This is a genomic window from Afipia sp. GW822-FHT03D08, assembly GCF_058801645.1.
Genome location: NZ_JBXANK010000002.1, coordinates 459,182 through 516,340, shown reverse-complemented (window position 1 = coordinate 516,340; position 57,159 = coordinate 459,182). Strand labels below are relative to the sequence as shown.

Genomic DNA, 57,159 nt, shown 5'->3' with positions numbered 1-57,159 from the left:
CTTGTGCTCGCAGTCGGCATTGTTGTCGACGACGCGATCGTTGTGGTTGAAAATGTCGAGCGGCATCTGGTTGCGGGCTTAAGCAGACGTGAGGCAGCGCTGCTCACAATGCAGGAGGTTGGTGGTGCACTGGTATCGATTGCGCTGGTGCTGTGTGCGGTGTTCGTGCCTACCGCATTCCTGGGGGGTATCTCCGGTCAGTTCTTTCAGCAGTTCGCCGTCACCATAGCTGTCGCCACGGCGATTTCGTGCTTCTGTTCCCTAACGCTGTCGCCGGCGCTGGCGTCGCTGATCCTGCAGCCGCATCACGAGAAGAAACCACCAGCGAGCTGGAACCTGGTCGCGTGGGGCTGGGGAGCCGCGATCGGCGTGTTCAATCGCGGGTTCGATCGGCTGTCGCACAGCTACGGACATCTGGCTGACTTCGTTATTCGGCATTCCGTTGTGATGCTGCTTGTGTATGTTGCCTTGATTGCTTCTGCGGGGTGGCTGCTTGTCAGTACACCACAGGGCTTTATCCCGGCGCAGGATCGCGGATATGTGATTGTCGCGGTGCAACTCCCGGGGGCCGCCTCATTGGCTCGCACCACCGAAGTTGTTCGTCAGATTGAAAAAATAGCACTCGATACGCCCGGCGTTGTTCGTGTGCCAGCGCTCGCCGGTCTGTCGGGCGCGACACGGACTCAATCGAGCAATGCCGCGGCTCTATTTCCGGTTTTCGAAGAGCCTCAAATTCGGCTGAAGAAGGGACTCACGGCGGACGTTATCACTGCCGAGTTGCGCAAACGGCTGTCCAGCATTCAGAGTGCTTTTATCATCGTTATTCCTCCGCCAGCTGTTCCGGGCATTGGCACCGGCGGCGGATTTTCCATGCGCGTCCAGGATATTCAGGGCCGAGGGGCTGAATTGCTGGCGGCGGCAACCGATGAACTCGTGGCGGCGGCACGCAAGGAGCCAGGGCTGACAGCGGTGTTCTCACCGTTCACCGCAAATACTCCGCAGGTCTTCGTCGAAATCGATCGTCAGAAGGCACAGATGCTTGGTGTGCCCATCCAGAATGTGACGGAAGCGATTGAGGTGTATTTCGGCTCGTCCTATGTGAACGACTTCAATATCCTCGGACGCACCTATCACGTCACAGCCCAGGCTGATTTGCCGTTCCGCAAGGAAACGTCGGATCTTGCCCGCCTGAAAACACGAAATTCGGCGGGCGACATGGTGCTGCTAGGAAGCGTCGTGAACTTCAAGGACACCGCCGGCCCTGATCGGGTCGCACGTTACAATCTGTATCCGGCCGCTGAACTCCAGGGTGATACGGTACGGGGAACGAGTTCGACGACCGCGATCAACATCATGCAGAAGCTTGCGAAGGAGACGTTACCGAGCGGCTTCGCGTTCGAGTGGACCGATCTTTCCTATCAGCAGGTGAAGGGTGGAAACTCAGGTCTCTACGTGTTTCCGATCTGCGTGCTGTTTGTGTATCTCGTGCTTGCCGCGCAATACGGCAGCTGGACGCTTCCATTTTCTGTGATCCTGATTGTGCCGATGTGCTTGCTTGCCGCAACCGTCGGCGTGCGCATTATGGGCCAGGACATTAATATCCTGACCCAGATCGGTTTCGTTGTGTTGGTCGGGCTGGCGGCCAAAAACGCCATTTTGATCGTGGAGTTTGCGCGCGACATCGAACGTGAGGGACGCAACCAGCTCGAGGCCGTTGTTGAAGCGTGCCGGCTCCGATTGCGGCCGATCCTGATGACCTCGTTCGCATTCATTCTCGGTGTGCTCCCGCTGGTGATTTCATCGGGATCGGGATCGGAAATGCGTCAGGCGGTCGGCGTGGCTGTATTCTTCGGCATGCTTGGCGTCACGTTGTTCGGTCTGGTTTTTACGCCGATATTCTACATCTTGGTGCGCAGGCTGTTCCGGGGCAGTGTCGTAATGGAGCCGAGGACCACGGAAAGCGTTCCAGGCTAGTCCGTCTGCTGCTTCATTCTATCGACGAGCAACTCCGCGACGCGGAGACTGGAAGGCGTGGTGTTGCGGGCTGCGAGTTGCACGAGCGTCACCTGCGTTGCCTCCAGCCGCTTATCGCGCAGCGGGATCGCGACCAAGGTGCCGGAGACCAGTTCAGGCATAGCCGCGTTCCGCGGCAGGAAAGTCCCGAGACCGGTCTTGGCAGCCATCGTTCGTGCGAACGCGATGGAGTTGGTTTCGCTGTAGAGATCGAGTTCAACGTTTGCCTTTGCGCAGGCGCGATCGATTTCCTGGCGAATGCCAAACGATGGATCAGGCAAAATGACACGAAGTCCAGCCAGTTCCTTGATGGTACAGTGGTCCTTGCCGGCCATCGCATGATGCGGCGCGACCATCAGGCATAGCGATTGCCGCATGCGGGCCAGTTCGATCAGATCGCGTCGGGGTGCGCGACCGAAGACCAGCCCGAGATCGACCTCGTGCCGTCCGACCATTTCGGCCACACCGCGTGATCCCACGGTGGTCACCGCGATTGAAATGCCGGGATAGTCTCTCGAAAGGTCGACCACAAAATCCGACACGAAGCTTGCCAGCAGTCCCTCGACGGTTGCGAGCTTGACGTGCCCGCGCTGCAGCGAATCAAACTCCTCAACCTGGGCACGGACACGATCCAGTTTCGCCTGGCTCTCTTGTGCATAGCGATAGAGCAGGTGGCCGGCATTGGTCAGATTCATTCCCCGTGCACCGCGTTCGAACAATTTGACCGAGAGTTCGTCTTCAAGCCCCTGGACCTGTCGGCTGATCGCGCTTGGTGCAATGCGAAGAGATTCTGCTGCGCGTTTGATCGAGCCGCGCTCCGTGACCTCGCGAAAATACCTGATAGCGGTGGATTCGATCATGTTTTGCAGGCCGATCGTTTGGGTGGAGGGATGCATGAAATCGGGCAGGCGGTGCATAGTGTTCGAATATTCAGACCGCTTGCTTCGAATTTCAATGCTTTTATTCGATCCCTTATTTTGCCAAGATTTCAACCAAGTCACACCTTCGGTCCCTGATGGAGAATCTGGATGGCTCGCTCCCGGCTCGTCTCACGTGGTTTGAATTCATTCTTGGTTGTTGCTGCCTTGGGATTGTCCGCCTCGGTGGTGTCGGCACAGGACGTCATCCGCTTCGGCGCGCCGCTTCCGCTAACTGGGCCCCTCGCGCCCGAGGCCATCAAGCAGCAGCAGGGCTATGACTTGTGGGCCGAGCAGGCCAACAAGGCAGGTGGAATTTCGGTGGGTGGCAAGAAGTACAAGGTCGAGATCGTCTACGCCGACTACCAGTCGAATACGCCGCGTGCGGTGCAGACCACCGAGCAGATGATCACTCAGAACAACGTCAACTTCCTGTTTGGGCCATTCGGATCTGGTGCGGCAAAGGCCGGCAGCAGCGTTTCCGAGAAGTACAAGGTGCCGACTATCGCAGCGACCGCATCGTCGTCTCAGGTCTACGACCAGGGTTACAAGTACCTGTTCGGGACTTTCACGCCGAACGATACGCTGACTACGCCACTCACGCAGATGGTCAAGGCGAAGGCGCCGGATGTGAAGAAGGTCGCGATTCTGGCGCGAAATGATCTGTTCCCGCTCGCCATTGCGCAGGAGATGGAGAAGTCTGCAAAGGGCAATGGTCTCGAAGTCGTGTATTTCGAGAAGTATGCGATCGGAACGCTCGATCACTCAGCGACGCTGTCGCAGATCAAGTCGCTGGCGCCACAGTGGATTTTCGTGACCGGCTACATCAATGACCTGTTGCTGGTGAAGAAGCAGATGGCTGACCAGCAGATCAAGGCCACGGTGGTTTCGATGATCGCGGGCCCGGCCTACCAGGAGTTCATTGATGCCGCGGGTGCAGGCGGCGAGAACATCACCAGCGCTGCCTGGTGGCATCCTGCCGCGCAGTATGCTGGCAAGGACATTTTCGGCACCACCGCGAACTACGTGAAGCTATTCAAGGACAAGTACAAATCCGAACCTGATTACGCGCAGGCTTCGGCTTCCGTGTCGGGTGCGTTGTTTCAGATGGCGATCGAGAAAGCCGGATCGCTGGACAAGGACAAGGTGCGCGATGAACTCGCCAACATGGACGTGATGACGTTCTTCGGGCCGGTGAAGTTCGGGCCGACCGGGCAAATCAATTCACTGGAGCCGCCAGTATTCCAGCTTCAGGGCGGCAAGCCCGTGGTCCTCTCTCCCGCGCTGATCAAGCAGGGCGAATTCAAGCTCGGCGTTAACTGATCGACCGCGGGGAGGCGAGGACACCACATGCTGGCGGCCCAGGTTCTGATCAATGCTTTAGTGCTGGGCTGCCTTTACGCATGTATTGCGATTGGCTTCTCGCTGGTTTGGGGCGTTCTGAACGTCATCAACCTCATCCATGGCTCGTTTATCGTTCTCGGCGCTTATCTGGCCTGGGGACTTTATCAGTCGCTTCACATCTCGCCGTGGTACGCACTGGCGATCGCGGCGCCGTTATTCTTTGCGTTCGGCTACGTCATTCAGCGTCTTATTCTCAACCGTGTCATCACCGCTCCGGTGCTGGTGACGCTGACGCTGACCTTCGGCCTCGATCTGATCCTCAACAATGCGATGATCTACTATTTCAAGGCTGATTACCGGAAGCTGACGCTGACGCCGCCAATGGGATCTATCTCGCTGTTCGACGTCGTCGTTCCGGTCGATCGGCTGATTGCAACGGCGTCCGCGCTGGCACTGACCGGCGTGCTCTATCTCATCCTGCGCCGGCTGCGGGTGGGGCGAGCCATTGTTGCGGTGAGACTAGATCGCGACGCAGCGACGCTGATGGGCGTCGATGTCAATTCGATCTATGCAATAGCGTTCGGTCTGGGTGCAGCGCTGGCCGGGTGTGCCGGCGTGCTTATGGCGCTGATTTTCCCGATCTCACCGCTGACCTCAACGGCCTATCTCGGAAAGGCGTTCGTTGTCTGCGTGCTCGGTGGCCTCGGCAGTGTGTCAGGCGCGCTGGCAGGAGGGATTCTGCTGGCGCTGATCGAAGGCATCGGCGCCACCCTAATTGGCCCGGCGCATGCGACGACGCTGTCGTTTGTGCTGCTCATCATTTTCCTGATCGTCCGCCCTCAGGGTCTGCTTGGCCGAAAGGGCTTCGAATGACCCGATCGAATCTGATTCTGCTTGTACTGGTGGCTTGCATCGCCGCGCTGCCGCTGTTCGGCGGGGCGTATGCGCTGAGGCTTGGCACGATCGCATGCATGTATGCGATCCTTGCGTTGTCATGGAATATTGTCGGCGGGTTCGCGGGCTATCCTTCGTTTGCGACAGCGGCATTCTTTGGGCTCGGCGCGTACACAACTGGTGTGCTTATGTCACGTGGCGTGCCTCTTGGCGTCGCCGTCGCTGCCGCATGGGTCGCGTCATTCGTTCTTGCGGGTTTGCTTGGGGCTGCGCTGTTGCGCTTGCGCGGGCATTACTTCGCCATCGCCAGCCTCTCGCTGATCGAAGTGTTTCGCGAACTCGTCAACAACGCCACCGATCTGACGGGCGGGGGCATGGGCCTGAACATTCCGCTGACGTCTGCCGCTGGCGTGCTGTCGGATGCGACATTCTTCTTTTATGCGATGTGGGCGCTGCTGCTCGGGACGGCTGTTATGGTCATGGTTGTTGCCGGATCGAAGCTCGGTTTCGGGCTGGCCTGCATCCGCCAGAATGAGACCGCCGCAAACATGATCGGGCTCAATGCCACGCTCTACAAGAGCATCGCATTCGGCCTGTCGGCATGTTTTGTCAGCGCGGCGGGTGGCATCTACGCCGCGTGGGTTCACTACATCGATCCATCCGATGTGTTCGACATTCTTTACTCGGTCAAGCCAATCGTGATGGCGCTGATTGGCGGGCTTGGCTCGCCGCTTGGAGTGGTTGTCGGCGCGCTGGTCTATCTCGGACTGGAAGAGGTGGTCTGGCGCAACTACATCCAGATCCATAGCGGTGTGCTGGGCGTTCTCATTGTGGCGCTTCTGCTGTTCCTGCCACATGGCTTGATGTCGTTGCGCGATCGACTTCTTGCTTGGAGGCCGAAGCGTGTCTGAAATCCTCAAGCTAAAATCTGTTTCCCGTCACTTCAGTGGCCTGAAGGCGCTCAGCGACGTATCGCTCAGTATCGCCAAGGGTGAAGTTCTTGGTCTGATCGGGCCGAACGGTGCCGGGAAGACCACACTCGTCAATGTGGTGACCGGCGTCACGCCGGCCAGTTCGGGCACGGTGACGTTCGCAGGTCAGGACATCACACGCGTAAAGACCTATCAGTCTGCACGCCTTGGACTGTCCCGTACCTTTCAAATCGTGCAGCCGTTCGCCGAGCTCTCGGCCCTCGACAATGTGGCCGCCGCGGCGCTGTTTTCGCAGCCGAATGAGAGCCTGAAGTCTGCGCGGGAGTCAGCCCGGGAACGTCTGGCTTTCGTTGGTCTCGAAGCACAGTCCGATCAGCCGGCGGCAACACTTACACTGGCGATGCGCAAACGCCTGGAACTGGCAAAGGCGCTTGCGATGCGTCCGAAACTGTTGTTTCTCGATGAGGTCAACGCCGGGTTGAACAGCGCTGAAGTCGAGCGTGCGACCCGGCTTATTCACGAACTCGCGGCCAGCGGGATCACGATCGTGATGATCGAACATCTCATGAAGGTCGTGCTTAATGTGTGCACGCGGATCGTTGTTCTGCACAATGGGCGATTGATTGCCGATGGTTTGCCGCGCGATGTAATCAAAAACCCTGCTGTCGTGGAGGCTTATCTCGGTCAGCAATATGCCCAGAGAGCTGGCGCCCATGGCTGATATTGCTTCCATTCTCGAATTGCAGGGGCTTCGCGCTGGCTACGGTGAGGTTCAGGTGCTGTGGGGCATCGACCTTTCGGTACGCAGAGGTGAAATCACCGCGCTGATCGGTTCCAACGGCGCGGGCAAGACCACGCTGATGCGTGCCCTATCGGGCCTGATTCCTGTTCAGTCGGGTATCTATCGCTCCGATGGCGAAGATCTCGCAGGCGCGACCGCGGCAAAAATTCTTTCCCGCGGCATCGTCCATGTGCCCGAGGGGCGTCGGTTGTTCGGCGCGATGAGTATCGAAGACAATCTCTTGATGGGGGCCTATTCGCGAACAGCTTCGCGTGCCGAAATCAGCCGCGACATTGACAGGGTCTACACGACGTTCCCGAAATTGTCCGAACGCCGCAATCAAGCCGCCGCAACGCTCTCCGGCGGAGAGCAGCAGATGTGTGCCATCGGGCGTGGCCTCATGAGCGCGCCGAAGCTGTTAATGATCGACGAGCTTTCACTCGGCCTTTCGCCGCTGCTGGTCGAGCAGCTTGTTGCCGCGCTGCGTGCGCTCAATGCTGAAGGCATGTCGATCCTGTTGGTGGAGCAGGATGTTACGACAGCCCTGGACTTATGCGATGCCGCGTTCGTCATGGATATGGGCCGGATTGTCAGATCTGGATCGGGCACGGAATTGCTCGCAGATCCGATTATTCGCGACGCCTATCTCGGCGTTCTTGAAGAATAGCTTTCATCAACCGACCAAAATTCCGTTCTCGAAAAGCAAGAAGAGGCAATATGATCAAGACTGTTGAAGCGCCGAATGGTGGCTATCGTTTCATGGCGGGTGTCAGTCAGTATTCCGCCGGCGTTGCTGCGCTTCCTGGCTTTGCCCTCGAGCGAGTGCGGTTCGCGAATCCCGTGCCGCTGCGGCAGGGATTTGAGAAGATCGCGCAAATTCTTAAGGAAGCGGGCCGCCCGTTGTCGGCGTTCGCGGCATGTGAATTGCGTTCACCTGCGCCTTTTACGGAAAGCGGATTCGTCAAGTTCAACGAGGAATACACCGGCACCTTGAAGGCATGGGGGCTGATGCAGGATGGCACCGCAAATCCCGTGGCGCGCAGCAACGTATGTCCAAAGATAACTCCTCCGTCGGAACCGGGCTTTCACGCTTTTTCATATACGGTGGTTGCGGCGGGAGCGCCGACGTCGTTTGTGATCGCGGGTAGTGGTGAAGCGCCGGAAGGAAAAGGGAGTTATCGCGATCATGCCGTCCGGCTCGGCGATACTTCACCAGCAGCAATGCTGGAAAAAGCAAAGTGGGTTCTGGGAGAGATGGAGCGGCGCATGAGTGCGTTCAGCGGGGACTGGAATCAGGTGACTGCAACGCAACTCTATACCGTTCACGACATCTTTCCGTTCATTGAAAGTGAACTCGGAAAGCGCGGCATTTTCCGGCAGGGGCTTACCTGGCATCTGAATCGGCCGCCGGTGCAGGATCTCGAATACGAAATGGATTGCCGCCGCGTGCACACGGAGCGTGTGATCGAAGTCTGAGTCTGGCGTCGCTCACCCACCGACCTTGACGAATGCGTTCGGATACCGTCAAACTCTTCGAGAGTGGCGGCTCATACGCGTGAGTCATGCCGGAATCCAGCGATCAGATTTAGGCTCGGGATAGAATTATGCGGCTGGCGGCTGCGACAAAGCAGGGAAGGCGACCCAAAGCCGGTAAAGACACGCCATCTGTTCGTATTATTCAGAACCCGCCGGTGTTGACCGAACGGAACTGTTCCGTCGCCCGGACGGTCGGTATTCTTTCGGATGCGTGGGCGTTTCTCGTTATCCGTGAGGGGTTTTTCGGAGCTCGGCGGTTTGAGGAATTTCGCTCGGCTCTCGAAATTTCCAGAGCAACCCTGACGGATCGTCTACGCCGCTTGACCCGCGAGGGAATATTTCGGGAGATCAGCTATTCCGAAACATCGAGCCGCGTTGAATACAAGCTGACGAAGTCGGGTATCGATCTCTACCCCACCTTCATGGCTCTTATGCAATTCGGTGACCGGTGGCTGGCTGATCCGAAGGGAGCGCCGCTTCAGCTTATTCACGAGGGCTGCAATTGCGTCAGCAAGCCGTTCGTCTCGTGCTCGTGCTGCCATCAGCATGTAGTCGCGCGAAAGGTCAGCTACCGCGACGGGCCGGGGGCGGGGAAAACACCGATCGAGCCGTCGCGGCGCTCGCGCCGAACCGCCGATGATTTCATGCGCGGACGCCCAAGCTCGGTGTCGCGGGCGCTTGAAGTCATCGGCGACAGATGGAGTTTTCTGGTTATTCGAGAAGCGTTCTTTGGCGCCAGACGTTTCGACAAGCTCCAGGTGGAGCTAAATATTGCCTCAAATATCCTCACCGACCGTCTCGCGCGGCTTGTCGAACGCGGGGTTTTCAAGAAGCGGAAGTATCAGTCGTTACCCGAGAGATTCGAGTATCTGCTGACTCCGATGGGGATGGACCTGTATGGGCCATTGATCATGATGATGGCCTGGGGCGACAAATGGCGCGCGGAAGGGAAGCCTCCGCTCATCCTCAGGCACCTGGATTGCGGGAAGGATTTTACGCCGACGGTAATCTGCAATCGCTGCGGTGAACCAATTCACGCGACGTCGATGAGGTATCGCATGCGCTACAATCCCGACAAGTTTGGCGGCACAAAAAGCGGCCGGGCGGTGCCCGGCCGCGTCTGATCGGTGTTACGGCTTACTTCTTGATCAGCGGGCACTTGCTTTCCGACAGCGGGCGGAATGCCTCATCGCCCGGAACGACCGCGTGAAGTTTGTAGTAGTCCCACGCATATTTGGATTCCGAGGGTTTCTTGACCTCGTAAACGTACATGTCATGTACGAACCGGCCGTCCTCGCGAACACGGCCATTCTTGGCGAAGAAGTCATTCACCGGCATCTCGCGCATTTTTGCCATCACGGTTTTGGCGTCGTCGGTGCCGGCCGCCTTGATTGCGTTCAGGTAGTGCATTGTGGACGAGTAATCGCCGGCATCGCCCATGTGCGGCATGCGCTTCATCTTCGCGAAGAATCGCTTGGAGAATGCGCGGGTTTCCTCGTCTCGATCCCAATAGAACGCATTCGTCAAGAGGAGACCCTGTGCAGTCGACAGACCCATTGAGTCGATATCGGTGATCCAGACCAGCAACCCGGCAATGGTTTGCTTTCCGCCGTCGGTGAGACCGAAATCCTTCGCCGACTTGACAGCGTTGATGAACGTTGTTCCGGAGCCGGCAACAGCAACAACCTTGGATTTTGAGGCCTGTGCCTGAAGCAAAAAGGACGAGTGATCGGCAGTATCGATGGGGTAGCGGATCGATCCAACGACCGTGCCGCCGTTCGCCTTCACCACGTTCGCCGTGTCGCTCTCAAGCGCATGTCCAAACGCATAGTCCGCTGTGAGGAAATACCAAGTATTCAAGCCTTCCTTGATAAGTGCCTTTCCGGTGCCTTGGGCCAGCGCATAGGTATCGTAAGCATAATGGATGCTGTTTGGGGTGCAGGAATCGTTTGTCAGTCGTGATGAGCCGGACCCGTTGACGATGGCGATGCGGTTTTTCTCCTGTGCGACGTTGGTGACTGCCAATGCGATTGATGAGTTGATCAGGTTGGCAATCAGGTCGACTTTGGTGACGTCGTACCACTCGCGCGCCTTGGCAATCGCCACCTCGTTGCGGTTCTGGTGATCGGCGACGATCACTTCAATGGGCTTGCCAAGTACTGATCCGCCAAAATCCTCGACGGCCATCTTGACCGCGGTGACCGATCCTTCGCCGGACTCGTGAGAAAATTGCCCCGACATATCGGTCATTACACCGATCTTGACCACGTCGTCCGAGATCTTTGCCGTCTGCGCATATGCCGGACTCGCCAGTCCAATGCCAACAGCGAGTATCATTGCCACTCTATTCATTTTGCTCCTCCCTTAATTTCTTACCTGATCGACAGGCTTGCATAACTAGACTAATTTGATATGACGCTGTCAACGGGCTCGCAAGGCTCATTGTCATTGCGACGCACAAAAATTCTCGGAGGAGATGATCCCGATGGAGGAAGCGTCGCATCATGCGGATGCCGATGTGGTGCTGGAAGCGCGCGGGCTGCGGAAGGAATTCCGCGGCTATGTTGCGGTAAACGGCGTCGATCTCGACATTCGGCGCGGCACGATTCACGCGCTGATCGGTCCCAACGGTGCCGGCAAGACAACAGTCTTCAATCTATTGACGAAATTTCTGGTGCCGACATCGGGCCGAATACGGCTGGAGGGCGCCGACGTGACGATGGAGCAGCCGGCGGCGCTCGCTCGTCTTGGTCTGGTGCGATCGTTTCAGATATCTGCAGTCTTTCCGCATCTTTCGGTGAGCGAGAATATTGCGATCGCGCTTCAGCGGAGATTTGTATCGCCCGCGACATTCTGGCGCGGTGGACTGCGGCCCGGCGATATGTCCGAGCGCATTTGCGGCCTGCTCGAGGAGGTTGATCTGGGAACCTTCGCGCACACCCGCGCCGGAGATCTGGCGTATGGCCGCAAGCGAGCACTCGAGCTCGCAACAACACTGGCGACGGAACCAAGGGTCATGCTTCTCGATGAGCCCACCCAAGGGCTCGGTCATGAGGACGTTGATCGCGTCACCGCTCTCATCAAACAGGCTGCGATTGGCCGCACCGTGGTCATGGTTGAGCACAACATGAAAATGGTGGCGCGGATCGCCGATCGGATCAGCGTGTTGCGGCGTGGTGAAATCATAGCGGAAGGGCCGTACGACGAGGTATCCCGCAATCCGCAGGTGATCGAATCCTACCTCGGCTCACGTTCGCGCGCGATGGGGAAAGCATTATGATTGCAAGCGGTCCGTGCGCTATCGATGTGTTGAACGTCGACCGTCTGCACGCCTGGTATGGCGAGTCGCATATCCTCCATGGCATGTCGTTTTCTCTGCGGCGGGGAGAGGTGGTTGCCCTTCTCGGCCGCAATGGTAGCGGCCGCACGACTACGCTGCGTGCAATTGTCGGATTGATCGACAAACGGCAAGGCTCGATTCAGATCGGCGGCAAGGACACGATCCGCCTCTCGCCCCATGTCATCGCGCGCATGGGGGTAGGCTATTGTCCCGAGGAACGCGGCATATTCGCCAGCTTGTCGTGTGAGGAGAACTTGCTGCTGCCACCGCAGCAATCTGGCGGGGGGATGTCTGTCGACGAAATCTATTCATTGCTCCCCAATCTTGCCGAGCGGCGCAGTACGCCCGGGACCAGACTATCCGGCGGCGAGCAACAGATGCTGGCGATCGCACGGATTTTGCGTACCGGCGCGCGGTTGCTGTTGCTCGATGAGATATCCGAGGGGCTTGCCCCCGTAATTGTTGATCGTCTTTTCGATCTCATCACCGAGTTGAAGTCGCGCGGCTACACGATCCTTCTCGTGGAGCAGAACAAGTATTTCGCCGCGCCGCTCGCAGACCGGTTTCTGGTCGTCGAGCACGGGGACATCACGATGCGACTGTCTGCGGCGGAGCTAGAGGCGAAGGCGGATCTCGTTGACCGAAGCCTGGGAGTTTGAGGACGAAATGTTTGATATTCCCGCACAGGTGCTGCTTGGCCAGGTTACGATCGGTCTCGTGAACGGTTGTTTCTATGCAATCTTGAGCCTTGGCCTTGCTCTGATTTTCGGCTTGCTCAACGTGATCAATTTCGCCCACGGCGCGCTCTATATGCTCGGCGCATTCGGTGTTTATCTCGCCATGCATAAGCTTGGTGTGAATTACTGGTGGTCTCTGCTGCTTGTGCCTCTCGTGATAGGTGCATTCGGTGCTTTGATCGAGCGGGTTCTGCTGCGCCGGCTGTCCGGTCTCGATCATCTCTATGGCCTGTTGTTCACATTCGGGCTTGCGTTGGTGCTGGAGGGCATTTTCCGCGACATCTATGGATCTGCGGGCCTGCCTTACCAGACACCATCGGCTCTGCGCGGGCTGGTCGATCTCGGCTTCATGAGAATGCCGATTTACCGGGTGTGGATCGTCGGCGTGTCGCTGCTCGTTTGCCTCGCGATCTGGTTTCTGATCGAGAAAACGCGTCTTGGATCGTATCTGCGCGCCGGTACCGAGAATGCGAGGCTGGTGCAGGCCCTCGGAATTAATGTCCCGCTGATGGTCACCTTCGTTTACGCGCTTGGCGCGGCACTGGCGGCCTTTGCCGGTGTGCTGGCTGCACCGATCTATCAAGTTCAGCCGCTGATGGGGTCGAACATTCTGATCGTCACTTTTGCGGTCGTGGTGATTGGCGGATTGGGGTCGACGGCGGGCGCGATCGCGACGGGTCTTGCGCTTGGCGTCATCGAGGGTCTCTCCAAGGTCTTTTATCCTGAAGTGTCATCGACCATCGTTTTCATCGTCATGGCGCTTGTTCTGCTTGTCAGGCCCGCCGGGTTGTTTGGACGTGAGACATGAGCACCATGAACATGAAAACGTCGACCGCTCTTTTGCTTGGATTGGCTGTGGTCGGTATCCTTGCTCCATTTGCCGGGCTTTATGCACAGTTCCTGATGAAGTGCGTGGCATTCGCGCTGTTCGCGGTGGCGTTCAACTTTTTCACCGGAAATGTGGGACTTCTATCGATCGGGCATGCGGCCTTCTTTGGTGTCGGTGCGTATGCAGCAGGCTACGCCACCAAGTCTTGGGGCTTCACGCCGGAGCTTGCGTTGGGAGTCAGTCTTTTCATAGGTGCCGCGCTTGGTGCCGTCATGGGCGGAATGGCGATCCGGCGGCAGGGTATCTACTTCGCCATGATCACGCTGGCGCTTGCGCAAATGGTGTACTTCATTTGCGTGCAAGCGCCTTTCACCGGCGCAGAAGATGGCCTCCAGCGCATTCCGCGACGCGCCCTGTTCGGACTGTTCGATCTTTCGAGCGACCACGCGATGTACGCTTTCGCGCTGGTCGTGATGCTTGTCGCGGTTTGGGGATTTCAACGCGTCATGGAAGCGCCTTTTGGACAGGTGCTTCTCGCCATTCGTGACAACGAGCCGCGAGCCATCTCGCTGGGATACGATGTTCAGAAATACAAGCTCTCAGCATTCACGATGTCCGCCGCGATTGCAGGTCTTGCAGGCGGCCTGAAGGCCCTGACGCTTGGATTTGCCGGGTTGCCCGATGCGCACTGGACCCAATCAGGTAACGTTATCCTGATGTGCCTGCTCGGAGGGCTGGGGACACCGCTCGGTCCGATCATTGGCGCCATTCTTGTCGTGACACTTGAGAGCAAGCTCTCCAGCGTAGGTGTTGTTCAGATTGGTTCTCTTGCTATCGACTTGTCGAGCAAGGTTCCAATTATCATCGGTCTGATTTTCATGGTTTGCGTCATGCTTTTCCGCAGGGGAATCGTCGGAGAAATCAGTGCTGCCCTTGCAGCCGCAAAACCAACAGAAGCTCGCGGAACCGCAGAAAAAGGTATTCGACCGAGTTGACATCGGTCATGGAAATTAGTCTAGTTATGAAAGTCACTATTTCGCGCTGATGCTGAACGGAGCTTGCGGTGCAGGGGTTTGTTTTTCAGTCAACTAAATCAATCCTGGTCGAGCCGGGATGCTCATCGCGCATCGGTGAACTTGTCAAAGATCTTGGCTGCAAGTCTGTACTTTTGGTCAGCGATCCCGGTGTTAAATCCGCCGGCCTGCTACAGGCGGGATTGCATGGGCTGGAGCAGCAGGGTGTTTCGGTCACGTTGTTTACCGGCGTGGAAGCAGATCCTCCGGTTCACGTGATTGATGCCGCGGTCAAGTTGGCGACGGACGCAAAAGTCGACGGCGTGGTCTCAGTCGGCGGCGGAAGTTCGATGGATGTCGCCAAGTTGGTCGCGCTGCTCGCGGTGGGCCGGGAAAAGCTCGCGGATATCTACGGCGTCGGCTTCGCCAAGGGTCCGCGTTTGCCATTGGTGCTCGCGCCCACCACCGCCGGCACGGGCTCGGAGGTGACGCCGATCTCAATCGTAACCACCGGCGAGGGGGAAAAGAAAGGCGTCGTGTCACCCGTCCTGCTGCCTGATTGGGCTGTGCTGGACGCCGAGTTAACGCTCGGGTTGCCGCCAGCGGTGACGGCAGCCACCGGCATTGACGCGATGGTCCACGCCATCGAAGCTTATACCAGCAAGCGTCTGAAGAACCCGCTGTCCGATGCATTGGCACGCGAAGCTCTCAGGCTTCTCGGTGGCAACATCCACGAGGTCTGCCGTAACGGAACCAATCGTGAGGCGCGTCACAATATGCTGCTCGGCTCCATGCTCGCTGGAATGGCGTTTGCAAATGCGCCGGTCGCAGCCGTACATGCGCTGGCCTATCCGGTCGGTGCGCGATTCCATGTTCCTCACGGGCTGTCGAATTCTCTTGTGCTTCCGCAGGTCATTCAGTTCAACGCAGGTTCAGCGGAAAGTCACTACAGCGAACTAGCGTCTATTCTGACTCCGCAAGCGACCGGCGGCGCAGCCGATCGCACCAAGGCGCTTGTGCAGATGCTGTCGAATCTTCCCGTCGAACTTGGGCTGCCGACGCGCCTGCGCGACGTGGGAATCGCGCAGCAGGATGTGGCAATGCTTGCTGAAGATGCAATGAAACAGACGCGGCTTCTCGTCAATAACCCACGCGAGGTCACCCATTCCGATGCACTTGCGATCTACGAGGCATCGCTATGACGGATCGGCCGAAACCTGAATTCCGCAGCAACTATATGCACTTTCAAACTATGACGACGCGTTGGATGGACAACGACGTCTACCGTCACATGAACAATACAACGTACTATTCATTCTTCGATACGCTCGTATGTCAGTATCTTATTGAGAGAGGAGCGCTCGATGTTGAGAAGAGCCCGGTGATCGGTCTTGTTGCCGAAACCACCTGCCGCTTCTTCAAATCGATTGCGTTTCCTTCGAAGGTCAATGCGGGTCTCCGCATCGGCCATCAGGGCAACAGTAGCATCCGCTATGACATCGGCCTCTTTAAGGATGACGAGAACATCGCATCTGCCCAAGGGCATTTCGTGCATGTCTATGTCGATCGCGCGAACGGCAGGCCTGTAACCTTGCCGGACGCAGTGAAACTGGCAGTCGCACCGTTGCACATGATGGCGGTAAAGTCGGCGGCTGCTGAATAACTGCGGTTGGAGGAGTATTTGTATGGAAATGTCGGGACAAACCACGTTGAATGCCTCGCAGGCCGATGTCTGGGCGGCGTTAAACGACCCCGTCATCCTTCGTCAGGCCATCCCCGGCTGCGAAACGCTTGATATGACGTCGGAGACGGAATTCGCGGCTTCGGTTGTTCTGAAAGTCGGGCCCATCAAGGCCAAGTTTCTTGGACGCGTTACACTATCCGATATCGCCCCTCCGGAAGGCTATACCATCACTGGCCAGGGGCAAGGTGGGATCGCCGGGTTTGCCGAGGGCGGCGCGACTGTCAGGCTGGAAGCGCTGGATTCGGCGCATACGGTCCTCCACTATGACGTCCAGGCAAAGGTCGGCGGTAAGATTGCGCAGCTTGGCGCGCGGCTGATCGATTCAACGGCGAAAAAGCTCGCCGGACAATTCTTCGACCGGTTTGGAGAACTGGTCAGCGGCAATCCGGAACAATCCGAGAATGACAAAGCATTGAAGCGGGCGTCGATCTAGTCGTCTGCGGGAGGAAGTCTTGGCTGATATCGAAGTCACGGTTGACGACAAGATTGCGGTCGTCAGGCTGAACAGGCCCGCCGAGCGCAACGCCATGACGCTTGCGATGTGGCAGGAGATGGCTCGACTCTTCGGAAAACTCGGCGCAGACCCGGACGTCCGAGTGATTATTCTGACTGGAACTGGCGGCAACTTCAGCGTCGGTGCTGACGTCTCGGAGTTCGGCACGGTTCGGTCGAACGTCGAAGAAAGCGCTGCCTATGAGGCGGCGGTGGATGCTTCATCCGACGCTATCGCGGGTGTGCCGAAGCCGGTCATTGCGGTGATCGAGGGGTATTGCCTTGGCGGCGGATGCCACCTGTCGATGGCGTGCGATTTTCGCTTCACGCATATGAATGCGTCGATCGGCATTCCGGCCGCAAAGCTTTCGATCGTTTATGGTATTCGCAGCACGCAGCGGCTGTTGTCGCTGGTCGGCCTCACCAGCGCAAAGCGTATCCTTTACGGCGCCGAGCGATTTGACGCGCGTGAAGCCGAAAAGATGGGCTTTGCCGATCGCGTATCGAGCGATCCGATGGGTGATGCCAAGGGTTTCGCGGCGAATATCGCAACGCTCGCACCATTGTCGATAACCGGAGCGAAGCTGATTTTGACGGGTCTTGCGATGGGGGCCGGTGACCTCGACGCGAGGGCGGCACAAAGTTTCATCGACCGCGTTTCCGCAAGCGATGATTATAAAGAGGGCCGCAAAGCTTTCGCCGAGAAACGTCCACCCGCATTCAAGGGATGCTGAGCAGATGAAGCCGGCTGCCTTCGATTATGTCGTCGCCGATAGCGTGGAATCCGCTGTGGCCTCGCTTGCAGCCGCGGGCGGCGATGGCAAGATCATTGCAGGCGGTCAAAGTCTCGTGCCGATGCTCAACTTTCGCCTGCTTCGGCCCTCTGTGCTGGTGGACATTAATCGTATTCCGGGTCTGGCAGGCATAGAGGATTGCGGGAAGTCGATCAGGATCGGCGCTTTGACGCGTCACGTCTCTCTTGAAACGTCGGGCATCGTTTCTGAGTATTTTCCGGTGTTGCACGAAGCGATGACCTTCGTTGCGCACCTGGCCATCCGTAATCGCGGCACCATTGGCGGTAGCCTGTCTCATGCTGATCCAGCCGCCGAGCTGCCGATGATGTCCCTGCTTCTCAATGCGAAGCTAGGAATCGCGTCGAGTGCTGGCCGGCGGACTGTTGATCCCGCGGAATTCTTCCTTGGCGCGCTTACCACGGATCTTGGTGATGACGATCTTCTGACCGACATTGAATTTCCCAAATTGCCCCCGCAAACCGGATGGGGCTTCGAGGAAGTTGCGCGGCGCTCCGGCGATTTTGCGCTCGCATGTGTTGCTGCCACCGTCTCCATAGCCGATGGCGTGATCGGAGAAGTGCGGATTGGGATGATGGGGGTCGGCGAGACCGCATTGCGGGCAACTGATGCCGAGCATCTCCTTGCCGGTCAGAAATTGTCCGATGAATTGCTGGATGAAGCCGTCGCATCGATTAGAGTAGCGGTTGAGCCGAATTCTGATTTGCATGCATCGTCGGATTATCGCCGTCATCTCGTCGGCGTTCTGGCGCGTCGCGCACTCACTGCCGCGTGGCAGCGTGCAGGGGGAATGGCCACATGACCATCTCTCGCGATGTCAAGGTGACGGTGAATGGCGTTGTGCACGAGAAAAGCGTGGAGCCTCGGTTGCTCTTGGCGGATTTCCTGCGGAATACGCTTGGTTTGACCGGAACTCACATCGGCTGCGAGCACGGAGTTTGCGGCGCATGTACCATCATTGTGAACGGCGACAGCGTGCGCTCATGCCTGTTGCTGGCAGTACAGATGGATGGTTGTGAAATCGAGACAGTCGAAGGCCTCGGGACCATCCACAATATGGGTGTAATCCAGGAGGCTTTCCGGGAGCATCACGCCTTGCAGTGCGGGTTTTGTACGCCAGGGATGCTGATCACAGCAAAAGATCTGATCGCCAAGCATCCGCTCGCAACGGATGACGATATCCGCGAAGGACTATCGGGAAACCTTTGTCGCTGTACCGGATATGAAAATATCGTGCGCGCCGTGCGATCCGCATCGGATGCGTTGAAGGAGAAGATGCCATGAAGATGCATGTTCTGTCCGGTGGCCGTCTTCGTATGAAGAAGAGTACTTACTTTCCGGACGCGGACCGATCCGAAATGATCGATCTGCCAGTGTCCTGCATGCTGATGCGGCATGTCCAAGGCAATGTGCTGTTTGATACGGGCTGTCATCCGCAAGTGGCTGAAAACCCCGAGGCGCGGCTGGGTGGGCTTGCAAAATTCATGACCCCCATTATGCCGCCCGGCGAACATGTTCTTAGCGGTCTCAAAGCCGTCGGGCTCGGCCCCGACGATGTGGATGTTGTGGTTTGTTCGCATTTCCATACGGACCACTGCGGCTGCAATGAGTTCTTCAAGAAGGCGACGATCTTTGTTCATGCGCTTGAGCTTGAGGCGGCGAAAGCGCCGGATGCGATAAGCAGCGGCTACCTCGCGATCGACTGGGATCATCCGATCCCCATGAATGTCATTGCCGGGCAAACGGATATTTTCGGGGACGGAAAGATCACCTTGATCCCTCTGCCGGGCCATACGCCAGGAACGATAGGTGCGCTGGTCAAGCTGGATCGCAGCGGAGAATTCCTTTTGACCTCCGACGCGGTGAGTGTTCGCGCCAATCTCGATAACGATACCGTTCCGCGCAATACGAAAAATGCCGAACTATTTTTGAAGTCGTTCGCAGAAGTCCGCAAGATCGAATCCGGCGGCGCGACCGTTATATGCAGTCATGACAGCGCGCAGTGGGATCAATTGCGCAAAGGTCCGCACGCATATGACTGAGAAAGTCCGACCAGGAAAGGACATGCATAACGTCGGAGATGATCTCGCAACGCGTCCAAAGATGGTCGGCGCGCGTGTGAGACGTACTGAAGATCCGCGCCTTTTGACGGGAAACGGCAATTACGTTGACGATCGACAGTCCGCGGGAATGCTTCATGTCGCGTTCCGGCGAAGCGATCATTCACACGCTCGCATCGTTTCGATCAACTGTGAGGCGGCCCGCCGGTCTCCGGGTGTGATCGGGATATTCACCGGCGCGGACCTTGAAGGTCGAATCAAGCCGCTTCTCGCAACGTCGCGGATGGCGAACTATCACGCGACCCCGCTTGTCGCGCTCGCTCAGGGCAAGGTTCGCTATGTCGGGGAACCCGTCGTCGCGGTCGTCGCGGAAAGCCGGTATCTCGCAGAAGATGCGATTGAGCTGATCGAGATCGATTTTGAGGCTCTGCCCGTTGTCATAGATCCTGAAGCCGCCGTGCAGCCGGATGCTCCGCTGTTGCATAAAGAAATTGGGACAAATGTTTTGCTCTCGCGCGAATTCAAGCGCGGGGACGTCGATGCCGAGATGGAGAATGCCGTTGTTCGGGTCTCGGGCCGCTTCCGGATGCGGCGCAAGACGCCGCTTGCAATGGAGAATCGCTCCTACGTCGCCGAATACTCGGCGGGGCAGGATGCACTTACGTTGTATTCGGCGACACAGATTCCCGGGATCATCCGTGACGCGCTCTCGGAAGCCCTCGACATGCCAGGTAACCGGCTGCGTGTGATCGCGCCGGATGTTGGCGGTGGTTTCGGCGGAAAAGCTTCGCTTTATCCAGAGGAACTCTTTGTGACATTTGCCGCGCGTCATCTTGGCCGAGCGGTGAAGTGGACAAGCGATCGTCTTGAAGACCTTGCTTCGACCAGCCAGGGGTTCGACGAGATTATCGATGCCGAACTCGGTTTTGACAAAGCCGGCTTTGCGGTTGCGCTTCGGGCGGATGTCATCGGCGACGTCGGAGCGTATTCGATTTATCCATGGACGGCCGTACTCGAGCCCGTTCAGGTGGTCAGCTTCCTACCGGGGCCATACAAAATCCAGCATTATCGCGGCCGCGTGCGTGGGGTCGCGACCTCAAAGCCGCCGATGGGGCCGTATCGTGGTGTCGGGCGCCCGGCATCGACGTTCGTGACCGAGCGCCTGATGGACATGGCGGCGCGCAAGTTTAATGTCGATCCAAAACTGCTTCGGCTGAAAAACATGATTCAGCCGGATGAGTTTCCGCACAAGATCGGGTCGGGAATCGTATGGGATCAGTGCAGCTTTACGGAGTGCCTTGAAGCGGCGTGCCAGACAATTGGCTACGCCACGTTGCGAGAGCGTCAGGTCAAGGCTCGGGCCGAGGGGCGCTGGTTCGGCATCGGTATGGCATGTTACGCGGAGCTCACGGGAATTGGCTCGCGTATTTCCGTTGCGCCGGGCATGCCGATCAATACAGGAACTGAAACCGCCAAAATACTGATCGATTCTACCGGTGCTGTGACGGTTGCTGTCGGCACGGCGGCGCACGGACAGGGACACGAAACCACGTTTGCCCAGGTCGTTGCAGAGCATCTTGGAGCGCGGTTACAGGACATCCGCGTCATTCACGGAGATAGCGCCGCGGTTCCGAATGCTACGGGCTCCTACGCGAGCCGGAGCGCGGTGCTTGCCGGCGGCGCCGCGACGCTCGCGGCCCAAGATGTCAAGGAGAAGGTGCTACGCGCCGCATCTCATTTGCTGGAAGCGTCGGTTGCGGATCTGACGATCGAGGATGGCAGGATCGCAGTCGCGGGTACCGACCGGGCGATGACATTTCGAGAGCTTGCACGCGCGGTTTATTCGGAGATGGGACGCATTCCCAGCGACCAACGTGAGGAATTGTCGTCGACAAAGACCTATGATCCGGTGTTTGGCACAGCGGCTACGGCGGCTCACGTCGCGGTATTGGAGATCGATCCAGAAACCTATCAGGTGAAGCTGGAGCGATTCCTCGTCGCTGAGGACTGCGGCAAGCTTATCAATCCGATGATCGTCGATGGCCAGGTTCATGGCGGTGTGGCGCAGGGCATCGGTGCCGCGCTCTATGAGGAAGTCATCTACAACGATGAAGGCCAGAACGTAACGGCTAGTCTCGTTGACTACGTGGTTCCCTCGGCAAGCGAGGTTCCTTCGATCGACGTCGTGCATATCGAGGCCGCTTCAAAAACCACGCTGGGTGGTTTCCGCGGGATGGGCGAGGGGGGCACAATCGGAGCCCCGGCGGCTGTCGCTAATGCCATTTCAGATGCATTGGCTTCGCTCAATATCGATGTCTTTGAACTTCCGGTGACGCCGGAAAGATTGTTTCGCCTGATCGAAAACGCAAAAGCACACTCTTGAGGAGCAAGAAAAATGGATATGCAGTTGAAGGGGAAGGTGGCTCTGGTCACTGGCGGCGCGCGCGACGTGGGGCGCGAGATAGCGCTCAGCCTTGCTGCGGAAGGCGCTATGGTCGCCGTCAACTATAATGGATCGCGTAGCAGCGCCGAGGCTGTGGTGGCCGAGATCGAGAAGTCTGGCGGCAAGGCCAAGGCTTACAAGGCCGATGTCGCCAATTTCGATGAAGTGAACACCATGGTTACCTCGATTGCCTCGGATTTTGGCGGCCTCAATATTGTCGTGAATAACGCAGGCGTTGCGCTCCGGAATCGTTTCATCGACTCGACTCCCGAGGAGTGGCAGAAGCAGATCAACATCTGTCTTTATGGCGCGATCCATATCTCGAAAGCGGCGGCACCTCATCTCGAGAGAGCTGGTGACGGCCGGATCATTGCGCTGGTTGGCGATTCGTCTCGGGTCGGAGAATCCGGACTTGCGATCGTTGCCGCCGCACGTGCCGGTGTCATCGCGTTGATGAAGTCGCTGGCTCGTGAATTCGGACGTTTCGGAACTACCGCAAACACTATCTCGCTCGGTTTGATCGAAACCCCTCATGATCTTGAATGGGTCAATGCCAATCGCGACAAACTCACCAAGCTTTATCCTTTGCGCCGTCTTGGCTTTCCGTCGGACATCGCGCCCATGGTGACTCTGCTGTCGTCGAAGCACGGCGGATGGATAACTGGACAGACTGTCAGCATCAGCGGCGGGTTCAGTATGGTTTGACGGAAAGCGACACGGGAGAGCAAATATGCTGCACACCGATTTGATAGCGCCGATTCCGGTGTTGCTCCAACGCCATGCAACGGATCGTGGATCGAAGATCGCCTATCGTGATGCGTCATCGAAGGTGACTTACGCTGAGCTCGCAACACGCACAGGTAATCTTGCCGGACACCTTGCGGACAACGGAATTCAGGCTGGCGATAAAGTCGCGATCTTTCTTCCGAATTCGGTGGCATGGATTGAGAGCTGCCTGGCGATCAATCGCGCGGGCGCGATTAGCGTGCCGATCAGCTATGAAGCTACCGAATCGGAGATTCTGTATCGATTGCAGGATGCAGATTGCTCTGGCGTCATCACCACGGACGAGCAAGCGTCGTTAGTTGCAAGATTGCAGCAGCAATTGCCGGCTCTGGGTGTCAATGTCTTTGTTAGCCAGGGTGCGCAGCGGGGTGAGGGATTGCGTTACGAGGACCTCGCGGCATCAGCACCAAGGTCGCAGCCGAAGGATCCGATCGAGATCGAGCAACCCGCATTCATTATCTATACATCCGGCACTACCGGCCGGGCCAAGGGCGTTGTTCTCTCGGTCCATAGTATGCTGTGGGTGACCGCAGCGTGCTGGGTACCGATCGCGGGGCTTTCGGAAAGGGACGTCGTGCTTTCGCCGCTGCCTTTGTTTCACTCGTATGCGCTGAATTTGTCGGTTCTCAGCATTCTTGCCGCGGGAGCGACCGAATACATCATGGATAAGTATTCGACGACCGAGGCGGTGCGTCTGTTAAAGACGGGCGAGTTCACCCTCTTTCCGGGCGTGCCGACAATGTTTCACTATTTTCTGGAAGCGACCAAGGCGGAGTCAGATCTGAGAATTCCGGGTTTGCGGCTCAGCGTGTCAGCCGGTGCCATCATGCCCGCTACGCTCAATCGGGAGTTTGAATCTCGTTTCGGGATCAAGCTGCTGGACGGTTATGGGATTACCGAAACATCAACAATGGTGACGATGAATTGGCAAACCGGGACGCGGGTGATGGGGTCTTGCGGCCTGCCGCTTGGAGGTCTCGCCGTCCGGATTGTTTCGCCGGCAACCGGTGACGATGTCGCGATCGGCGAGGAAGGCGAACTGATCGTACGCGGACCCAACCTTATGAGCGGCTATCACAACAAGCCGCAGGAGACCGCGTCCGCGCTCCGCAAGGGCTGGTATCACACAGGCGACCTTGCCAAGAGTGATCGCGATGGATTTCTCACCATCACCGGACGCTTGAAGGAATTGATCATTCGTGGCGGCCAGAACATCGCGCCGGCTGAAATTGAGGAAGTCGTCAATACGATCGAGAATGTGGTCGACAGCGCGGTGGTTGGAATTCCCCATGAGCATTTAGGCGAGGTGCCGGCATTGTTCGTTGTTGCCAGGACGGGCACGAATGTAGGAACCAAGGACATCCTCGATCATTGCCGTGGGCATCTGTCGTCCTACAAGGTTCCGTTCTCGGTTCATTTCGTGGACGAGATTCCGCGCACGGGATCGGGTAAGATTATCCGGTTTAAATTGCGCGAAACGCTCGTCACACCCGTTAACAAGGCATCATAAAATGGCTTCGAAACTGACCCTGAAAGACGCTTCTCTTCTGCGAGACGCCTGCTTTATCGGTGGCGAGTGGGTTGCCGCGGACGGCGGCGGCACGATCAAGGTCGACAATCCGGCGAATGGCGATCTGGTTGGCAGCGTCCCCAACATGGGCGCCGGCGAAACCAGGCGCGCGATTGAACTGGCAAATGCCGCGCTTCCAGCGTGGCGGGCAAAGACCGCTAAGGAGCGTTCAGCAATTCTGCGCAAGTGGTTCGACCTGATGATTGCCAATCAGGATGATCTTGCAGCCATCATGACGGCCGAACAGGGCAAGCCGTTGGCGGAGAGCAAGGGCGAGATCGCCTATGCGGCGAGTTTTATCGAGTGGTTCGCAGAGGAGGGTAAGCGCATTTACGGGGATACGATTCCGCCTTTCACTTCGGATCGACGCATCGTTGTTCTGAAGCAGCCTATCGGTGTATGCGCTGCGATTACGCCGTGGAATTTCCCAGCCGCAATGATCACCCGCAAGGCGGGACCGGCGCTTGCGGCAGGCTGCACGATGGTAGTGAAACCAGCCAGCCAGACGCCGCTCTCTGCACTGGCCCTGGCCGTACTTGCCGAAAGGGCGGGCGTGCCGAAGGGCGTATTCTCCGTGGTGACGGGATCGGCCTCTGCGATCGGTGGCGAGATGACGTCCAATCCGATCGTGCGCAAGGTCACCTTCACGGGCTCGACCGAGATTGGCAAGAAACTGATGGAGCAGAGCGCGTCCACCGTGAAACGAACGTCGATGGAACTCGGCGGCAATGCGCCGTTCATTGTGTTCGACGACGCGGACATCGATGCTGCCGTAAAGGGGGCGATGGCGTCAAAGTATCGCAATGCCGGGCAGACCTGCGTCTGCGTGAATCGTATTTTCGCGCAGGACAAGATTTACGACGCATTCGTTGAAAAGTTATCGCAGGCGGTTCGTGGTCTGAAGGTCGGAGACGGGTTTGGTGAGGGTGTCACCATTGGACCGCTGATCAACATGGCTGCGGTCGAGAAGGTCGAAGAGCATATTGCCGACGCGACCGGCAAGGGTGCCAAGGTGGCGGTGGGCGGTAAGCGTCATGCTCTCGGGCGGACCTTTTACGAGCCGACAGTGCTGACCGGCACGACGCCGGATATGCTGATCTTTCGTGAGGAGACGTTCGGTCCGGTCGCACCTGTGTTCAGGTTCAAGACTGAAGAAGAGGCTATCCGCCTCGCCAACGACACGGAGTTCGGGTTGGCCGCCTATTTCTACGGCCGCGATATCGGCCGGGTATGGCGCGTCGCCGAGGCGCTTGAGTACGGCATGGTCGGCATCAACGAAGGCATCATCTCAACCGAGGTCGCCCCCTTCGGCGGTGTCAAGGAAAGCGGCAATGGCCGCGAGGGCTCCAAGTACGGCATCGAGGATTATCTCGAAATCAAGTACCTCTGTATGGGCGGAATCTGACAGTCGCTCATTCCAAACGCGACACTTCAAGAGGGGCAGCATCGACAGCGGAAAGGCCGCAGGTTAACAATTCCCGCAAGTAGAGATCACGGCCTGTCCTAGCCCACGGGGAGTTGTATGCCAGTTGTTCTTGATCCGGATGCAGCCGCTGTTCTTGACGCTTTCCGTGAAGCTCGCCGCCCGCCGTATGAAACGCTTTCTCCGGCTGAAGCCCGCCAGATGTATCTGGCGAGTCGCGTTGTTTCCAATCCCGAACCGCCCCGCATTGCATCGGCGGAATCGATAACGATACCTGGGCCGGGTGGAGCGATTCCCGCGCGCCTCTACAAGCCCCTGACCTTGAGACAGGCAAAGGGACTGTCACCGTGCCTTGTCTTTTTTCACGGTGGGGGCTGGGTCATCGGCAATCTCGATTCCCATGATGTGGTCTGCCGCACGCTTGCCGATGAGGGGCAGCTCATTGTGGTGTCGATCGACTATCGGCTCGCACCAGAGCACAAATTTCCCGCGGCGGTCGATGATGCCATTGCCGCGACGGAGTGGATTTCTGCGAACGCTCGTGAGTTGAAGATAGACCAGACCCGGTTGATGGTGGGCGGCGACAGTGCCGGCGGTAACCTCGCTGCAATCGTAGCCATCAATGCGCGGGTTGCAGGCCCGAAAATCGCCGGTCAGGTTCTGATCTACCCTGCGACCGATTTTTCAATGAGCCATCCCTCTCACAGGGAGCCTGAGACCGACGCCTTGCTGACGCATTCCGTGGTCCGCTGGTTTCGCGAGCACTATCTGAGCAATGAAGCCGACTCCGGAGATTGGCGGGCTTCTCCGGCGGTCGTGGAGCAGCTTGAAGGTTTGCCTCCTGCAATTGTGCTGACGGCCGGAGCTGATCCGTTGCGCGACGAAGGCGACGAGTTCGCCAGGCGGCTCAGTGATGCGGGCGTGCCGGTCGCGCACCGGACATATCCCGGTCAATTCCACGGCTTTATCACCATGGGCAAACTCCTTCCCAAGGCGAATGACGCGCTGCGCGAAATCGGCAACTGGCTGAAGGCCCTGGGATAACCCACGCCGGCTTTGCGCCGGCCTCTGCATGGCTGCCCTGCCGCAGGACTTTGCTGACGATCTCGCTGCGGAGACTACGAATGGTCTCAAGCAGATGCGCGCGGTACGTCGGCTGCGATTCTGGCTTTAGAGACATCGGCCGTTCTCCGACGCGCGGTTCGCGGAGATAATGACTTGCAAAATGCAAGTCATTATCTATTCTGAGCGAAACGGAGCGGAAATTTCAGCTCCTGCCAAAAAATCACGGAGGAATGGGCTGGTGAAGCTTGCAACATGCCGTCTGAATGACAAGGAACGCGTCGCGATTGTGCATCACGGCGACACGAGTTTGTTCGATATCGCTGCGGCCTCTTCACGCGCGGGAAATGCCAACCCGGTATTCAATTCCATGATCGCGCTGATTGACGGCGGCGAGGCTGCGCTCGATCAGGCGAGAGAATTGTTCGAGCGTTATGGCCGCGACGCGGATCTGTCGACGGCTGTCTCCGGTGCCGAAATCCTGGCGCCTCTTCCGGAGCCGCGTCAGATGCGGGACGGCATGTCGTTTCCGCTGCACATCCGCCAGTCGCCTCGCGGCCAACTGAAGCTTAAGGCCCGCGCGGAAGGCAACAAAGCCGAATTGGCCCGCCTCGAAGCAGAGCCATTGCCCGAACTTCCTGAAATCTACCGCAAGCAGCCGATTTACTACATCACCAATCGATTCAGTGTGAAGGGCACCAACACGACCGTCAAATGGCCGCGCTACAGCAAGGTCATGGACTATGAGCTTGAATTCGGCGTCGTCACCAAGGGCAAGGGTGCGAACATCTCGGCTGCAAAGGCACGGGATCATATTTTCGGCTATACGATCTTCAACGACTTTTCTGCTCGCGATGCCCAGCGTGTCGAGATGGAAGGCCGGCTCGGCCCTGCAAAGGGTAAAAGCTTCGATGGCGGCAATGTGCTCGGGCCGTGGATCGTTACGCCCGATGAAATCGGCGATCCCTACAAGCTGAATATGGAAGTTCGCGTCAATGGAGAGGTTCGCTCCAAAGGTGTGAGCGATGGCATGCTCTTCTCGTTTGAAGAGATCATCCAGCATGTCACCCAGGACGAGACTTTGATGCCGGGCGAGTTCATCGGCTCCGGTACGGTCGGCAATGGCTGCGGCCTCGAACTTGGCTGGTTCCTTGAGCATGGGGACGAGATTGAGCTCGAGGTTCAGAACATCGGCGTGCTGAAGAACCGCGTCGAGCGGCAGGATGGCTGACCTGCGTCAATCTAAACTTGCAAACTGAAAGTCGTTAGCTAGGCTTGATTTATCAAAGGCATCGGCGCGGATGAATGCGCCTGCGAAAAACGGGAGAGTCGTCTTGTCTGAGGATGCACTGGTTACGCGCGAACAGCGCGGCAATATCTCAATACTGACCATGGTTTATCGGCCCTATAATTTGTTGGGCCCCAAGCTCATCAACGCCATTGTTGAAAAAGTTGAAGAAGCGCAGAAAAACGGCAGCCGTGCGATCGTGATCCGCAGCGGCTTGCGGCATTTTTCCGCGGGCGCCGATCTCGACATCTTCGACAAGCGTGTTTCGGAAGGCAGCGGCGATCAGACCAACGAGAATCGGCGGCTCACCGGTGTTGAATTCCTTCGGTTCATGGAATTACTGCCGATCCCGCTGATCGCCAGCGTGCACGGTGTCTGCCTTGGCGGCGGGCTCGAACTCGCATTGAGCTGCGACTACATCATTGCGGCGTCGTCGGCGAAGATCGGTTCGGTGGAGGCGACGCTTGGGCTTCATCCGCTGCTGGGTGGAATCCAGCGTCAGGTCCAGCGCATCGGCGCACAGCGCGCCAAGGAAATGTCCATGCTGGCGCGGCGCTACGATGCGCCGACCTTGGAGAAATGGGGCTTGATCAATCTCACCGTGCCTGAGGAGTCGCTGGAAAGCGCGACGATGTCGGTTGCGGAAGAGTTCGCGCAGGGGCCGACATTGGCTCACGCGGCCACCAAGCAGCTCGTGCATGTTGCAGTCAATGAAGGCGTTGACGCTGCTGACGAGGCCATGGCCCGTATTCAGGCGCCGATCTGGTCATCCGAGGATCTCAAGGCCGGTCTTGCATCCTTCCGCAAGAACGGTCCGGGTCTCGCCAAATTCGCGGGGCGCTGACATGAGTGGCCCTCTTAGCGGAATCCGCATCGTCGATTTCTCCCGCGTGCTGGCGGGTCCCTTGTGTGCACGTACGTTGCAGGACCTCGGTGCCGAGGTCATCAAGATCGAACCGCCGAGCCCCGATGTGTCGCGCTTTGCGTTTCCATCGACGGATGGCATGTCGGGCTATTACGCCCAGCAGAACGCCGGAAAACGCAACGTCAGCATCAATCTGAATCTGCCGGGCGCGTATGAGCTGGTGCTTAAGCTGTGTGACACGGCGGACATTGTGGTCGAAAACTTTCGCGCGGGAACGCTCGGCTTCTTCGGCCTCGATTACGAAACGTTGTCGAAGCGCAATCCGCGCTTGATCTATGCGTCCATCACAGGCTATGGCCAGAGTGGCCCGTGGCGCAGCCGCATGGCCTACGCACCGACGGTGCAGGCCGAGGCGGGATTCACGCACAACAGCGTGCGGCACTACGGCGAAGCGCTTGCGGAGCCGCGCACCGACAGCCTGTCGCATGCCGACGTCTACACCGGGCTCCAAGCGGTCATCGCCATTCTCGCCGCGCTCAACAGCCGTCAGAAGTCGGGTAAGGGCCAATACATCGATGTGGCCATGGCGGCAACGCTGCTGGCGATCAATGAGCGTGCCCATCTCGATATGTCCGATGACGATATCGGCGCGGAGCCCGCGATCCTTGGCGCAACGGATTGCTCGTTTTTCACCGGGCCGAACGGTGAGCATTTCACGGTGGCGACCAGCATCGTCGGAAGCCGCACGTTTCCGTCATGGCTGCGCGCTATGCGGAGGGTCGATCTGATGGACGATCCGCGGTTCTCGTCGGCCGCGGCCCGCCGTCTGAATTTCGGTGCGTTGCATCAAATCATCCAGTCGTGGATGCTGACGTTCCCCGACATGGCGACCCTCGATGCACAATTCGATGAAGCCAAGATCGCGATGGGCGAGATCCGCTCGACCAAGGATCTCATCAAATCGGAGTGGAGTGAATACTGGGGTGCAGTCCAACATGTGTCGGATCGTAACGGTGGCGAATATCGTCTGCCGGGCCGGCCGTGGCATTTCTCCGGCGATGAGCTGACGCCGATCGGAACACCGGCTTTCCAGGGTGAGCACAACTATGCGGTGTTCAGAGAACTCGGCATCCCCGAGTCGGAATTGAAGCGTCTGGCAGAGGCAGGTGTGCTCGTTTCGCATCCTCGCGCATCGCAGCCGGAGCCGTCTGTAAAGGCGAAGGAATCCGGCCAGGCGGCCTGATTAATCCTGTTTCACGGATCGAGATCGTCGGCCGCGCGTCATGCGCGGCCGAAACGGGAAATTGTGTCTGGAGGACGCCGAGATGCGCGCAATCACATCCATGGCCTGTGCAATGGCGATTGCCATACTCGCCTGCGGCGATGCCAGCGCCGCGGAGAAGAAATACGATACCGGCGCAACCGACAGGTAGATGATCTTGCCCCCATAAAATCCATGCAACTCCGCCGCTTGGTGGGAGAACGGTGGCAGCCGTTCGGCCCTGTCATCGACGCTACTTCCGGTCCTTGACAGTGCGGGGCAGCAAGACATCGAGGCGGTTCAAAACCCTACTAAATGCGGGCAGGAGGGTGCTGGACAGACGAACATAGGCCTCCGATATTGTGCGGCGGCAAGATTCGAGGATTGAAAGACCTGCAATGGCCGATGTGAAGCGAAGCCGTAATGCCAATAAGGAGTGTTCGGTGGCTCGCGCCATGGAAGCTGTGGGAGACCGGTGGTCGATCCTGCTGCTGCGCGAGGCCTATTACGGCGTCAAGCGCTTCGATGAATTCCAATACTATATCGGAATAGCTCCGAACATTCTCAGTACCCGCCTGAAGAAACTCGTCGACGCCGGGATCATGACCCGTGTTCCTCTGCCTGAACATGCCGGCCGATATGAGTATGTATTGACGGAAAAGGGCCGGGATTTCTTTCCGACCTATCTGGCGCTTAAAAAATGGGGTGACGACTGGCTAGCCGAGCCTGCGGGACCGCAGGTCGTTTTCCACGACCGGTCCAATGGGCAGGAGGTGCAGTATCCCCAATTGCTGACTGCGCGCGGTAAACCGCTCCATCTTGAAGATATCGAGATTGTTGCCGGCTCCGGTGCCGTCCCGTTTAACCGGAAGAGATTTGGTGCGGCCGCTGCTAGTCCCGCGGCTGACCGGGGCAGGACAGCCGCAAAGCCCCGTGGCTCATCTTCGAGACGGAAGAGCAAATAGACCGCGTGCGACCCCATTGCGGGTCACACACATCTGCGATCATGCGGTCCCGGCCAGCGACGTCAGCGCCCTTGCGACCTCAGTCTTGACGAGGTGTTGGCGATACTCTGCTGATGCATAGTGATCGGACAGACATGGGGCTTGCTCACTCGCAAGCCGCGCGGCTGCTTCGATCGTTTCTCGCCCAAGGGCTTTACCGGCCAGATACCCAGTTGCCGTATCGGCCGCGAAGGCGTGACCAGTCGCGCCGGTGATCCCGATGGCGATGTTCGAGACGACGCCATCATTCAGGGATGCGGCGACCGCAATGCCGACCACGGCATAGCCGCTCGCAGGATGCCGGATCTTGCGGTACCTGAACTGAGTTCCGGTTTCAGGATGCGGAATATGGACCGCCACCAGAACTTCGTCAGTTTCAAGCGCAGTTGTGAATATGTCGACGAAGAAATCTGCTGCGCCGATGCGCCGGGAGCCGCTGGGACCTGCGATCTCCAGTTCTGCCTTCAGCGCGATAACGACGGCTGGCCAGTCGGCCGCGGGATCAGCGTTGGCCAGCGAACCGCCGAGGGTGCCGCGATTGCGCACCTGGGGGTCGGCGATGATGTCCGCGGCCTGACGGAAGATCGGCAGTACGTCGTGCAACTCCCGAGATGCCAGGAGTTCAGCATGTTTGGTCAGCGCCCCGATCCTGATCCCGTCACTAACCTCGATTCCTTTCAGTTCTGCGATGCTTCCGATATCGATCAGCAACGCCGGCGATGCCAGCCGCAGCTTCAATGTCGGGATCAGCGTATGGCCCCCGGCAACGAGCTTCGTGCCATCGGGGTCCTTCTGCAACAGGCCGATCACCTCAGAGAGCGAAGTCGCGCGGACGTAGTCGAAGGATGCCGGGATCATTGAGTTACTCCTGCGCGTGCCTGTTGAACCGCGGACCAGATACGCGGTGGCGTCATCGGCATATCCAAATGCAAAATTTCGAACGGCGACAGTGCGTCGAGCACCGCGTGAACCATGCATGGCGGGGCTGCGATGGACCCGCTTTCGCCAACACCCTTGACGCCGATCGGGTTGGTTGGAGACGGCGTCTCCTGAAACGATGACCGTATATTGGGAACATGCTCCGCGCGCGGAACTGCATAGTCCAGCAATGAGCCGGTCATCAATTGCCCCGTGTCAGGATCGTAACTGACCTCTTCGTACAGAGCCTGGGCGATGCCCTGCACAACGCCACCATGAATTTGTCCGGCTGCAAGCAGGGGATTGATGATCGTGCCGACATCGTCCACCGCGACATAGTCGAGGATATCGACCATGCCGGTTTCAGGATCGACTTCGATATAGGCCATATGGATTCCAGAAGGCGATCCCATACCAGCCGGATCGTAAAACGTCGTTTCGTCAAGACCCGGCTCCATACCGTCAGGCAGCTTGTGACCGACATAGGCCATGCGGGCGATCTTGCCGAAGCTGAGTGGTGCGATGTCTGTACCCGGCACGCTGAATTCCCCGGCCCGGTACGAAACGTCCTTTTCGTCGACCTCCAGCACGCTTGCTGCGATCTTCCGGGCTTTGGCGACGATGCGTTGCGATGTGACGTGAACGCTCGATCCGCCGACTGCCATGGAGCGGGAATTGAAAGTGCCGTGGCCGGCCTGAACCTGCCGCGTATCGCCCTGCACGATGTCGATGCTTTCGATCGGAATCTGAAGAACGTCTGCCGCGATCTGGGCAAGTGACGTGTTGTGGCCGTGGCCCTGGCTCATGGAGCCGGAGAAGATCGTGGCGCGCCCGCTCGAGTCGATGCTTACACGGGCGCTTTCCCAGCCTCCGCGATTGAATCCCATCAATGACAAGCGGCGCGATGGGGCCATGCCGCACATATGAGTGTAAGCGGCGACGCCAATGCCGCGATAACGGCCTTGACTGCGCAACTGATCGCGTTCGGCGATCCTCTCATCGTACTTGAAAACCTCCAGAGCTTTTGCCAGCAAGCCCTGGTAGTTGCCGCTGTCGTAGATAACAGCCGGTCCATTATAAGGCCGATGAGGGAAGTCGGCGCGCTGAATGAAATTCCGTTTGCGCACTTCGACCTGATCGAGCTTCAGATGACGTGCGACCGCGTCGATGGCACGCTCCGCGATGTATCCGCCTTCGGGGCGGCCATAACCGCGGTAGGCATCGACCGGCACGGTATTGGTGACAACGACCCGGGAGAATGCCTCGTAGTTGTCGATCTTATACGTACCCGTGCCGAAGTTGACCGTGTTTACCGTGGGGCCGCCGGACGCCATATTCGATAGATAGGCACCGACGTTGCCGAGCGTTTCAACTCTCAGTCCGAGTATCTTTCCATCGTTGCGGAATGCAACCTCGATGGTCTCGGTATGGGCGCGCCCGTGGTTGGTGGATTGATGGCTCTCCGAGCGGGACTCCCACCATTTCACCGGCACGCCGAGCTGGCGCGCAAGATAAGGGCAGAGCAGTTCCTCGGGATAAAGATGCATCTTTGCGCCGAACCCGCCGCCGATGTCCGGCGCGACGATCCGGAGCTGGTGCTCAGGAATGCGGACGGTATCGGCGATCCAGCGCCTGTGCATGTGAGGGACCTGACTCTGGATGTTGACGGTCAGCGTTCCGTCGACGTTCGGCTCCGCAAGGATGGAGCGCGTCTCCATACAGGTGGGTATCAGGCGGTTATTGATCACACGAAGCTTGATCACGTGGTCCGCTTCGTTGGCGGCCTTCTTGTAGTCACCACCGCCAATCTTGTAGAGCGTCGTAATGTTCTTTGGTACGTTGTCATGAAGCTGCGGCGCACCCTCGCGGATGGCGGCCTCTTCATCGATAACGGCAGGGAGCGTCTCGTAATCAACTTCGATCAATCCGACAGCGTCGTGAGCCAGGGCCTGCGTTTCGGCGACGACGACCGCAACGCATTCACCGACGAAGCGGACGCGATCCACCGCAACAACCGGACGATCTGGGACCTTGGTCCCCGGAATGACCCAGTTGGGTTCTATCGAGCCCATTTTTCCGACGAGGTCAGCACCGGACAAAACAAGATGAACACCTGGCGCGCTCTGAGCCGTAGAAAGATCAACATGCTTGATGACGGCATGGGCATGCGGCGAGCGGAGAATCGCCATGTGGAGCATGCCTGGCGACTTCATATCGTCCGTATAGCGCCCCTTACCGGTAATGAACTTGAAGTCTTCGCGTCGCCGCAACGGCTGACCCATGTACCTGATGGTGGCTGCTTCAGTCATGATGATGTGCTCCCGCTGCAAGCGATTCAACCGCCCGCACGATGTTGTGGTAGCCGGTGCAGCGGCAAATGTTGCCTGTGAGGTTGTGGCGGATTTCGTCTTCCGTGGGATTCGGGTGTTGCTTGAGCAACTGGCGAACGCTCATGATCATTCCCGGCGTGCAGAAACCGCATTGCAGGGCGTGATGTTCGTGAAACGCCGCTTGAATGGGATGCAGTGCGCCGCCAGCCGGTGCTAGGCCCTCGATCGTCGTGATGGACGACCCATCGGCCATCACAGCGAGAACGGTGCAGGATTTGACCGCTTGTCCATCGATATCGACGGTGCATGCGCCGCACTGCGAGGTGTCACAGCCGACATGTGTGCCGGTCAGATTCAGATCGTCCCGAAGCAGATGGACCAGCAGTTTGCGCGCCTCCACCGAGGCGGTGTGGCGTATACCGTTGACGGTCAACGTCACCGTGTGTTGTTTTTCGTTGGTCTCTGGCACTTGTTCCTCCGATATACGCGTTGCCGTTCGACGGCTGTTTGATTGGGCGGATACCGCCGCTGCCTCAGGAGAAGCTGATGTTCGCTATATCGATAGCGACGGCTACAGGTGCAGGGACCGCAGTGCCATCCGGGTTGCGGCGCAGCGCGCGCCGAAGCTTGCTCATGGTTGCCGTCCCTAGACCGCTTTTGCGATGTCGTTGTTTTCGCGTCGTCTCAGTCCGGTCCCGAGGAGACTGGACGGTCAGTTACTCTAATGATAAGAGTTACTAGGAGGCAAGTACTTTTATGAAGTCAAAAGGCTTTGAGGGAATGGCGTGCTCGATCGCCGGCGTATTGGCCGCGATCGGCGATCGATGGGCCGTGCTGATTTTGCGCGACCTCTCATTCGGTCTGAGCAAGTATGAGGATTTGCGCCGCTCGACCGGAGTGACCAACGCGACGCTGTCCGATCGGCTCAAGCACCTCGAAGAAAACGCGTTGATTGAGCGCCGCCGCTATCAGGTGAACCCAGAGCGCTACGAATACATTCTGACTCGAAAGGGCAGGGACACGATCCTGCTGACCCAGGCGCTGGTTCAGGTGGGGGACAAGTGGGAGGTGTCCGGAAGGGCTGGGCCGCCGCTCAAGTTTACCAATCGAAAGACCGGCGGGGCCGTGACGCTTGCGATGGTTGATCAGGACACCGGCGAAATCGTTCAACTGAACGACTTGCAGCCGCAACCGGGTCCCGGGGCTGACGATCTCGTCCGGTGGCGCCTGACCTATCTGCGCAGCTAAGCAGGTGCGTTACGCGCCGAGATCGCTGATTGAAATTGCTCACATTGGACCGCGATAATGCTGTGCGTTAGCTCGGACAAAATCTATGCATTGCAAAAATGAGCACAAAAAATATGCATTCGATCATCTCTGTATGCAATTCGAGCGAGTTGCAAATAGGGGGCTGTCACTTCTTGATCCTTGAAATCCATCAATAATACAGCATCTTAGTCGGGTTTTAGTATCTTCTTAAGATTTGGCATGAAGCTTGCGAAGTCATCTCCAGCGAAGTCTCAACGCGTTGGAGAACATCATGAAGCGTCGCGATTTTCTGAAGACGGTCACCGGAGCAGCGGCGGGTGCAGCGATACCGGGACCGGCGATTTGGTCTGCCGCAAAGGCGGACGCGCGGTCTGAAACGCTGCTGATCGTATCCGAAAGCGGCCCCAACAATCTGGATATCCACGGTGTCGGCACCAATGTGCCTGGATACGAAGTATCCTGGAATTGCTACGACCGCCTCATCACCCATGAGATGAAGACCGGCGCCAACGGCGTTCCGTATTACGACCGCGACAAGTTCAAGCCTGAACTGGCTGAGGACATGAACGTCGGCGATATGTCGGTGACATTCAAACTGAAGAAAAAGGCAACCTTTCACGACGGCGCGCCGGTGACGGCAAAGGATGTGAAATGGTCGCTTGATCGTGCCGTGAGCGTCGGTGGCTTCCCGACTTTTCAGATGAGCGCAGGCTCGCTCACCAAGCCCGAGCAGTTCGTTGTCGTCGACGACAATACGGTGCGCGTGGATTTCGCGAAGAAGGATCGCCTCACGATTCCTGATCTCGCGGTGATCGTTCCCTGCATCGTCAATTCCGAGCTGGTGAAGAAAAGCGCGACCGAGAAAGATCCGTGGGGCCTCGAATACACCAAACAGAACACCGCGGGCTCCGGCGCCTATCAAGTCAAGAGCTGGACCGCCGGCACCGAAGTGGTGATGGAGCGCAACGAAAACTGGGTCGGCGGACCGATGCCGAAGATCAAGCGCGTTATATGGCGCATGGTCCCGCAGTCCGGCAACCGGCGGGCACTGCTGGAACGCGGCGATGCCGACATTTCCTATGATCTGCCCAACAAGGACTTCGTCGAGCTGAAGGATTCCGGCAAGCTCAACATTGTATCGACGCCATACTCAAACGGCGTTCAGTACATCGGCATGAACGTCACCCAGCCGCCGTTCGACAATCCGAAGGTGCGCCAGGCCGTCGCCTATGCGCTGCCTTACCAGAAGATTATGGATGCAGTGTTGTTCGGGCTCGCGAAGCCAATGTTCGGCGGCACCGGCGGGACGGAAGTCGCTTGGCCCCAGCCGCACAAGTTCAACACCGACATCGCAAAGGCCAAAGCTCTCCTCGCGGAGGCTGGTTACCCGAACGGCTTTGAAACCACGCTGTCGTTCGATCTCGGTTTTGCCGGTGTCAACGAGCCGCTTTGCATTCTGGTTCAGGAAAGCCTCGGCCAGATCGGCATCAAGACTACCATCAACAAGATCCCCGGCGCCAACTGGCGTACAGAGCTAAACAAGAAGGTGCTGCCGCTTTATACCAACGTATTCTCCGGATGGCTCGACTATCCCGAGTACTTCTTCATCTGGTGCTACAGCGGCAAGAATTCGATCTTCAACACGATGAGTTACAAATCGCAGGAGATGGACAAGTTCATCAACGGCGCAGTCGATGCCGCCGCGGTCGGCGACACGCCAACCTACGAAAAAGACGTAAGGGGCTTTGTCGATCTCGCCTACACGGACATTCCGCGCATTCCGCTGTATCAGCCCTACGTCAACGTCGCGATGCAGAAGAATGTCTCGGGCTATCAGTACTGGTTCCATCGCCGTCTCGATTATCGCGCACTGGTGAAGGCGTAACGGTCAGGGCGGGGACGTTCCATGCTCGGCATGATCGGAAAAAGGCTGGCGTTTGCGATCCCGAGTTTGATCGGGGTCGTGATTGTTACGTTTCTTCTGACCCGCGCGTTGCCGGGAGATCCGGCGGCTTATTTCGCAGGACCTGCGGCGACCAAGGAGGCCATTGAGCAAATTCGCAAGAAGCTCGGTCTCGACAAGCCGCTGATCGAGCAGTTTGTGCGCTACACTGTAGATTTGTCGAAAGGCGATTTCGGGAATTCGCTCACCACCGGCCAGCCGGTCGCAACGGAAATCCGCAATCGGCTGCCCGCGTCAGCAGAATTGACCCTGACCGGGTTGCTGATTGCCGTGTCGATTGCGATTCCGCTGGGTATTTTGGCTGCGACGCGGCCGGGCTCATGGATCGATCATCTCTGTCGCGTCCTGACAACGGCCGGCGTATCGCTACCGGTGTTTTTCACGGGTCTGGTGCTTGTCTATGTGTTCTATTTCAAGCTTGGCTGGTCACCGGCGCCACTCGGGCGTTTGGATGTGTTTGCCAGCGCGCCGCCTGCGGTTACCGGATTTTACCTGATAGACAGCTTGCTCGCACGAAACTTTGAGACGTTTCGTTCGGCGCTGAGTCAGTTGATCCTGCCCGCGGCTACGCTCGCGATCTTCTCACTCGCGCCGATTGCACGCATGACCCGCGCCTCGATGCTGGCCGTTCTGGCGTCGGATTTTGTCCGAACCGCGCGGGCAAGCGGATTATCTCCGTCCAAGGTCATTGTCACTTACGCGTTTCGCAATGCGATGCTGCCGGTGATTACCACGCTAAGCATGGTGTTCTCATTCCTCCTCGGTGCCAACGTGCTGGTGGAGAAAGTTTTCGCGTGGCCCGGTATCGGCTCCTACGCGGTTGAGGCGTTGATCTCGTCTGATTTCGCGCCGGTACAGGGCTTCGTTCTGACGATGGCAGTCATGTATGTGCTGCTTAACCTGGTCATCGACATTCTTTATGGCGTCATCGATCCGCGCGTGAGGTTGGAAGGATGAGCACTGTCGCACCCGTTGCCGAAATCGCATCAACCACCCAGGCCTCCGGCTTTAAGGCCACGCTCCAGCACGCACGATACATCCTGGGTGAGAACCTCGTCACGGCATTCGCCTTCGGACTTCTTGTTCTGATTGTTTTTGCGGCGGTGTTCGGTCCCTCGATCGTACCTTACGATCCGCTGGCCAGTAATACTGCCCAGGCGTTGAAACCGCCCTCGGCGGCACACTGGTTCGGCACCGACCAGCTCGGGCGTGACATCCTGAGCCGGGTGATTGTTGCGACCCGGCTCGACTTCTTCATCGCAGCCGCTTCAGTGGTGCTTGTGTTCTTCATGGGCGGCATTGCGGGAATTGCTGCAGGCTATTTCGGTGGATGGACCGATCGCATTGTGGGACGTATCGCCGACACCATCATGGCGTTTCCGCTATTCGTGCTTGCGATGGGCATCGTCGCTGCACTCGGCAACACAGTGCAGAATATCATTATTGCAACGGCAATCGTGAACTTCCCGCTCTACGTGCGCGTGGCGCGTGCCGAAGCCAACGTCCGCCGTGATGCGGGTTTTGTGCAAGCGGCCAGATTGTCCGGCAATGGCGAGTATCGAATCCTGCTCGGGCACATTTTGCCCAACATCATGCCGATCATGATCGTCCAGATGTCGCTGACTATGGGATACGCGATCCTCAACGCCGCGGGCCTCTCCTTTATCGGGCTTGGTGTGCGTCCGCCGACGGCGGAGTGGGGGATCATGGTTGCTGAAGGCGCGACTTTCATGGTCTCGGGGGAATGGTGGATCGCATTCTTTCCCGGTCTCGCGCTGATGATCGCGGTGTTCTGCTTCAATCTGCTCGGCGACGGACTGCGCGACATCGTCGATCCGCAGCGGAGGACATAACGGATGACCGCGATGCCGTTGCTCGACGTCAATGACCTCACGGTCGAGTTTGCGACCCGGCGCGGCATCGTTCGCGCCATTCAGAAGGTCAATGTCAGTGTCGCCAAGGGCGAGACGCTGGGCATTGTCGGGGAATCCGGCTCCGGAAAATCGGTGACGTCTTATGCGGTGATGCGGATTCTCGACCGCGCCGGCAAGATTGCCGACGGTTCCATCATGTTTTCCGGGATCGACGTCAAGAATGCGTCCGAGACGGAGATGCGCGATTTGCGCGGGCGCGAGATGTCGATGATTTTCCAGAATCCGCGAGCCGCGCTCAATCCGATCCGAAAGGTCGGCGACCAGATCGAGGATGTGCTGCGCCAGCACGTTCAGGCGACATCCAATGACCGTGGCGAGAAGGCAATTGAAGCACTGGAACAGGTGAAAATCGCACGCCCGCGCGAACGCTACCATGCCTATCCATTTGAGTTGTCCGGCGGCATGTGCCAGCGCGTCGTCATTGCTCTCGCATTGGCATGCAATCCCCAGCTTCTGATCGCGGACGAGCCGACCACTGGTCTTGATGTTACCACCCAAAAGGCGGTGATGGACCTGATCGTGGAATTGACCAAAAACCGCGGAATGTCCACCATCCTCATCACACACGATCTCGGGCTTGCGGCGGCTTATTGCGACCGCGTCATGGTGATGGAAAAGGGAAACGTCGTCGAGACCGCGCTTTCAAAGGATATTTTCGCCAAACCCGAGCATCCCTATACGCGCAAGCTGATGCGGGCGACCCCGAGACTCGGCGTTTCACTGCGGGATTTGCTGTCCGATGAGGACAGGGCTGCGTTGCCCGTTCCACGGGAAGGAATGGAGTCGGCGCAAGTGGATGCCACTCCGCTTCTGGTCGTCGACAAACTCGTCAAGGAATATCCACGTCAGGGTGTGTCAAAAACCCTGTCTTCGCTGTTCGGCCGCAAGCCGCCAGTCGAGCCGGAACAGTTTCGGGCCGTTGATGGCATCAGTTTCTCGGTCAATCGCGGGGAAAGCGTCGGCCTCGTCGGTGAATCCGGTTGCGGGAAATCCACCACATCCATGATGGTCATGCGCCTGCTCGACCAGACCTCGGGGCGGATCGTGTTTGGCGGCGAAGATATCAGCGCTATTGCGCCCAATGCCTTTGCGCGATTGCCGCTGCGCAAGCGCATCCAGATGGTGTTTCAGGATCCCACCGACAGTCTCAATCCGCGGTTCACGGCAGCGCGTGCCATTGCCGATCCGATCATCCAACTGGGTGACATCAAGGGGGGCGCTGCGTTGCGTGCCCGCTGCGAGGAATTGGCGTGTCAGGTCGGTTTACCGCTATCGCTGCTCGATCGCTTTCCGCATCAGATGTCTGGAGGTCAGAAGGCGCGTGTCGGCATCGCCCGCGCGATTGCGTTGAAGCCCGACCTGATCATACTCGATGAACCCACCGCCGCGCTCGACGTGTCGGTGCAGGCGGTGGTCTTGAATCTTTTGCAGGATCTCAAGCAGTCGATGGGTATGAGTTACCTGTTCGTCTCACATGATCTGAATGTGGTGCGGCTCCTGTGTGATCGGGTCATCGTGATGCGCAGCGGGCGCATCGTCGAGCAAGGACAAACCGAGACAGTGCTTGGCGCACCCCAGGATGCCTATACACGCGAATTGTTATCGGCGATTCCACATCCACCGCTTCCCGTGCATTGAAGGTTGCCGAGACAGACATGTCATCTGATCCGCTTGAAACTTACATCGATGCCGCCGCGGAAGTCCTTGGCCTGCCCATTCAGCCGGTCTGGAAGCCTGCTGTTCGCGCGAATCTGGACGTCTCGCTGAAGATGGCGCGCATGATTCAGGAGTTTCCGCTGCCTGACGAAATCGAGCCGGCGAGCGTCTATGAAGCCTGATGCCGTCTTACCCGTCGAAATAGACTGGTCATCGGCATCGGAGATTGCCGATGCGGTTTCGTCTCGCCGGGTGTCCGCCATCGATGTAACCAATGGAGCGCTGAGGCGGATTGCGGCGCACGACTCCAGGCTGAATTCATTCACCGATCTCGTTGCCGCGCGCGCACGGGAGACAGCGAGCAGGATCGACGCGACAATTGCTGCCGGCGGTGAAGCTGGCCCGCTTGCGGGTGTGCCGTTCGCGGTGAAGAATCTCTTTGACATCGAAGGCCTGCCGACCCGTGCCGGATCGAAGATCAATCGCGACCGTGCTGTTTCAAGCCGCGATGCGACTCTGATCGAACGTCTGGAGGCCGCGGGTGCGGTTCTGGTTGGCGCGCTCAACATGGGCGAGTATGCCTACGACTTCACTGGCGAGAATGTTCACGACGGTCCTTCGCGCAATCCGCATGATCTCACGCGGATGTCTGGAGGTTCATCCGGTGGTTCAGGCAGCGCGGTGGGCGGTGGCCTCGTCCCGTTGGCGCTCGGCTCAGACACCAATGGATCGATCCGTGTACCGTCATCATTTTGCGGGATCTTCGGCTTGAAGCCGACTTACGGCAGATTGTCGCGCGCCCGGTCATTTCCGTTTGTGGCAAGTTTTGATCATCTCGGGCCATTTGCGCGAACGACCAGGGATCTGGCGATCGCTTACGATGCAATGCAAGGACCCGATGCGGACGATGCGGCGTGCGTGGATCGTCCGATCGAGCCTGTGACCCAGTTGCTAGGGCAGGGCATTGGTAACTTGCGGATCGCTGTCGCGGGAGGTTACTTCAAGAGCTCTCTTTCACCCGAAGCGCGGGAAGCCGTGGCTCGTGTCGCAAACGCATTGTCGGTGACGCGGGAGGTTGAACTTCCGGAAGCCGCGCGGGCTCGCGCTGCGGCCTTCGTGATCACCACAAGCGAAGGAGCGTCACTGCATCTCGACCGGTTGCGGAGCCGCCCGAGCGATTTCGATCCAGCGGTCCGGGACAGGCTTTTCGCGGGGGCAATGATTCCGTCAGCATACGTGGATCGCGCGCAGAAATTTCGCCGTTGGTACCGGACAAAAGTCATGGAATTGTTCGAGATGGTCGATGTGATTCTGGCGCCATCGACGCCGTGCGTTGCGCCAAAGCTTGGTCAAACGACTTTCGTTCTGGATGGAGTCGAGATGCTGGTTCGGCCTAACATTGGCATTCACACCCAGCCAATTTCGTTCATCGGGCTCCCGGTCGCCGCCGTGCCGGTCCCACTCAACCCGATGCCGATCGGTGTCCAGATCATTGCTGCGCCCTGGCGAGAGGATGTGGTCCTGCGCGTATCATATGCCCTCGAACAGGCCGGGGTGGTCCGTGCGCCACGTCCAAAGGAATTTTGAGAATGGCAATCGAGGTCAACTTGCCGGACGTCGTTGCCGAAGTGACAGAGGCCTTCGCGCGCTACGAGAAAGCGCTGACGTCCAACGATGTTGCAACGCTCGACGCGCTATTCCGCAAGGACCCAAATACCATTCGCTACGGCATTGGCGAGAACCTTTACGGCTATGAGGCAATCGCCGCATTTCGTGCGGCACGCAATCCGGCAGGTCTGATGCGAGAGCTGTCGAAAACAGTCATCACCGCCTATGGCCGCGATACTGCGGTCGCTTCCACGCTATTCAGTCGGACATCTGCGCCTGGCAGAGTGGGGCGGCAGATGCAGACATGGGTGCGTTTCGCGGACGGCTGGCGGATCGTGGCTGCCCATGTAAGCCTGATCGACACACCGAATGAAAAGCCATGATCATTGAACCGGAAATGTCGGCAGGTGAAGCACGGGCAGCACGCGGAACTGCGGCTACAGGCAAACGCACGCTCGCGGAAGAATTACGGTTGCAACTGGCCGACGATATTGTCCGCGGGGCACTGGAGCCGGGATCCTCGCTTGACGAATCCGAGATTGCGAGGCGTTTCAATGTTTCGCGCACACCGGTTCGTGAAGCGCTTCGGCAGTTGGTGGCTAGTGGTCTGGTAAATTCGCGCGCCCACCGCGGCGCGGTGGTGGCGAGACCGACCATCGAGCAGCTCAACAGCATGTTCGAGGCGATGGCTGAACTTGAAGCTTTATGTGCGGGCCTTGCCGCCGAGCGGATGCCAATTGTTCAGCGGAACGAACTGGAAGTGCTCCATGAGCGGCTGCGGTTCTTGAGTTATGATGGCAATCCGCAGTTATTTCATGAAGCCAACGAGGCATTCCATAACGCAATCTATGCCGGCTCCCAGAATGGGTATGTCGCTGAAATGGCTTTAGCAACACGGGTTCGTGTGCAGCCGTTCAGGCGAGCGCAGTTCCGTAATCTCGGCCGTCTTGCGAAATCCTACGTTGAGCACGACAGGGTCGTTGTGGCCATCATGCGCGGCGACAAGACGGGAGCCGCGAACGCCATGCGCGATCACATTGAAACCGTTCGCGAGGAATACGAAGTTTACGCGGTGTCGCTGTAGAGTGCGGATCGCGGTACGCTCTACTTTTTGGTCCCGCCGCCGGCCAGTCCGCCGAACATCTTGAACATATCGCCGATCTGTTCGGGGTTGAACGACATCCAGTTGCGCAGGATCGCGTCGGGCGACATGCTGGCAACACCGGCAAGAAGCCTTTCCTCGATCTGTTTCATGGCTTTTTCCTGCATCGGCTGGATGTTCGGAAGTCCAAGGAACTCGCGGGCTTCCTGCGGTGTGCAGTCAATGTTGACCGTTACTTTCATGAGTTCGCCCCTCAACGGTGACCACGTGTCGTGGCCTTGTGCGTAAACTATACGCGATGAATCTCAAATGGAAATTGGTCGCAAATCGCGCAGCTACACGTGAACCGCGCTTCGGACGCGGCCTGCGTTGCCGAACACGCGCAAATAGCGGGCAATCTCGGAAGGATTGCCGGTCGCCTTTTCAGGGTTGTCAGAAAGCTTGACAGCCGGCCGTCCGTTGACGGCAGTCACCTTGCAAACCAGCGAAATCGGATCGAGATCGGCAGTGCCGTCCGGCGCGCATCCGACGAAGTCGTTGGTGAGGTTTGTGCCCCAGCCGAAGCTCGTTCTGACGCGCCCGGCAAAATATCGATGCGTTTCCTCGATCGATCCGACATCCATCCCGTCGGAGAAGATCAGAAGTTTTTCTTTCGGATCGCGGCCCTTCTCCTTCCACCATTTGATGATCTCTTCGCCCGCAGCAATCGGCGGCGCGCTGTCGGGCCGAAAGCCGGTCCAGTCCGCCACCCAATCCGGAGCGTCGCGCAGAAATGCTTTTGTGCCGAATGCATCGGGCAAGGCGATAAGAAGGTTTCCATCGTAGGTGTGGCGCCATTGATCGAGGATGAGGTAGGGTGCCCAGCGAAGTTCGTCGTCGTCCTTCGCCAGGGCAGCCGCTACCATCGGTAGTTCATGTGCGTTCGTGCCGATAGCTTCGAGGTCATTGTCCATCGCGAGCAATACATTCGATGTGCCGGTGAACGCCGGCCCCAATCCTTCCTTGACGGCTTCCACACACCAGCGCTGCCAGAGAAAGCCGTGCCGCCGCCGCGTTCCGAAATCCGAGAGCCGCAAGCCTTCCAGTTTGCGCAGCCGCTCGACCTTGGACCAGAGTTTCGCCTTGGCGCGTGCATAGAGCACGTCGAGAACGAAGCGCCCCTGGCCCTTCATCGCTTGCCGCGACCGCAGTTCATTGATGATTGCAAGAGCGGGAATTTCCCACATCGTGGTGTGGGTCCACGGTCCGTGGAAATGCAGTTCGTATTGGCCGTCGACTGTATGGAGCTCGTATTCCGGAAGCTGGAAGGTCGCGAGCCAGTTGATGAAATCCGGCGAGAACATCTGGGTCTTGCCGTAGAAGGTGTTACCCGCGAGCCAGATCAGTTCTTTCTTGGCGAAGCGTACTGTACGGGCATGATCCAACTGCGCGCGAAGTTCTCCCTCGTCGATCACCTCGCCAAGGCGGACGTGATGGGTGCGGTTGATCACCGAAAACGTCACATGCTCGTCCGGATAGAATTCCCGGATCATCTGAAGCATCAGGAGCTTGTAGAAATCGGTGTCGAGCAGGCTGCGGACGATCGGATCCAGCCGCCAGCCGTGATTGTAGGTTCGTGAAGCGATATCTGTAATAGCCATGCGGGGATCATATCCGGCTCCCTTGCGGGCAGCCAGTCACCGGGGGCTATTTTATGGCCTGCCTGCACAGCGTGCCCGGCCTATCGCCGCGGCCACGTCGACCCAGGGCGCCTTATCGGGGGCGAACTGCTGTCTCAGGTATGAGACGAGCTCCATGATCTGCTGGTCATTAAGACTGTTTTTGAATGCGGGCATATAGCCGAGATCGCTGGAGACCGGCTGTTCGATGCCGTGCAGAATGACCTGAACGAGGTTGTCAGGGGAGGCACTGTGAACGTTGCTGTTCAGCGCCAGTGAGGGTTTGCTGCCGAACAGCACGGGACCACCCACTTGATGGCACACGGCGCAGGCGCCGTCATAGATGCGCGCGCCAGCTGACGATGCGGAAGCTGATTTCACGCCTGTCGACGCTTCCAGCCGTGCTGCCAAGGCTTCCTGAGCCGACGGGGTGAGCGCCGCGTCGTTGAAGGAGGCAAGATAGACCGCCATGGCGCGGATATCGCTGTCGGGCACGGATGCAAGATCCCTGACGATCGGCGCCATCGGCCCGGCAGCAACGCCATGGAAACGGGATATCCCTGTTCGCAAATAGGCAAAGAGCTCGTCCTCGCTCCAGGGGATCGGCGCATGCGACAGGCCGGTGAGCGGTGGCGCTTCCCAGCCTTCCGCCATTCCACCGGCCAGATAGGCCTTGGCGGTTCTCTCTGCGCCCAATGCGTTGCGCGGGGTATGGCAGGCGCCGCAATGACCCAGGCTTTCGACCAGATAGGCTCCGCGATTCCAGACCGGCGATTGCTTCGGCTCGGGCTCGAAGACGACTGGCTTGTGAAACAGTGCATTCCAGCCCGCCAGCAGAGGGCGGAGGTTAAAGGGGAACGTCAGCGCGTTTTCCCGGTTGGTCGCGCGCACTGGCGTCTGCGCCATCAGATAGGCGTAGAGCGCTTGCAAATCGGCATCAGTGGTTTTGGCAAAGTGATTGTAGGGAAACGCGGGATAGAGCTGCCGGCCATCGCGATGGATGCCTTCGCGCATCGACCTTTCGAAGGCTGGATAAGACCATGCGCCGATTCCGGTTTCGGAATCGGGGGTGATGTTGGTGCTGTAGATGACGCCGAATGGCGTCTCGAGCGCGCGGCCCCCGGCATTGACGACGCCGTTGGCCTCGGTGTGGCATACCGCGCAATTGCCGAGTGCGGCGAGCTGCCGTCCCCGAGCGATGGTCGCCACCGAATAGGTCGATGCGTCCGGCCGTGCAATTGGTGCGATTGAACGCCACGGCAGCACCGTAGCGGCGACGCCGACAACAGCGGCGCATGCTGCGAGGGCACCTGCAAATACGGTGCGGCGTTTGAGAAACGGGTTTCTTTGAGGTCGCGTTGCCCGTTCTTGCTGCTTCAGCCGGGGTTCAGGCAAAGCACTTGGCTGTGCAGGCCCTTGACCGCGCAATCCGGCGAGGATGCGATCGGAAGTGAACGGCGGTTCGCGAAACCGCACACCGGTTGCGTCGAAGATGGCGTTGGCAATGGCTGCTGCACTGGGGACGGAGGCCGACTCACCGACACCAAGAGGGGGCTGGTCTTGACGCGGCAGCATCAGCACGTCGATCTTCGGGACGTCCGGGAACTTGATGATCGGATAGGCGCCCCATTCCCGGCTCGCCACCGTGGTCCGGTCAAACGAGACCTCCTCCATTAGCGCGCGGCTGGTGGACTGAATAACGTTGCCGTGGATTTGGTGGCGCACACCGTCCGGATTGATCATCAGCCCGGAATCCTGCCCTGCAACCACGCGTGTCACACTCACGTCGCCGGTCGATTTGTTGACCGCGACATCGGCGACCCAGGCCGACCATGCCGCGCCATATCCAGGGAACTTGCTGTGGACGTAAAGAGCATAAGCAAAGCCGCGTCCGCGGACCACGTCGCCTTCGGACTCGGGTTCTTTCCAGATCGGGCGGGGAGTCCAGCCGGCGCGTTCCGCGACGGCATGAACCAGATCGACTGCGCGCGGGTCCTTCAGATAGCGCAACCGATACTCGATAGGATCGACACCGGCTTCGGTGGCAAGTTCGTCAATGTAGGATTCGTGCGCGAAAGTATTCGGCAATGCCGATACGCCGCGAAACCATGATGCGCGCACGATTGGCGGCATGTCGTGCGCGACAACGCGGATGGCATCATAATCGTAGGGCGGGATCGCGGTCCTGTCACCCATCTCAAAGACAGCGGGCACCGGAGGAATTGTCCCGGTCAGCAACAGCGCCAGCGTCGGCGCGCCGTTCGATGGATAACGCGTGGTGAAGTCGTAAGCCGCAACGCTGCCGTCCGCACGCAGGCCGCCGTTGACGTCCATCAGTTGCGCGGTGCCCTTCGGCTCCCAGGCATGCTCCTGCTCGCGTGTCAGTTGCACGCGCACCGGGCGGCCCACGGCCCGCGACAGCAGGACGGCGTCAGCGGACACGTCGTCGGCGCAGTTGCGGCCATAGCAACCTGCGGCTTCCATCCGGATCACATCGATCTGCGATTCGGGCAGCGACAGGAGCAATGCGAGATCGGACCGGAGAATGTGAGGATTTTGCGTGCCGGACCACACCCGCACCATGCCGTCCTGTACGTCTGCGACCGAGCAGGACGGCCCGATCGACCCGTGCATCTGGTACGGCCAGACATAGGTTCGTTTGATAGGTTTGTCAGCGGATGCAATGGCGGCATCGACGTCGCCTTTATCGATCAACGTGCGCGGCGTGCCGGGATTGGCACGGAGCGCGGTTTCAATGTCCTGAAGATCGGGCAGCGTTGGTGTCGGCTTCCAGGTGACCTTGAGCTGGGCTGCCGCCTTGATCGCATTTTCTTCGCGCTCGGCAACGACCCCGACGAAATCACCGATCTGCACCACCGAGACCATGCCGGGGATATCGCGGACTGACGATTCATCGACGGCGATGAGGCTGGTGCCGACAAAGTTTCCGGCATCGACCCCGGCATAGGGCGGGCGGACCACACGGCCATGCAGCATTCCCGGCACGCGCACGTCATGCACATAGACCAGTTCACCGGTTGCCTTGGCCGGAAGGTCTACTCGCGGTGTCGATTGTCCGACAATCCTGTAGGCATCCACCGGCTTGACCGGGACATCGTCGGCGAGTTCAAGCCGGATGCTTTCGTCCGCGATGAGTTCACCGTAGCTGACACTGCGGTTGTCGTGACCGCGAACCAAGCCGTCCTCTATCGACAAATCGCTGACCGGAAGATCGAGTTTCTCCGCCGCCCGCGCCATCAGAAAATGGCGTGCCTGCGCGGCCGCTTTGCGCAGCGGGACGGCCGTGATCTGAATGGTTTCGCTGGCGATGGTGGCGCCCTGATTGGGCACAACCGAGGTATCGCCCAGCACAACGACCACGCGCGCAAAAGAGACGTCGAGTTCTTCCGCGACGATTTGACCAAGGGCAGTCCGGATGCCGGTTCCGAGATCGACGTGGCCGTTGAAGGCCGTAACAGTCCCATTCGCCGCGATCTTGATAAAAGTCTCGAAGGCCGGTTCATCCGCACCCGAAGAAGCCGGGCGAACAACGGACAGCGTTCCCGAAAGCAGGGGCTGGCGGTCCATCTCCGAATCGACCGCCATTACTTGTGTCCCTCAGCAACGTGGCCGGCAGCGCGCATCACCGCGCGCAGGATTTCGACGTGCGCACCGCAACGGCACAGGTTGTACTGCAATGTACTGAGCACTTCAGATTCGGAAGGATGTGGGTTCTGCATCAGCAGCGCCTTCGTCGTCATGATCATGCCGTTAAGGCAGTAGCCGCATTGCGCGGCCTGCTCCTCGATGAACGCCTGTTGTACCGGATCAAGGTGATCGCGCGATCCAAGACCTTCGAGCGTGATGACGTCTCGGTGCGCGCAGCCGCTGATTGGAATGACGCATGAACGCGCCGCCACACCGTCGATGATGACTGTGCACGCGCCGCATTCCCCAAGTCCGCAGCCGAACTTCGGCCCGTTCAATTCGAGATCGTTGCGCAGCACGTAGAGCAGGGCGGTGTCCGGCGCGGCATCGACATCATGAATTCTGCCGTTGACGGTCAGGGGGATCGTTGTTTGCGTTATGCTCATCGTCGCGGCCCGGTCTGCTGCGCTGCAAACACCAGCAACGCGTTGCCCGACGATACCGTTTGTATACAAACGTGCAAGCCAAGCGATGGAACGGAAACGCTGCACTCCCTGCGTCATGATGCATTGCACGATTTGTGAACACGAACGGTAGGCAATTGAGTTTTTATTCGGCAGTCCAGAATTTCGCGCGCGGCGGCGCTTGACAGGTTTCGGGTCTGCGCGCAACATCGTTCGTGTACGAACAAAATGCCGGATGTGGACGGACGGAATTTTATCCTCGCGGCATTGGTGCCGCTCGTCAGTTCAGTTTGGCTCGGACTCGAGTTTGGTCATGCTGACTGAAACAAATGTCGCCACTGCCGGCAGCTCGGACAAGATCCGCTGCGATGCATGTCCGGTGATGTGTTACATCAAGCCGGGCGCCGCGGGCGCTTGTGACCGCTACGCCAACAACAATGGTGAACTTGTCCGTGTCGATCCGCATGTCGTGCTGGAGCGTACGGTCTCCCATGGCGGGCGACTCGTTCCGTTTCAGGCCGGTGGCGATTGGGACGGCAAGATTGTTCACGAGCCGAGCGTCTTCGTGACCGCTATCGGCGCCGGCACGACCTATCCAGATTACAAGCCAGCGCCATTTATCGTTTCTTCCGAGGTCGACGGCGTCGATATGGTCACGGTGGTGACCGAGGGCATCTTCAGCTATTGCGGCGTCAAGGTGAAGATCGACACCGACCGCTATCTCGGTCCTGAAACCGCGACTGTACGTGTGCAGGGTGAAGCGGTCGGTCATGTCACCACCGGCGAATATGGCTCGCAGATGCTGTCGCTCGGCGGCGTTCACCACCTGACAGGCGGCTCCAAGAAGGAGGGCCGTGTAACATGTGACGCACTGATGGATCTGTCCAACGGCAAGCCTGTTGAAATGACGGTCGATGGCGGGGTGACAGTCGTTGTGCAGGCCGGTCATCCGCCCATCGTCAACGGCGTGCTTGAAGAGCGGATGCGTGTCGGCTGCGGTTCGGCGACCATCGGTATGTTCGCCAAGCAATGGCATGGCAAGATAGATGAAGTCGTGGTTGTGGACGATCACATCACGGGTGTTCTCTCCGAACATCAGGCAGGCAAGCTGCTCGATATTCCGGACACCGGCATCAAGCTGAAGGGCCGGCGCTCAACACCTGGCCGATATTTTCAGGTCGCCGAACCTGGCATTGGCTGGGGCGGCACGAATATCTCCGATCCGTTGTCGGTGCTCGGTCCGTTCGATCCCAAGACAGCGCGGCCCGGTCTGCGGATGATGATGGTGAGTACGACCGGCGAGCATGCAGCGTATTTCGAGCTCGACGAGGCGCTGAAGCCGGTCGAGAAGGAAATGCCGGCCGATCTTAGGAAATCCGTCGAACGCATTCAGGAGAATTGCGAGCCCGCGCTCTGCACCGTACTGTTTATGGGCGGCGCAGGCGGATCGCTTCGAGCTGGCGTCACCGATAACCCGGTGCGATTGACACGTTCGGTCAAGGAGGCATTGACGTCTGTAACCTGCGGTGGTGCGCCGGTTTATGTATGGCCGGGTGGTGGCATCACCTTCATGGTTGACGTGACCCAGGTGCCGGAAGGAGCCTTTGGCTATGTGCCGACGCCGGCGCTGGTCGCGCCAATCGAGTTTACCTTGCGGCTATCGGACTATGCAGCGCTGGGCGGGCATATGGATCACGTGCGTCCATTGGCGTCATTGAAGAACAACACAGAAATCCGTCAGTTGCCGAAACAACTTTCCGAGCCGAGATCGCGCAAATGAAACGCCTCCCGCAAATCAGATGGCTCGCGGACGGCAGGCGGATTCACCTGCATGACGGTCCGATCGATCTGATTGTGGAGGCGCGTGGATCTGCAGCGAATGTCCGTGCGGCTTACGCTGCTGCCGTGGAGCGTTTCACCGGTCTACTCGATGAACTCTGCGGCGAATTGCCGGAACTGCGCAAACCGGCGCGGCCTGCCGTCTGTGTTCTGCAGGGGGGGGTCGCCCGCCGGATGCATGATGCGGTCGCTCCATTTGCCGCAAATCATTTCATCACACCGATGGCGGCCGTCGCCGGTGCCGTTGCCGAAGAAATTCTCGGCACGATGGTGCGGGCGGCCGATCTCAGGCGTGCTTACGTGAACAACGGTGGTGATATCGCCCTGCATCTTGCCGATGGTGAGTGTTTTACCGTGGGCCTGGTCGATCGTCCCGACAGGCCTGAACTGATCGGAAAGACTGTGGTCGAATCGAACGATCCCACCCGCGGCATCGCAACCAGCGGATGGCGTGGCCGCAGCTTTTCGCTCGGGATAGCTGACGCAGTGACGGTTCTGGCGCGAACCGCCGCACAGGCTGACGCCGCGGCGACCATTATCGCCAATGCGGTCGATTTGCCGGATCATCCTTCAGTAGTTCGCCGCCCGGCAAACGAAATTCAGCCAGATAACGATCTTGGCGCGCGCCTGATAACGCGCGAAGTCCGCGAATTGCCATTGAGCGACATTAAAATCGCGCTTGATTCAGGGGCTGACGTGGCGCGTTTGCTTCTTAGGTCCGGCTTGATCGATGGCGCAGCATTGCATCTGCAAGGCGAAACCCGCGTTGTCGCGTTGAAGAGCATCGATAGTGTTATACTGCGGCCCCTGCCGCACGTCGTCGCCAGAATCGGGACCGAAAGTCTGTCGCATGTCTGAAATCGTGATCCGGAAACGCGTCACCTTGATTGAGGAGATTTTTCACGAAGGTGGAAAGCCGGCAGCGCAGCCGCTGCGCCGTGGCGCGATCCTGTGCGCGATCCGCAATCCATTCGCCGGACGTTATGTCGAGGATATCGCGGGATTCATGGACGATCTGAAGCCGCTCGGGGTGGCCATGGCGGGCGTGCTGCTGAAGGCTCTTGGCGGCGATCCGGGAGCAATACAGGGTTATGGCAAAGGCGCCGTGATCGGCGCGTCCGGTGAACTCGAGCACGGTGCGTTATGGCATGTGCCCGGAGGCTACGCGATGCGCGAAATTCTCGGCGAGGCCAAAGCCATTGTGCCGTCCGCCAAGAAGGTCGGGGGACCGGGCGCGCGGCTGGATGTTCCGGTGACGCATATCAACGCGTCGTATGTACGGTCACATTTCGATGCCATGGAAGTCGGTATCCCTGACGCGCCACGTGCCGACGAGTTGCTTCTCGCACTGGTCATGACCACCGGTTCGCGGATTCACGCCCGGGTTGGCGGCCTGAAGGCCAGCGAGATCAAGGGGGAGGATGGATTGCGATGAGTGCGGTCATTCGCAAGATCGTCATGGTCGTCGAGGAGACGCTCATGGAGAGCGGGCGGAATGTTTCACCGCCGACCCGGCGCGCGGCGGCCATCGCTGTGATCGAGAATCCGTTTGCCGGCAGGTTCGTCGACGATCTGTCGCCGTTAATCGCAATTGGCGAGGAACTCGGTGAACTGCTTGCTTCGAAGGCGATTGCGGCGCTCGGCATCGAAGGCAGCAAGGCGCAGAGTTACGGGAAGGCGGCAGCGGTCGGTGAGAACGGCGAACTCGAGCACGCGGCAGCAATCCTGCATCCGAAAATGGGTGCGCCGGTGCGCAAGGTGCTGAGCAAGGGTGCGGCGCTGATCCCGTCTTCAAAAAAGCGCGGCGGATTGGGGACCGTGCTCGACATTCCGCTTGGCCACAAGGATGCGGCATTTGTGCGGAGTCATTTCGACGGAATGGAAGTGCAGATCAATGACGCACCGCGCGCCAACGAAATCATGGTGGCTGTTGCCGTGACTGACAGCGGGCGGCCACTCCCGCGCGTCGGCGGTCTGACTGTTGACGAGATCAAAGGCGAGGACGGACTGCGCTAGCGATCCGTTTGCGCTTGATGCGAAAGAAGAGCCGAATCGCTCCACCGGGATAAGGAACGGACGGGAATTGAACGGGGACGTGGGTCTCCCGATACAAATGGAGGTTGGGATGCAACGAAGGATACATCTTTTCGGCAGTCTATCCGGGCTTGCGCTTGCCGCGGGTTTTAGTCTGGCTGGCGCGGCCCTGGCGACAACTGCCACAGCGCAGAGTGGCGAAATCAAGATTGGTGAGATCAACAGCTATTCGTTGTTGCCGGCATTCACCGAGCCATATCGCAAAGGATGGCAACTGGCGGTCGAAGAGATCAACGCCGCAGGCGGCATCAACGGCAAGAAGCTGGTTGTTGTATCCAAGGACGACAGCGGCAAGCCTGCCGACGCGCAGACCGCGGCGAATGAATTGGTATCGAACGAGAACGTGGTCATGCTGACCGGCACGTTCCTGTCGAACATCGGTCTTGCGGTGAGCGACTTCGCAAAACAGAAAAAAGTGTTCTTCCTTGCAGCGGAGCCCCTGACCGACGCGATTACCTGGTCGAAGGGCAATCGGTACACATTCCGCCTGCGCCCGTCGAACTACATGCAGGCTGCGATGCTGGTGGAAGAAGCAGCGAAGCTGCCCGCCAAGCGCTGGGCGACCATCGCACCGAACTACGAGTATGGCCAGTCGGCGGTCGCGGTTTTCAAGAAGCTGCTGTCCGAGAAGCGGCCCGACATCCAGTGGGTGGATGAGCAATGGCCGCCGCAGGGCAAGATCGATGCAGGCCCGATCGTGCAGGCGCTCGCGAATTCCAATCCGGAAGCCATCCTCAATGTGACCTTCGGCGCGGATCTCGTGAAGTTCGTGCGTGAGGGTAACACACGCGGCCTGTTCAAGGATCGTGCGGTGGTGAGCTTCCTCACCGGCGAGCCCGAATATCTCGATCCCCTGAAGGAAGAAACACCGTCGGGCTGGATCGTCACCGGCTATCCCTGGTACAGCATCAAGACACCCGAGCACGATGCGTTCCTGAAAGCCTATCAGGGCAAGTTCAATGACTATCCGCGGCTGGGCTCCATCGTTGGCTATCAGACCATCAAGGCGGCGGCCGAAATTCTCAAGAAGGCCAATTCCACCGATCCGGAAAAGATGATTGCCGCGGCGGAGGGCTTGTCGATGTCGTCTCCGTTCGGGCAGATCACGTTCCGCAAGAACGATCATCAATCGACGCTGGGCGCATTCGTCGGCAAGACCGCGCTCAAGGACGGCAAGGGCGTGATGGTCGACTCCGCCTATCGCAAGGGTGAGGACTTCCTTCCAAGCGATGCGGAAGTCGAGAAACTGCGTCCGAAAGACTGAGTTTGACGACCGCGGGCGCGCCATGCGCCCGCGGCATTCTCAAGCCGTGGATCGCATATGAGCTTCTACTTTGTTCAGTTCCTGACCGGTCTTGCGAGCGCGGCGTCGCTGTTTCTGGTTGCCTCGGGTTTGTCGATTATCTTTGGCGTCACCCGGATTGTGAATTTTGCGCACGGCGCGTTCTACATGCTGGGCGCTTACGTTGCGTTCACGCTGACAGAGCGCCTGTCCGGCGCGCTTGGCTTCTGGGGCGGCATTGTCGCTGCGGCGCTTACTGTTGCGGTTCTGGGCGTGCTGGTCGAAATGGTGTTGCTGCGGCGGATCTATAAGTCGCCGGAACTGTTTCAGCTCTTGGCCACCTTCGGCCTGACGCTGATGGTTGAAGATCTCGTCGTCTTGATCTGGGGACCGGACGATCTGGTCGGCCGGCGCGCTCCAGGATTTCGCGGCGCGGTAGATTTTTTCGGCCAGAATATTCCGTCCTATGATCTTTTTCTGATCGTGCTCGGTCCTGCGGTGCTCGGAGCGCTGTGGCTGCTGTTCCGCCGCACCCGTTGGGGCATTCTGGTTCGCGCGGCGACGCAGGACCGGGATATGGTCGCGGCGCTGGGCGTCAATCAGAAGTGGCTTTTCACCAGCGTGTTCGCGGTCGGCGTGTTTCTCGCCGCGCTCGGTGGCGCGCTGCAAATTCCGCGCGACGCCGTTCATCACGCGATGGACCTTCGCATCATTGTCGACGTCTTTGTTGTGGTCGTGATTGGCGGTCTCGGCAGCATCACCGGCGCATTCGTCGCTGCCGTGCTGGTCTCCGAACTCAACGCATTCGGCATTCTGATATTTCCGAAAATATCGATCATTCTTGTATTCCTTGTCATGGCCGCCGTGCTGATCGTTCGCCCGTGGGGGCTGTTCGGAAAGCCGGAGGCGGTCGCTCGGAAGACGCCAGGACTGACCGTCCGTCCATGGCGGCCGCTGACGCTGAACGAGCGCTTCGCGATGCTCGCTGTCGTGATTGTGGCGTCGACGCTACCACTGTTCGGCGGCAATTACGCGCTTACCGTCGGTGCGGAGATCGCGATCTTCGTAATCTTCGCGACAAGCCTGCACTTCCTGATGTCGGTCGGCGGGCTCGCATCATTCGGGCATGCAGCTTATTTCGGTCTCGGCGCCTATGGAGTCGCATTCTTCGCCAAGGCTGCGGGCCTGCCGATGATTGCGTGCCTGTTGCTGGGGCCGCTGCTTGGTTTGGTCGGCGCGGCCATTTTCGGATTTTTCGCTGTTCAGCTATCAGGCGTCTACTTCGCCATGCTGACGCTGGCTTTCGCCCAGATCGTCTGGTCGATCGCATTCCAGTGGGTCGGCGTGACAGGTGGCGATAACGGCATTCTTGGCGTATGGCCCGACGCGTGGGCAGCGGGGCCGGCTCATTTTTACTGGCTATCGCTCGGTATCGCGACGATCGCGGTGCTGCTGCTTCGCGTTATTGTGTTCTCGCCGTTCGGCTACGCGTTGCGCGCGACACGAGATTCTGCATTGCGAAGCGAAGCGATCGGCATCGACGGCAAGCGGATTCAATGGACCGCATTCGTGATCGCGGGCACAGTTGCGGGTGTGGCCGGGGCGCTGTTTGCGTATCTGAAGGGCAGTGTGTTTCCCGATAGCCTGGGCATCTCGCTGTCCGTCGATGCGCTGGTGATGGTGCTGCTGGGCGGTGTTGAGACGGTATCCGGCGCTGTTGTCGGTGCGATTGTCTTCAAGGCACTGAATATCTGGCTGGTCAGTCAGACGGATTGGTCCAAGCTGGTGCTCGGCGCGGTTATCGTACTGATCGTGGTCGCGTTTCCGAAGGGCATCGTCGGCATGCTGGAAACAATTCGTACCCGGCGTCAGCCGGATACATCGAAACCCGCCATGCTGGCGTCACGGATCGAGAGCGCGGAATGAGTAGCGCACCCACACTTCTTTCAGTCGAAGGCTTGACCAAATCCTATGGCGGCGTCCACGCCGTGCGCGGCGTATCGTTCTCCCTGGTGGCCGGTGAAATTCTTGCGCTGATCGGTCCAAACGGCGCCGGCAAGAGCACATGTTTTGACATGCTCAATGGCCAGAATGTCCCGGACAGCGGCAGTGTCAACCTGCTGGGCAAAGACACCGCCGGAAAGAAACCGCGCGCGATCTGGCGGCTCGGCGTCGGCCGCACATTCCAGATCACTGCGACATTTCCCACAATGACTGTGCGCGAGAACGTGCAGGTTCCATTGATTTC

At 58.7% G+C, this 57,159-nt stretch carries 53 protein-coding genes (2 of these 53 only partly in view); 44 read left to right on the top strand and 9 right to left on the bottom strand.

Annotation, left to right across the window (positions count from 1 at the left end; all coding sequences use genetic code 11):
- Positions 1–1,974, top strand: the 3' portion of a protein-coding gene (locus tag AC1RM7_RS17375) for an efflux RND transporter permease subunit (protein WP_492839110.1). Its footprint begins 1,197 nt before the window's first position; the window shows 1,974 of its 3,171 coding nt (coding positions 1,198–3,171); its start codon lies beyond the left edge, outside the window; its stop codon occupies positions 1,972–1,974.
- Here AC1RM7_RS17375 and AC1RM7_RS17370 read toward each other — a convergent pair.
- Entirely contained in the window at positions 1,971–3,014 is a 1,044-nt protein-coding gene (locus AC1RM7_RS17370) for a LysR family transcriptional regulator (RefSeq protein WP_492839112.1), read from the bottom strand. The genes AC1RM7_RS17375 and AC1RM7_RS17370 overlap by 4 nt on opposite strands.
- 27 nt (positions 3,015–3,041) lie before the next feature.
- Here AC1RM7_RS17370 and AC1RM7_RS17365 point away from each other — a divergent pair, with 27 nt between their 5' ends.
- The 7 genes from AC1RM7_RS17365 to AC1RM7_RS17335 all read left to right on the top strand — a co-directional run bounded on the left by AC1RM7_RS17365 (position 3,042) and on the right by AC1RM7_RS17335 (position 9,541).
- Positions 3,042–4,253 (top strand): amino acid ABC transporter substrate-binding protein, encoded by a 1,212-nt coding sequence (locus tag AC1RM7_RS17365; protein ID WP_492839114.1) that lies wholly within the window; start codon positions 3,042–3,044, stop codon positions 4,251–4,253.
- Positions 4,254–4,280: 27 nt separating this feature from the next.
- Positions 4,281–5,147 carry a branched-chain amino acid ABC transporter permease gene (locus AC1RM7_RS17360; RefSeq protein WP_492839116.1) on the top strand — a complete coding sequence of 289 codons (867 nt, stop codon included), beginning with the start codon at positions 4,281–4,283 and terminating at the stop codon, positions 5,145–5,147.
- On the top strand, positions 5,144–6,079 hold the full coding sequence (locus tag AC1RM7_RS17355; RefSeq protein WP_006019508.1) for a branched-chain amino acid ABC transporter permease: 936 nt from the start codon (positions 5,144–5,146) through the stop codon (positions 6,077–6,079). The genes AC1RM7_RS17360 and AC1RM7_RS17355 overlap by 4 nt, the downstream gene beginning before the upstream one ends.
- Positions 6,072–6,821 carry an ABC transporter ATP-binding protein gene (locus AC1RM7_RS17350; protein WP_006019509.1) on the top strand — a complete coding sequence of 250 codons (750 nt, stop codon included), beginning with the start codon at positions 6,072–6,074 and terminating at the stop codon, positions 6,819–6,821. The genes AC1RM7_RS17355 and AC1RM7_RS17350 overlap by 8 nt, the downstream gene beginning before the upstream one ends.
- Positions 6,814–7,548 carry an ABC transporter ATP-binding protein gene (locus AC1RM7_RS17345; protein WP_006019510.1) on the top strand — a complete coding sequence of 245 codons (735 nt, stop codon included), beginning with the start codon at positions 6,814–6,816 and terminating at the stop codon, positions 7,546–7,548. The genes AC1RM7_RS17350 and AC1RM7_RS17345 overlap by 8 nt, the downstream gene beginning before the upstream one ends.
- Before the next feature lie 50 nt (positions 7,549–7,598).
- Positions 7,599–8,357, top strand: a complete 759-nt coding sequence (gene cnbZ, locus AC1RM7_RS17340; RefSeq protein ID WP_492839119.1) for a 2-amino-5-chloromuconate deaminase CnbZ — start codon at positions 7,599–7,601, stop codon at positions 8,355–8,357.
- Positions 8,358–8,485: 128 nt separating this feature from the next.
- Positions 8,486–9,541 carry a winged helix-turn-helix transcriptional regulator gene (locus tag AC1RM7_RS17335; RefSeq protein ID WP_492839121.1) on the top strand — a complete coding sequence of 352 codons (1,056 nt, stop codon included), beginning with the start codon at positions 8,486–8,488 and terminating at the stop codon, positions 9,539–9,541.
- Between the two features lie 13 nt (positions 9,542–9,554).
- Here AC1RM7_RS17335 and AC1RM7_RS17330 read toward each other — a convergent pair whose 3' ends face one another.
- Entirely contained in the window at positions 9,555–10,754 is a 1,200-nt protein-coding gene (locus tag AC1RM7_RS17330) for an ABC transporter substrate-binding protein (protein WP_492943897.1), read from the bottom strand.
- A gap of 148 nt (positions 10,755–10,902) precedes the next feature.
- Here AC1RM7_RS17330 and AC1RM7_RS17325 point away from each other — a divergent pair, with 148 nt between their 5' ends.
- From AC1RM7_RS17325 to AC1RM7_RS17230, 20 genes are all read left to right on the top strand, one after another.
- A complete protein-coding gene (locus AC1RM7_RS17325) occupies positions 10,903–11,697 on the top strand; it encodes an ABC transporter ATP-binding protein (RefSeq protein ID WP_492839125.1) in 795 nt (264 codons plus the stop codon).
- Positions 11,694–12,416 (top strand): ABC transporter ATP-binding protein, encoded by a 723-nt coding sequence (locus tag AC1RM7_RS17320; protein WP_492839127.1) that lies wholly within the window; start codon positions 11,694–11,696, stop codon positions 12,414–12,416. The genes AC1RM7_RS17325 and AC1RM7_RS17320 overlap by 4 nt, the downstream gene beginning before the upstream one ends.
- A gap of 7 nt (positions 12,417–12,423) precedes the next feature.
- On the top strand, positions 12,424–13,302 hold the full coding sequence (locus AC1RM7_RS17315; protein ID WP_492839129.1) for a branched-chain amino acid ABC transporter permease: 879 nt from the start codon (positions 12,424–12,426) through the stop codon (positions 13,300–13,302).
- Positions 13,299–14,318, top strand: coding sequence for a branched-chain amino acid ABC transporter permease (locus tag AC1RM7_RS17310; RefSeq protein ID WP_492839131.1), 1,020 nt, complete (start codon positions 13,299–13,301; stop codon positions 14,316–14,318). Before AC1RM7_RS17315 ends, AC1RM7_RS17310 begins: the two co-directional genes overlap by 4 nt.
- A 68-nt stretch (positions 14,319–14,386) precedes the next feature.
- Complete coding sequence (locus tag AC1RM7_RS17305) at positions 14,387–15,538, top strand: iron-containing alcohol dehydrogenase (protein ID WP_492839133.1); 1,152 nt, start codon at positions 14,387–14,389, stop codon at positions 15,536–15,538.
- Positions 15,535–15,999 carry an acyl-CoA thioesterase gene (locus AC1RM7_RS17300; protein WP_024919782.1) on the top strand — a complete coding sequence of 155 codons (465 nt, stop codon included), beginning with the start codon at positions 15,535–15,537 and terminating at the stop codon, positions 15,997–15,999. Before AC1RM7_RS17305 ends, AC1RM7_RS17300 begins: the two co-directional genes overlap by 4 nt.
- Positions 16,000–16,027: 28 nt before the next feature.
- A complete protein-coding gene (locus AC1RM7_RS17295; protein ID WP_492943896.1) occupies positions 16,028–16,513 on the top strand; it encodes an SRPBCC family protein in 486 nt (161 codons plus the stop codon).
- A 19-nt stretch (positions 16,514–16,532) separates the two neighbouring features.
- Positions 16,533–17,306 carry an enoyl-CoA hydratase-related protein gene (locus AC1RM7_RS17290; RefSeq protein WP_024919781.1) on the top strand — a complete coding sequence of 258 codons (774 nt, stop codon included), beginning with the start codon at positions 16,533–16,535 and terminating at the stop codon, positions 17,304–17,306.
- Between the two features lie 4 nt (positions 17,307–17,310).
- Positions 17,311–18,186: an FAD binding domain-containing protein gene (locus AC1RM7_RS17285; RefSeq protein WP_006019524.1), complete on the top strand. Its 876-nt coding sequence runs from the start codon at positions 17,311–17,313 to the stop codon at positions 18,184–18,186.
- Positions 18,183–18,668 (top strand): (2Fe-2S)-binding protein, encoded by a 486-nt coding sequence (locus tag AC1RM7_RS17280; RefSeq protein WP_006019525.1) that lies wholly within the window; start codon positions 18,183–18,185, stop codon positions 18,666–18,668. The genes AC1RM7_RS17285 and AC1RM7_RS17280 overlap by 4 nt, the downstream gene beginning before the upstream one ends.
- A complete protein-coding gene (locus AC1RM7_RS17275) occupies positions 18,665–19,426 on the top strand; it encodes an N-acyl homoserine lactonase family protein (protein ID WP_024919780.1) in 762 nt (253 codons plus the stop codon). The genes AC1RM7_RS17280 and AC1RM7_RS17275 overlap by 4 nt, the downstream gene beginning before the upstream one ends.
- Positions 19,374–21,827 (top strand): xanthine dehydrogenase family protein molybdopterin-binding subunit, encoded by a 2,454-nt coding sequence (locus tag AC1RM7_RS17270; protein ID WP_343299551.1) that lies wholly within the window; start codon positions 19,374–19,376, stop codon positions 21,825–21,827. Before AC1RM7_RS17275 ends, AC1RM7_RS17270 begins: the two co-directional genes overlap by 53 nt.
- Positions 21,828–21,839: 12 nt before the next feature.
- Positions 21,840–22,592 carry an SDR family NAD(P)-dependent oxidoreductase gene (locus AC1RM7_RS17265; RefSeq protein ID WP_024919778.1) on the top strand — a complete coding sequence of 251 codons (753 nt, stop codon included), beginning with the start codon at positions 21,840–21,842 and terminating at the stop codon, positions 22,590–22,592.
- Between the two features lie 25 nt (positions 22,593–22,617).
- Positions 22,618–24,183: a class I adenylate-forming enzyme family protein gene (locus AC1RM7_RS17260; RefSeq protein ID WP_492839137.1), complete on the top strand. Its 1,566-nt coding sequence runs from the start codon at positions 22,618–22,620 to the stop codon at positions 24,181–24,183.
- A gap of 1 nt (position 24,184) precedes the next feature.
- Positions 24,185–25,648, top strand: coding sequence for an NADP-dependent succinate-semialdehyde dehydrogenase (gene gabD, locus AC1RM7_RS17255; protein ID WP_024919776.1), 1,464 nt, complete (start codon positions 24,185–24,187; stop codon positions 25,646–25,648).
- Between the two features lie 117 nt (positions 25,649–25,765).
- A complete protein-coding gene (lipP1, locus tag AC1RM7_RS17250) occupies positions 25,766–26,710 on the top strand; it encodes a LipP1 family hormone-sensitive lipase (protein WP_024919775.1) in 945 nt (314 codons plus the stop codon).
- Between the two features lie 259 nt (positions 26,711–26,969).
- On the top strand, positions 26,970–27,959 hold the full coding sequence (locus AC1RM7_RS17245) for a fumarylacetoacetate hydrolase family protein (RefSeq protein WP_024919774.1): 990 nt from the start codon (positions 26,970–26,972) through the stop codon (positions 27,957–27,959).
- Between the two features lie 103 nt (positions 27,960–28,062).
- Positions 28,063–28,860: an enoyl-CoA hydratase/isomerase family protein gene (locus AC1RM7_RS17240; protein WP_244434452.1), complete on the top strand. Its 798-nt coding sequence runs from the start codon at positions 28,063–28,065 to the stop codon at positions 28,858–28,860.
- A 1-nt stretch (position 28,861) separates the two neighbouring features.
- Positions 28,862–30,124, top strand: coding sequence for a CaiB/BaiF CoA transferase family protein (locus AC1RM7_RS17235; protein WP_006019534.1), 1,263 nt, complete (start codon positions 28,862–28,864; stop codon positions 30,122–30,124).
- Positions 30,125–30,540: 416 nt separating this feature from the next.
- Positions 30,541–31,107 carry a winged helix-turn-helix transcriptional regulator gene (locus AC1RM7_RS17230; RefSeq protein WP_024919771.1) on the top strand — a complete coding sequence of 189 codons (567 nt, stop codon included), beginning with the start codon at positions 30,541–30,543 and terminating at the stop codon, positions 31,105–31,107.
- Between the two features lie 39 nt (positions 31,108–31,146).
- Here the strand turns inward: AC1RM7_RS17230 and AC1RM7_RS17225 are convergent, their stop codons facing one another.
- The 3 genes from AC1RM7_RS17225 to AC1RM7_RS17215 are packed head-to-tail and all read right to left on the bottom strand — an operon-like array spanning position 31,147 to position 34,863.
- Entirely contained in the window at positions 31,147–32,004 is an 858-nt protein-coding gene (locus AC1RM7_RS17225; RefSeq protein WP_024919770.1) for an FAD binding domain-containing protein, read from the bottom strand.
- Entirely contained in the window at positions 32,001–34,373 is a 2,373-nt protein-coding gene (locus AC1RM7_RS17220) for a xanthine dehydrogenase family protein molybdopterin-binding subunit (RefSeq protein ID WP_024919769.1), read from the bottom strand. The genes AC1RM7_RS17225 and AC1RM7_RS17220 overlap by 4 nt, the downstream gene beginning before the upstream one ends.
- A complete protein-coding gene (locus AC1RM7_RS17215) occupies positions 34,366–34,863 on the bottom strand; it encodes a (2Fe-2S)-binding protein (RefSeq protein WP_024919768.1) in 498 nt (165 codons plus the stop codon). Before AC1RM7_RS17215 ends, AC1RM7_RS17220 begins: the two co-directional genes overlap by 8 nt.
- A gap of 287 nt (positions 34,864–35,150) precedes the next feature.
- On the opposite strand from AC1RM7_RS17215, the gene AC1RM7_RS17210 reads away from it, so the two are divergent.
- The 9 genes from AC1RM7_RS17210 to AC1RM7_RS17170 all read left to right on the top strand — a co-directional run bounded on the left by AC1RM7_RS17210 (position 35,151) and on the right by AC1RM7_RS17170 (position 43,908).
- A complete protein-coding gene (locus AC1RM7_RS17210) occupies positions 35,151–35,642 on the top strand; it encodes a winged helix-turn-helix transcriptional regulator (RefSeq protein ID WP_024919767.1) in 492 nt (163 codons plus the stop codon).
- A 292-nt stretch (positions 35,643–35,934) separates the two neighbouring features.
- The gene (locus AC1RM7_RS17205) at positions 35,935–37,548 is read left to right on the top strand and encodes an ABC transporter substrate-binding protein (protein WP_024919766.1); all 1,614 of its coding nucleotides are present in this window, start codon (positions 35,935–35,937) and stop codon (positions 37,546–37,548) included.
- 21 nt (positions 37,549–37,569) lie between these two features.
- Positions 37,570–38,583 carry an ABC transporter permease gene (locus AC1RM7_RS17200; protein WP_006019542.1) on the top strand — a complete coding sequence of 338 codons (1,014 nt, stop codon included), beginning with the start codon at positions 37,570–37,572 and terminating at the stop codon, positions 38,581–38,583.
- Positions 38,580–39,479: an ABC transporter permease gene (locus tag AC1RM7_RS17195; RefSeq protein WP_006019543.1), complete on the top strand. Its 900-nt coding sequence runs from the start codon at positions 38,580–38,582 to the stop codon at positions 39,477–39,479. Before AC1RM7_RS17200 ends, AC1RM7_RS17195 begins: the two co-directional genes overlap by 4 nt.
- 3 nt (positions 39,480–39,482) lie before the next feature.
- Positions 39,483–41,198, top strand: a complete 1,716-nt coding sequence (locus tag AC1RM7_RS17190; RefSeq protein WP_024919765.1) for a dipeptide ABC transporter ATP-binding protein — start codon at positions 39,483–39,485, stop codon at positions 41,196–41,198.
- A 17-nt stretch (positions 41,199–41,215) separates the two neighbouring features.
- Positions 41,216–41,398 carry a DUF4089 domain-containing protein gene (locus tag AC1RM7_RS17185; RefSeq protein WP_024919764.1) on the top strand — a complete coding sequence of 61 codons (183 nt, stop codon included), beginning with the start codon at positions 41,216–41,218 and terminating at the stop codon, positions 41,396–41,398.
- The gene (locus tag AC1RM7_RS17180; protein ID WP_024919763.1) at positions 41,388–42,803 is read left to right on the top strand and encodes an AtzE family amidohydrolase; all 1,416 of its coding nucleotides are present in this window, start codon (positions 41,388–41,390) and stop codon (positions 42,801–42,803) included. Before AC1RM7_RS17185 ends, AC1RM7_RS17180 begins: the two co-directional genes overlap by 11 nt.
- Before the next feature lie 2 nt (positions 42,804–42,805).
- Positions 42,806–43,207: an oxalurate catabolism protein HpxZ gene (hpxZ, locus tag AC1RM7_RS17175; protein WP_192824454.1), complete on the top strand. Its 402-nt coding sequence runs from the start codon at positions 42,806–42,808 to the stop codon at positions 43,205–43,207.
- A gap of 14 nt (positions 43,208–43,221) precedes the next feature.
- Positions 43,222–43,908 (top strand): GntR family transcriptional regulator, encoded by a 687-nt coding sequence (locus AC1RM7_RS17170; protein WP_051472495.1) that lies wholly within the window; start codon positions 43,222–43,224, stop codon positions 43,906–43,908.
- 20 nt (positions 43,909–43,928) lie between these two features.
- Here AC1RM7_RS17170 and AC1RM7_RS17165 read toward each other — a convergent pair whose 3' ends face one another.
- The 4 genes from AC1RM7_RS17165 to AC1RM7_RS17150 form a co-directional block, all read right to left on the bottom strand.
- Entirely contained in the window at positions 43,929–44,168 is a 240-nt protein-coding gene (locus AC1RM7_RS17165) for a DUF6489 family protein (protein WP_024919760.1), read from the bottom strand.
- Between the two features lie 93 nt (positions 44,169–44,261).
- Complete coding sequence (gene pncB, locus AC1RM7_RS17160) at positions 44,262–45,566, bottom strand: nicotinate phosphoribosyltransferase (RefSeq protein ID WP_006019550.1); 1,305 nt, start codon at positions 45,564–45,566, stop codon at positions 44,262–44,264.
- 51 nt (positions 45,567–45,617) lie between these two features.
- Positions 45,618–49,190 carry a molybdopterin cofactor-binding domain-containing protein gene (locus AC1RM7_RS17155; protein WP_492839145.1) on the bottom strand — a complete coding sequence of 1,191 codons (3,573 nt, stop codon included), beginning with the start codon at positions 49,188–49,190 and terminating at the stop codon, positions 45,618–45,620.
- Positions 49,190–49,678 (bottom strand): (2Fe-2S)-binding protein, encoded by a 489-nt coding sequence (locus tag AC1RM7_RS17150; protein ID WP_081758638.1) that lies wholly within the window; start codon positions 49,676–49,678, stop codon positions 49,190–49,192. The genes AC1RM7_RS17155 and AC1RM7_RS17150 overlap by 1 nt, the downstream gene beginning before the upstream one ends.
- 331 nt (positions 49,679–50,009) lie before the next feature.
- On the opposite strand from AC1RM7_RS17150, the gene AC1RM7_RS17145 reads away from it, so the two are divergent.
- The 7 genes from AC1RM7_RS17145 to AC1RM7_RS17115 all read left to right on the top strand — a co-directional run.
- The gene (locus tag AC1RM7_RS17145) at positions 50,010–51,476 is read left to right on the top strand and encodes a hypothetical protein (protein WP_024919757.1); all 1,467 of its coding nucleotides are present in this window, start codon (positions 50,010–50,012) and stop codon (positions 51,474–51,476) included.
- The gene (locus tag AC1RM7_RS17140) at positions 51,473–52,393 is read left to right on the top strand and encodes a UPF0280 family protein (protein WP_024919756.1); all 921 of its coding nucleotides are present in this window, start codon (positions 51,473–51,475) and stop codon (positions 52,391–52,393) included. The genes AC1RM7_RS17145 and AC1RM7_RS17140 overlap by 4 nt, the downstream gene beginning before the upstream one ends.
- On the top strand, positions 52,386–52,970 hold the full coding sequence (locus AC1RM7_RS17135; RefSeq protein WP_024919755.1) for an amino acid synthesis family protein: 585 nt from the start codon (positions 52,386–52,388) through the stop codon (positions 52,968–52,970). The genes AC1RM7_RS17140 and AC1RM7_RS17135 overlap by 8 nt, the downstream gene beginning before the upstream one ends.
- Positions 52,967–53,551 (top strand): amino acid synthesis family protein, encoded by a 585-nt coding sequence (locus AC1RM7_RS17130; protein WP_024919754.1) that lies wholly within the window; start codon positions 52,967–52,969, stop codon positions 53,549–53,551. Before AC1RM7_RS17135 ends, AC1RM7_RS17130 begins: the two co-directional genes overlap by 4 nt.
- Before the next feature lie 109 nt (positions 53,552–53,660).
- Positions 53,661–54,893 carry an ABC transporter substrate-binding protein gene (locus AC1RM7_RS17125; protein WP_024919753.1) on the top strand — a complete coding sequence of 411 codons (1,233 nt, stop codon included), beginning with the start codon at positions 53,661–53,663 and terminating at the stop codon, positions 54,891–54,893.
- Positions 54,894–54,950: 57 nt separating this feature from the next.
- A complete protein-coding gene (locus tag AC1RM7_RS17120; protein WP_024919752.1) occupies positions 54,951–56,837 on the top strand; it encodes an ABC transporter permease in 1,887 nt (628 codons plus the stop codon).
- Positions 56,834–57,159 carry the start of an ABC transporter ATP-binding protein gene (locus AC1RM7_RS17115; RefSeq protein WP_024919751.1) on the top strand. 466 nt of this gene lie beyond the right edge of the window, so only the first 326 of its 792 coding nucleotides appear in the window; its start codon is at positions 56,834–56,836; its stop codon lies off the right edge, out of view. Before AC1RM7_RS17120 ends, AC1RM7_RS17115 begins: the two co-directional genes overlap by 4 nt.

Excerpts from the sequence above, each read along its gene's own strand:
- AC1RM7_RS17230 (WP_024919771.1), top strand. The coding sequence starts at position 30,541 with ATGGCCGATGTGAAGCGAAGCCGTAATGCCAATAAGGAGTGTTCGGTG.
- AC1RM7_RS17170 (WP_051472495.1), top strand. The coding sequence starts at position 43,222 with ATGTCGGCAGGTGAAGCACGGGCAGCACGCGGAACTGCGGCTACAGGC.
- AC1RM7_RS17260 (WP_492839137.1), top strand. The coding sequence starts at position 22,618 with ATGCTGCACACCGATTTGATAGCGCCGATTCCGGTGTTGCTCCAACGC.
- AC1RM7_RS17295 (WP_492943896.1), top strand. The coding sequence starts at position 16,028 with ATGTCGGGACAAACCACGTTGAATGCCTCGCAGGCCGATGTCTGGGCG.
- AC1RM7_RS17180 (WP_024919763.1), top strand. The coding sequence starts at position 41,388 with ATGAAGCCTGATGCCGTCTTACCCGTCGAAATAGACTGGTCATCGGCA.
- AC1RM7_RS17150 (WP_081758638.1), bottom strand. The coding sequence starts at position 49,678 with ATGAGCATAACGCAAACAACGATCCCCCTGACCGTCAACGGCAGAATT.
- AC1RM7_RS17190 (WP_024919765.1), top strand. The coding sequence starts at position 39,483 with ATGACCGCGATGCCGTTGCTCGACGTCAATGACCTCACGGTCGAGTTT.
- AC1RM7_RS17365 (WP_492839114.1), top strand. The coding sequence starts at position 3,042 with ATGGCTCGCTCCCGGCTCGTCTCACGTGGTTTGAATTCATTCTTGGTT.
- AC1RM7_RS17135 (WP_024919755.1), top strand. The coding sequence starts at position 52,386 with ATGTCTGAAATCGTGATCCGGAAACGCGTCACCTTGATTGAGGAGATT.
- pncB (WP_006019550.1), bottom strand. The coding sequence starts at position 45,566 with ATGGCTATTACAGATATCGCTTCACGAACCTACAATCACGGCTGGCGG.
- AC1RM7_RS17145 (WP_024919757.1), top strand. The coding sequence starts at position 50,010 with ATGCTGACTGAAACAAATGTCGCCACTGCCGGCAGCTCGGACAAGATC.
- AC1RM7_RS17360 (WP_492839116.1), top strand. The coding sequence starts at position 4,281 with ATGCTGGCGGCCCAGGTTCTGATCAATGCTTTAGTGCTGGGCTGCCTT.
- AC1RM7_RS17325 (WP_492839125.1), top strand. The coding sequence starts at position 10,903 with ATGGAGGAAGCGTCGCATCATGCGGATGCCGATGTGGTGCTGGAAGCG.
- AC1RM7_RS17225 (WP_024919770.1), bottom strand. The coding sequence starts at position 32,004 with ATGATCCCGGCATCCTTCGACTACGTCCGCGCGACTTCGCTCTCTGAG.
- AC1RM7_RS17210 (WP_024919767.1), top strand. The coding sequence starts at position 35,151 with ATGAAGTCAAAAGGCTTTGAGGGAATGGCGTGCTCGATCGCCGGCGTA.
- AC1RM7_RS17125 (WP_024919753.1), top strand. The coding sequence starts at position 53,661 with ATGCAACGAAGGATACATCTTTTCGGCAGTCTATCCGGGCTTGCGCTT.
- gabD (WP_024919776.1), top strand. The coding sequence starts at position 24,185 with ATGGCTTCGAAACTGACCCTGAAAGACGCTTCTCTTCTGCGAGACGCC.
- AC1RM7_RS17285 (WP_006019524.1), top strand. The coding sequence starts at position 17,311 with ATGAAGCCGGCTGCCTTCGATTATGTCGTCGCCGATAGCGTGGAATCC.
- AC1RM7_RS17320 (WP_492839127.1), top strand. The coding sequence starts at position 11,694 with ATGATTGCAAGCGGTCCGTGCGCTATCGATGTGTTGAACGTCGACCGT.
- AC1RM7_RS17165 (WP_024919760.1), bottom strand. The coding sequence starts at position 44,168 with ATGAAAGTAACGGTCAACATTGACTGCACACCGCAGGAAGCCCGCGAG.
- hpxZ (WP_192824454.1), top strand. The coding sequence starts at position 42,806 with ATGGCAATCGAGGTCAACTTGCCGGACGTCGTTGCCGAAGTGACAGAG.
- AC1RM7_RS17315 (WP_492839129.1), top strand. The coding sequence starts at position 12,424 with ATGTTTGATATTCCCGCACAGGTGCTGCTTGGCCAGGTTACGATCGGT.
- AC1RM7_RS17300 (WP_024919782.1), top strand. The coding sequence starts at position 15,535 with ATGACGGATCGGCCGAAACCTGAATTCCGCAGCAACTATATGCACTTT.
- AC1RM7_RS17220 (WP_024919769.1), bottom strand. The coding sequence starts at position 34,373 with ATGACTGAAGCAGCCACCATCAGGTACATGGGTCAGCCGTTGCGGCGA.
- AC1RM7_RS17275 (WP_024919780.1), top strand. The coding sequence starts at position 18,665 with ATGAAGATGCATGTTCTGTCCGGTGGCCGTCTTCGTATGAAGAAGAGT.
- AC1RM7_RS17185 (WP_024919764.1), top strand. The coding sequence starts at position 41,216 with ATGTCATCTGATCCGCTTGAAACTTACATCGATGCCGCCGCGGAAGTC.
- AC1RM7_RS17200 (WP_006019542.1), top strand. The coding sequence starts at position 37,570 with ATGCTCGGCATGATCGGAAAAAGGCTGGCGTTTGCGATCCCGAGTTTG.
- AC1RM7_RS17195 (WP_006019543.1), top strand. The coding sequence starts at position 38,580 with ATGAGCACTGTCGCACCCGTTGCCGAAATCGCATCAACCACCCAGGCC.
- AC1RM7_RS17205 (WP_024919766.1), top strand. The coding sequence starts at position 35,935 with ATGAAGCGTCGCGATTTTCTGAAGACGGTCACCGGAGCAGCGGCGGGT.
- AC1RM7_RS17335 (WP_492839121.1), top strand. The coding sequence starts at position 8,486 with ATGCGGCTGGCGGCTGCGACAAAGCAGGGAAGGCGACCCAAAGCCGGT.
- AC1RM7_RS17345 (WP_006019510.1), top strand. The coding sequence starts at position 6,814 with ATGGCTGATATTGCTTCCATTCTCGAATTGCAGGGGCTTCGCGCTGGC.
- AC1RM7_RS17310 (WP_492839131.1), top strand. The coding sequence starts at position 13,299 with ATGAGCACCATGAACATGAAAACGTCGACCGCTCTTTTGCTTGGATTG.
- cnbZ (WP_492839119.1), top strand. The coding sequence starts at position 7,599 with ATGATCAAGACTGTTGAAGCGCCGAATGGTGGCTATCGTTTCATGGCG.
- AC1RM7_RS17120 (WP_024919752.1), top strand. The coding sequence starts at position 54,951 with ATGAGCTTCTACTTTGTTCAGTTCCTGACCGGTCTTGCGAGCGCGGCG.
- AC1RM7_RS17270 (WP_343299551.1), top strand. The coding sequence starts at position 19,374 with ATGACAGCGCGCAGTGGGATCAATTGCGCAAAGGTCCGCACGCATATG.
- AC1RM7_RS17280 (WP_006019525.1), top strand. The coding sequence starts at position 18,183 with ATGACCATCTCTCGCGATGTCAAGGTGACGGTGAATGGCGTTGTGCAC.
- AC1RM7_RS17155 (WP_492839145.1), bottom strand. The coding sequence starts at position 49,190 with ATGGCGGTCGATTCGGAGATGGACCGCCAGCCCCTGCTTTCGGGAACG.
- AC1RM7_RS17330 (WP_492943897.1), bottom strand. The coding sequence starts at position 10,754 with ATGATACTCGCTGTTGGCATTGGACTGGCGAGTCCGGCATATGCGCAG.
- AC1RM7_RS17265 (WP_024919778.1), top strand. The coding sequence starts at position 21,840 with ATGGATATGCAGTTGAAGGGGAAGGTGGCTCTGGTCACTGGCGGCGCG.
- AC1RM7_RS17130 (WP_024919754.1), top strand. The coding sequence starts at position 52,967 with ATGAGTGCGGTCATTCGCAAGATCGTCATGGTCGTCGAGGAGACGCTC.
- AC1RM7_RS17140 (WP_024919756.1), top strand. The coding sequence starts at position 51,473 with ATGAAACGCCTCCCGCAAATCAGATGGCTCGCGGACGGCAGGCGGATT.
- AC1RM7_RS17355 (WP_006019508.1), top strand. The coding sequence starts at position 5,144 with ATGACCCGATCGAATCTGATTCTGCTTGTACTGGTGGCTTGCATCGCC.
- AC1RM7_RS17235 (WP_006019534.1), top strand. The coding sequence starts at position 28,862 with ATGAGTGGCCCTCTTAGCGGAATCCGCATCGTCGATTTCTCCCGCGTG.
- lipP1 (WP_024919775.1), top strand. The coding sequence starts at position 25,766 with ATGCCAGTTGTTCTTGATCCGGATGCAGCCGCTGTTCTTGACGCTTTC.